Here is a 54488-nt window from a genome sequence, read left to right on the forward strand (position 1 = left end):
TTGCCGGTCAGCGTGTCGGCGAACGCCGAGCCGATCAGATTCTCGACTGCCGTAAGCGTGTCGAACCCGGCGCCGAGCGTGTTCTGCGATGTGGCCAGCGCCAGGTTGACGGTGACCGCCGCGCTTGCCGCCGAATAGGTCGCAACGTCGATGCCGTTGCCGCCGTTGAGCAGGTCGTTGCCGAGCCCGCCGTCGAGCGCGTCGGCGCCCTCCCCGCCGATCAAATTGTCGTTGCCGTCGGCGCCGCGCAGGATGTCGTTGCCGTTGACCCCGTTGAACGTGTTGTTGCCCGCATCGCCGGACAGCGTGTCGGCGAAATTGGAGCCGCGCACGGCCTCGATTTCGGATAGCGTGTCGATTCCCGCGCCAAAGGTGTTCTGGCCTATGAGCACAGCGAGATCGACTGTCACGCCGGCCAGCGCGGACGTGTAATCCGCGATGTCGATGCCGCCGTTGCCGTCCAGCGTGTCGTTGCCGGTGCCGCCGGACAACGTGTCGCTCCCGCTGCCGCCACTGAGGCTGTCGTCGCCGGCATCCCCGAAGAGCTGGTTGGTGCCATTGGTTTCGCTGAGCGTATCGTTGCCCTCGCCACCCCGAAGAATGTCGTCGCCGGCGCCCAATTCGCTAATCGAATCATCCCCGACGCCGCCGTCGTAATAGTCGTTGCCGACGCCCGCTCCGAGGATTACGTCATTGCCGCCTTGACCGGGCAGGTTAGGGTCATCGCCATAGACGATGTCATTGCCGGCATTGCTGGCGATCGTGTCGTCACCGACACCCCCGTAGATTGTGTCGTTGCCGTTGAAACTGTTGATAGAATCATTGCCCGCGCCGCCGCGGGTAATGTCGTCGCCGTCGCCGTCAGAGCCGACGAAGTCGTCGCCCTCGCCGCCGTCCATGACATCGTTCCCGTCGCCGGCGTTGAAATTGTCGTTACCGATGCCGCCGAACAGCTGATCGTCGCCATCCCCTCCCGTAAGGTTGTCAGCGCCATCGTCTCCGAACAGCAGGTCATTGCCGGTGCCGCCAATTACCTCGTCGGCGCCGGTGCCGCCGTGAATGGTGTCGTTGTCGGCTCCGCCGTCGAGGTTGTCGCTGCCCGAGCCGCCATTGACCGTGTCGACACCCGCGCCTGCGTCAACGCTATCGTTGCCCGCACCGGCGTCGATGTCGTCATGACCCAGACCGCCGGTGAGGATGTCGGCCCCATCGTAGCCGGTGATGATGTCATCGTCTTCGCCGCCATCGATCGTGTCGTTGCCCTCTCCACCGGCAATAATGTCCAGCCCGGTGCCGCCCAAAATTGAGTCGTCGCCGTCGCCGCCATCGATCGTGTCGTTGCCGGAGCCGCCATCGATGGTGTCGACACCGTCGCCGCCGTCGATCGTGTCATTGCCCCCCAACCCATTGATCTCGTCGATAGACGGGGTGCCCACAAGGACATCGTCCGAGCCAGTTCCATTGATAAGGGCCATCGGAACCTCCTTCGCTTTCCGGCAACAGCGTATTTAACAGAATGTTAATGAGCTGTTCTTAGCGCAGATCCAGATCAGCACCAAGCCTTCGCGAGGGGGTCGCGGACTGTGTGGCTCGCGGCGACTTCCCTCGGTCCAGAGGGCGGGCTAGCAATGTCGGCCTATGCCAGGCTCACCCCCCGCCGGAGTCCGCGTTTCGCGCATGACCGAGGATACCGGTGCCCGCCGTGTCGAGGGCCAGGCCGGGGGGACCCCAGGATGATCGGTGTTACACGCCGCAGCTTTGTCGCCGGAGGGGTTGGGCTGGCCGGGTTGGGCGCCTGCTCAATGGGCAATGCGGCAAACGGTGGTCGCGTCGTCGAGGCGCGCCGGTTCGTCGATGCACTGGGCATCTGCACCCATCCCAACTGGCGCGACACCGCCTGGGGCAACAGCGATTGGGAGGCCGCCTTCCTCCATACCGGGGTCAAGTTCACGCGCGGTAAAATCGGTTCCGGACCGGCTGCGCGGGCGGCGTTGAAGGACCTGCGCAAATTGTTCGCCCGCGGCGTCAAGATTTGCGTGACCGTCCCCGAGGTGGTCGCGGGCCGGTTCGATTTGCCAGCGACCAAGGCCGCGCTGGATTTCCTCGCGAATGAAGTGGGCGCGCAAAACCTGTGCGGCATCGAGAGCGCGAACGAGTTCAACGATCGTGGCCGGCCGCCCGATTGGGCGCCGCAATTGCGCGGCTTCCAGCACTGGCTGCACCGCACCGTGCGGGCCAACCCGGCGTTCGACGGCATTCCCCTGATCGGCCCGTCGATCTGGCGCCGGCTGCCCCAGGACTATCTCGCGCTCGGCAATCTCGAGCCGGCGGTCGATCGCGGCTGCCTGCATTATTACACCGGCGGCCGGCGCCCGACGTGGACCGCGGTGCCCAGCCGCGGGATGGCCGGCGGGCGCGGGATCGAGCGGTCGTTGCGCCGATCGGTCGCCGACGCCCGCGTGGTGGCTCCGACCAGGCCGTTGTGGGCGACCGAATTCGGCTATGCCGTACGCGGCCCTGGGGCGGACGGGCAGGGCAACATCAGCGAGGCGGCCGCGGCGAAATATTTGGTCAGGGGCCTGTTCGACCTGTTCGGCGAAGGGGTCGAAAAGATCTTCATCTACGCGCTGCTCGACAACGCCCGGCAATCGCCGCGCCGCTATCACGGCCTGCTCGACGGCACGCTCAACGCGCGTACCTCGTTCGATGCGCTCCACAACCTGGTCACTGTGTTCGCCGAATCCGGATCGCGACCTTCAGCGGCGCCGATCGCACTTACCGTCGGCAACGACGCGATGGCGATCAAGCAGTGGATCTTCGCGCAGCGCGATGGCACCACGCTGTTGGCGATTTACCAGGATGTCGACAGCTACGATTTGCGCGCCGGCCGGGACGTCGCGGTCGGCGCGATCCCGGTCGAGCTCGGCCTCGCCCGGACGGCGCGCCGGGTCGAGGTGTATACGCCCACGTTTAGCCCGGTGGCCCAAAGCGTCCACGCCGCCGTGCGCAGCGTGACGGTCGCGGTGGGCGATCATGTCACAGTGGTAAAAATCACGCCCTGACCGCAGCCGGTGGCCGAGTTCCCAGCCGCCCTAGCAATCAGGTTTTGCGGCCGCCGACATCGTCCATGATCGATGTCGTGCTGGTGCCGCGCCAGTAGGGCAGGAACACCAGCTCGACGCCGTATTTGACCAAATCATCCTCGGTCATGCAGATCTGCTTGAGGTAGGACTCGCGCGGCCAGTCGTCGCCGTGCACCATGAACGACGGCTTGAAGCGCTCGACCATCGGCTTGAGGTCGAATGCATCGTAGATCACCGCGTCGGTCACGCAGCGGATCGCCTTGACGATGGCCAGCCGGTCCTCTTCGCAAAACACCGGGCGCCGTTTGTACTTGGCGACCATCTCGTCGCTGTTGACGCCGACATACAGCCGGTCGCCGAGCGCCGCTGCGCGCTTGAACAATTCCACATGCCCGCGGTGGAACAGGTCGAACACTCCGGATACAAATACCGCCTTGCCCTCGCCGCTCATGCATTGCCCCCAATCATCAATCGCTACTGTCGTCGCTCACCCTGCGCGAGAGGGGGCCGGCCTGCAAGCGGGGATGACGGCCGCGATCAGCCGGTCGGTCGCGCCGCCGTCGCGGTCGGCGTGGAACAGGCTGCCGATTTGCTCGCGGCGCGGGGCGTAGGAGTCCCGGTCCAGGCTCTCGGTGACCGACTCGCACAGCTGGTCGAAGGTCCGCACGATCGGGCCCGCCAGAAAATCTTCGACCGGATCCACCGAAAACCCCCTGGTGGCCTTATATTCATCGATGTCGGGGAACGCGATGATCACCGGCCGGTCGAGGATCAGATAGTCGACGTAGACCGATGATGCGTCGGTGATCAGGACGTCGGTGGCCCCCACCACGTCGTACAAGGACAGGCCGCGCGCGGACAAATCCGCGTCGCGCCAGATCCTGATCCGCTCGCCTTCCAGGCGATCGCCATACTCGGCGGCCATCGGGTGGGGCTTCGCAATGCACACGCAATTGTGCTGCTCGAGCAGGGCCGCGAAGGCCGCGACATCCATATCGTCCATCCCGAAAATGCTGTCGTGCGACACGCCGTCGGTGCGGATGATTCCGCGAACGCCCTGGCGGAAGGTCGGCAGCCACAGCAGCAATCGGGGCAGTCCGCCGCCGCTCATGCTAATGCCCATCGCGCGCTTGATTTCGGCGGACTTGGCCGCGGCGCGGACCATCACATCGTTGCGCGGCATGCCGGTGATCAACACCTCGCCCTCCGGTTTGTCGAACGCCTGCGCGACCAGCCGCGCGAAAAACGGGGACGTCGCAATCACGCGCGACGAATTGGGCGGCACACGCCCGATCATGTGGCCGATCCGCTTGAACGGCATCCCGTGCCAGACATTGACGCACGTCTGCGATTTCGGGGGATGCGGGCTGAGGTAAAGCCCGTGGGTGAAAAACACGTAGCGGGCTGTCAGGAAGTGCCACAATCCCCGCACGCTTCTCCTTCGGCAGATAGTCACATTGCCGCCGAACCTGCTTGCGTTTTGCCCTTCCTGGTCGAGGAGCAGCACGGTCTCGATCCCGTCCAGTCCCGACAGGCACCGCGTCAATTCCAATATGCTGTCCTCGCCATCCGGGAAGCCGGCCAGGACGACCTTTCCGCGCTGTTTCGGGAAGACCGCGTTCAACCAGCCAAGGACGCTGCGCGCCGCCGCAATCATCGCTTGCTTCACGTGCACCACCAGGCTCGACCTCGACGCAACTCGATCCCTTCCATTGCCGTAACTTGAGCCGCAGGACATGCTCCGGTAAAGGCGTAGCTGCCGCAATAGTTCGCGTCGATTCCCATTACTGGAGTGCGGGTCGCGGCATCAGGCTATGCCGTGGTGCAGCAAAAGGCTAATGTGCGGGCGCGCGGGGAGATCGTGGCTACAGACCACTACGATATTCTGGGGGTTTCCCCACAAGCGGACCGGGCGACCATTCGCGCGGCGTATGTCGGACTCATGCGCCTCTACCATCCCGATCGGAACCCCTCCCCCCAGGCTGCGGCGAAAGTTCGCGCGATTACGGCCGCGTACTCGGTGCTGAGCGTCGCGGCGCGGCGCGCGCGCTACGACCTCGAGCGGACGCGCGGGCGCGTGCTGCCACGGTGGCCCGAGCCGATCCGCCGCACCCGGCATTGGCACGCGCGATACCTTCGACAATTGAAGAAGCACCCGGCGATCGGCCGGCGCGCGCCATATTTTTGGGCGCCTGCTGGAGCGGCGTTCTTCGCCATGCTCGTGTGGGTGATGGTTCCAACCTATCCGATCGTCACGCAAGTGCCCGAGCGGGCCCATGAAAACACTCCCGCAGCGGCAGCGCGCAGCCTGGCTCCAACCTTGGCCAGCGCGACGCCGGACCCCCCATGCTCTTCGTCCGCGCCGTCCGCTCTGATCAAGCGCGAACTGTTTCGCCGCGCCGCGCAGATTCGCGGCAGCGACCAGGCCGCGTTCGCCAACCTCGCCGCGCATTCTTTCCTGCGCGTCGGCCAGCCGCTTGCCACCGGCCAGGGGTCGCGGACCAGCTGCAACGTGAAAATCTTCCTCGCGCTGCCGCCGGGCGTCGAGGCATGGGGCGAGCGGCGCAATTTGGAGGGGAATGTCGGCTATCCATCCCGCGGTAAGCCGGGCGAGCAGGCGCGCGAGCTGACATTCGTTTCCGCGCACGTCGTGGAGCTTCTTGCGACGATCGCCCAGGCGCCGTCCCGGCAGGTCGCCGCGGTTGAACCGCCGCCGCCACCGGTGCTCGCGGCGGCGGCGCCCCTGCCGCCGGTGGCCACGCCGCGCCCGCTGCTGGTGGAAGCGTCGGCACCGAAGCCGATGCCCGCGAGCGTGCTGCCGGCGCGTGCCGAGCAACCGCTGCGCGCCACGCACCAACGGACCAGCTTCAGCTGCCGGTCGGCGAAGAGTTGGGCTGCGAACACCGTCTGCACCAGCGCCAGCCTGGCAGTGCTCGACCGGGGTTTGGCCTCGCTCTACGGCGACTCGATCGCCCGGGCGCCGGCGTCGCGGCGAAACCAGCTGATCCAGGGCGACCGGCGTTTCCTCGCCTACCGCGATGGCTGCCGCAGCGAATCCTGCGTCCGCAGCGCCTATCTCACCCGGATCCAGGCGGTCCAGGCGATCATGGCCGACGGGCAGGCGGCGCGCTGACGCCGATTTCGGTTGGTTGCGACGTCAGTCGGAGTGACGGCGCAAGGTCGTGATCGGCCGCGCGTAGGACATGGCGTGCGTGGCGGCCAACGGATTGTCGGGAAAGCGCTGCTCGACCGCGATGACGCCGATTTGCCGCGCGAGGCTCTCGGGAATTCGCGCGGTCAAGCGGTATTCGAGCCCCTCGATATCGATTTTCAAAAGGTCGATCCGGCCGTGACGTTCAACGATCTCGGCGAGCACCGCGTTGGAGTCGCGACCCTCGACGGTGATCGTGGTGAGCTCGGAATGGCCAATGCCCCCGTAGCGCCCGGTCGGCTCCCATCCGAATTCCACCGGGCCGTCCTGCTCGGCAACGGCGACCTCGCGGATTTCGTAACGCTCGGCATAATCGGCCAGCTGCGCCTTCAGGCGAGCGACATTCTGCGCCAGTGGCTCGTGGCAGTACACAAAGGCGTCCGCGTTGCGCGACAGGAAGTAGAGGGCCGAAATCCCGATGTTGGAGCCAAAATCGACCACCACCTTCGCCCGTCGGTCGTCGCCGTAATCGCCGCGGAAAAAGATCTCGTTGATGGTCAGCAGGTCGTCCGGGACGTGCGCGGTGATGGAGACCGGCCGGGTCGGGGTCCGGATCCGAAAGGTGGCCGGGTAGCTGCCGGCGCTACGCACATAGCGGTTGAGGAAGTCGAGCGGCCGCGAGCAGTTGCGCAGGACTTTGAGCACGCCTGAATAATTGGCCGGGTTGGCGATCGCGCGGATGGCCGCCGCGGCCGAGCGTTTGTGATGGAATGCCAATGGGTTCTTCCTGCATGACCGCGCCTCTCCCGCATCCTTATGCGCAACTACCGCCGTAAACCAGCAGGCCGGTTGCGGCCGTCCTCAAACCGGACAACCGTCCGCGTGGCCGGAACCGCTAGAAATTGGAAACTAGGATTTCGCTGCCGCGGTTTACGGCGAGTCGAGTCCGAATTGCGATCACCGGCATTGCGGGCCACGCCCGGGGCCTTGCGTTGGCGCGCCGGGCAAGGTCGATTGGTGCCGGGGGGACAATGCCGAAATCAAGGTTGGGATCTGTGGCGGCCGCCGGCGTGCTGGCGGCAATCGTGATGGCGGCGCCAGCGCCGGCCTTGGCGCGCGTGGTCGATGACGGCGCGCTCTTCCCGGCCCGCGTGCTCGCCGCCCACAATGCGGCGCGGGCGCAGGCCGGCATGCCAAGGCTGCAATGGGATAACCAGCTCGGGATCGCGGCGGCGCGCTACGCGGTGCAGCTGGCGATGACCAATTCGTTTCGGCACAGCAGTGCCCGCAGCCGCGGAGCGGCCGGAGAAAATCTGTGGATGGGCACGCGCGGCGCCTTCTCGGTCGATGCCATGATCGGCGGTTGGACGGCGGAACGAAGCGCCTTTCGCGCCGGCACCTTCCCGGCGGTCAGCCGGACCGGCAACTGGCACGACGTCGGGCATTACACCCAGATGGTGTGGCCGGGCACGCAGCGGGTCGGCTGCGCATTGGCCACCAACGCCCGCAATCATTATCTCGTCTGTCGCTATTGGCCGGCCGGGAACGTCCACGGAGTGGCGGTCCGCCCGGCGGTGGAGATGGCTGCCCGCAGGTAGCCGGTGATGCCGGGGCAACAGTTTTCGATTGCACCGGGCGGTGCTCGTGATAGCTTGGCGCGAGGGGGCCCTATGCGTCGCACCATTACATTCCTGATCGCGCTGACCGTGCCGTCGGCTTCGCTTGCGGCCAATTGGGTATTCGTCGCCAATTGCGGAGAAAGCGACCAGGTTCGCGCTTATTCCTACGACCGCGATTCCGTGCGGCGCTCGGGGGACTCGACGCAGGTGCGGATCAAGGGCGATTACTCGAAGGCCGCGGGCTCGCAATCCAAAGAGGCGCGCATCCTGTGGTCGTTCGATTGCGCCAGCCGCACGTTCGTCGAGCGCTCCCGGGCGGAATATGGCGCGCGCGGCAAGATCGTGATGAACTACAAAAAGCCCACCGCGCGGATGGGGATCGCACCCGAGAGCATCGCCGAAAAAGTCCGCTCGATCGTTTGCGTGTAAGGCGGCGCGACTCCGCCGCCGACCCGATTTAACAATCCTTTAACATCCATCCGGCAAGCCTCGATTTGAGGTGGTTATGCCGGTCATTGCAGCACGTACTTCGAAGTCGGCCCTGCGCGAGCGCCGCGCGTCACCGCGCCGCCGGCTCTGCCTCGAGGTCCAGGCGGAGATATCTCCGGGATGCTGGACGGACGTGATCATCCACAACCTCTCCCGGTCCGGGTTTGTAATGGAGGCGGCGGGGTCGCCGGCAATCGGCACGCGCATTCACCTGCGCCTCCTCAATGATCCGGTCGCGGCACGGCTAATCTGGAATTGCAGGGCTCATTCCGGCTGCGAGTTCGAGCGTCCGCTGTCCAGTCCCGCGCTCAGCGCAACACTGCTGAAGTCACGCCCGGCGACGGCGGCCGAGGGGTTGCCGCCGCGCCTTCACTTCGACCCGCAGGGGGAAGCCGCGGCAGTGGCAAGCGCGGCACGGCCGGCGCGGATGAGCGGCGTGGGCGTGGCGATTGCCGCTTCGGCGCTGCTGTGGGCAGGGGCCGCCGCGCTAATTCTCTAAACGTCAGGCGAGAGCAGCGCATAACTTAACCGTCGTGCGCTGGAATTGCGTCCGCCGGTCGGCGCGAGCCTAGCCGCGTTCGCCCGGCGGCAAGGTCACGGCCGAGGGCAGCCAACGCGACCGCACCGCGCACCTGCTCAACAGGTCGACCGGCTGGCCGGCCTGGAACGGGGCGGTGTAGGCATAACAGTCGAAGGTCCCCGCCGTGGTCAGGCAAAGCTCGCCGTTGGCCGCGGTCCATGTCGCCGGAACCACCTTGGCGCCCGATGGCGAGCTGATCCGCGCCACCCCGTTGGGCTCGAACGTGATGATGTTGGTGACACCGTTGGTTTGCACCTGGACCTGTTGGCCGGTGATCTCGCTGCCCGGAACCCACTGCGCCGAGGCGGCCGATGCAATCATGAGCGGGACCAGCGCCGCTGCTAACCTGAAAACCATGCCAGCATTCCCTTCCGATTAGGTTACCTGGTTAACGATAATTAAACAAACTACTCCGCTGTCATGTTCCCGGAGTCAACCTCGAAGTGGGCTTAAGCGGGATCTTGGAAGGGCAGTCCCGTTCTGGGACAAACACACGCAGTTACCCACAATGGGTTGCACATCGTTAACCCAGCGTATTACAACGATGCGACAATCATAGGTTAATGCTCGGATGAACAAGCTTTCGGCGACAGGGGCTAGGGCGCGTTCAAAGGCGCTCTTCGCCGGCAACGATGACGCCGGCGTTCGGCTGCTCGCTGGCACCATGCCGTTTGCCCGGTCGGCGGAACACAATCGGGTCAGCTTCCTGGCACTGATCTTCGCCATCGACTGCCTGTGCATCCTGTTCGGGTTCACCGCGGCGGGTGCCATCCGGTTCGGCTCGCCGATCGAGGAGCAGGGCCTGCGCACGCTGGCGGTGGTGCTGCCGATGTTCGTCGTGCTGGCAAGCCACAACGGCGCCTATTCGCTCGAGTCGCTCGAACGGCCGTCGCTCGGCATTCGCCGCTCGATGCGGGCGCTGCTGTATGCCTGCGCGGTCGCGATCGCGCTGCTCTTCTCGCTCAAGTGGAGCAACCAGTTTTCGCGTGTGATCTTTGGCTTGGGAATGCTGACCTCGCTCGGCACGCTTGCGCTGGTGCGCTGGAACATCGGCCAGTATCTGGGACATAAGCACCATTGGACGTTTCGCACCAGGCTGGTGATCGCCGACAGCGTTTCGGTCACGCCCAACCGCGGCGACTGCATCGTGTTTGCCGACCAGCTCGGCATCACGCCGGGCGAGGACGACCCCCTGATCCGCCATCGCCTCGGCGAAATGCTCGAGCGCTTCGACAGCGTCGTCCTGGCCTGTCCGCCCGAGCGCAGGCGCCAATGGTCGTACTCGCTTCAGGGCTGCGCGGTCGACGTCGAAGTGCTGATGCCCGAACTGTCGCGGCTCGGCGCTGTCGAGCTGAGAATGCTGCACGGCGAACCGACACTGGTGATCAGCAGCCGCCCCATGCTGCTTGGCGACCGCGCGTTGAAGCGGGCCGTGGACATCGTCGTCGCGACAACTGCACTGGTGTTGCTCGCCCCGGTCATGGTGATCGTCGCCGTCGCGCTCAAACTGGAATCGCCCGGCCCGATATTCTTCCGGCAACCGCGCGTCGGGCAGAACAACCGCATGTTCAATCTGCTCAAATTCCGCAGCATGCGTGCCGAGTTCGCCGATCATGGCGGGTCGCTCTCGACGGCCCGCAACGATGAGCGGGTGACCGTGGTGGGCCGGTTCATCCGGCGCACCAGCCTCGACGAGTTGCCGCAGTTGTTCAATGTGCTGTCGGGCGAGATGAGCATCGTCGGCCCGCGTCCGCACGCGATCGGATCGACCGCCGAGGACGCCCTGTTCTGGCAGATCGACCGCCGCTATTTCCAGCGGCATGCGATCAAGCCGGGCATCACCGGCCTCGCCCAGGTGCGCGGTTTCCGGGGTGCCACGGACCACCGGGACGACCTCACCAACCGGCTGCAATGCGACCTCGAATACGTCATCGGCTGGACGATTTGGCGCGATCTCAAGATCATGGCGGGGACGTTTCTTGTGCTCGTCCATCCGCGGGCGTTCTAATCCGGGACCAGGCGAGGGTCGCGGTTGCAGCGCTAGCCACCGACCCCCTGTCTCCCGCACCCGCGCGCCTGATCGCAAGCCGTCGCGCAAGCTTCGGCACGGTGCCGACGACGGCTTGGCGGTAAGCCCGGCGTGACCGACAAACCGCCGGACCATTACGAAATCCTGGGTGTCAGCCGCACCGCGACCGCGCACGAAATCCGGGCGGCGTATTTGGCGCTGATGAAGCGCTATCATCCGGACACCGCGCCCCGCGCACGCCGTGCCGCGGATTTCGTCTCGGTCCTCAATGGCTGTTACGCGATACTCAGGAACCCGGCGACCCGGACCGAGTACGACCGCGCACTGCAAGGCCACTCCCCGACGGCGGTCCTGGCGATGCGCGACCAGCCGCTCCCGCGCAGTTCGCGGCGGGCAACGGAAGCGGTGCTGCTGGCCAGCCTGGTCGGCCTCAGCGTCTTTGCGCTGTTCCTCAATCCAACCTTTAAGCAGGATACCCAGGCCTTGGCCGCGCGGGCCGGCGGCTGGATCACGTCCGGGCCGGGCTTATCGGCAAGGCAGCCGAGGACAGCGCTGCCAAGTCCCTCAACGACGAAGCGCATGGCCGAGCTTGCCCGGACACTGCCGGCCGACCGCGCGGAGCAGTTCAGCCGGCGCTGCTTCGCACTCTCCGCCCGGCAGCCCCAACCCGGGCTCGCCGATGCCTGCGTCCTGTTCGATGTCGCCTTCCTGTACTGGCAAAAAGTCCCGGGATCGCCGGCCTTGCCCGCCTATTTTGCCGATGGCGTGTTCGACAACCGCCATCGCGAAGCAATGTCAGACTATGGCAGGGCCGGCGAATCGCGCTTGATCAGCTTGCGGGAGATGGCCTTCCGGGGCCTGATGCACAGCCTCGAGGAACTCAGACCGCCGGGTGGAGAAGTGCCGCTGCGGCCCGGGCCATCCCTCCAAAAAGGGAGCTAGAGGGCTGCCGGGCACAGGAATCGTCCAGAAAACTGGTTCATAACGGGACAGGAACAGAAGCTTGTAGACAACGTTACTGAAATGAGTAAGTTACGCGTTAATTCCGAGTCTACGGAGTGCAGGTTAATGAAAAAGATAGTCTCAGCGATTGCCGGCATCTCCCTTATCAGCGCGCCCGCGGCCGCGCAGGTCAGGCCGACCGATTGCGTACCAGTGCTGCCCATCATGGATGACGTGGCCGCTGTAGCCCCGTTGGATGTCGTCGCGGAGTCTGTCGTGCCCGCCGCGGCTCGCCGCAGCTTGTTCGGACTGCCGCTGCTTCTCCCGCTGCTCGCCGCCGGCGGCGTCGGGGCCCTGATCGGCGACGATGACGACGATGACGACGACGACGATGTGGTGAGCCCCGCTTAAGCGGTCACATCGTTTCCAGCGTCCATCCCGGGCCGCCGCTGGCAAACGCCCGCGTCGTGCCAGTCCGGATCGCGGGGGCATCATAAGCGACCGCAGGTTGGGGCCGTTCAATCGGGGACAACGCCGCAATTGCTGGGGCGCTGCGACCGGGGTCCGCATCGAGTCGCGCCATCCGCCGGGCCGCCTGCACCGTCGCTATCCGCCGACCGAAACCCGGGTGGTCAAGCGAGAAGCTCCACCACATCCGGCGCCGCGCATGCTCCAGGAACGACTGGCTGCCGCCGGGCTCGAAGCCGGCCTTGGCCATCAGGCGAACGGCGAAACGGTCCGCCTCGATCTCGTCGCGCTTGACGCTCGAGAACCCCAGGATCCCCTTCGCGCCGGCACCGCCAAGAGCATGGCCCAAAATGTTGTGGGCCATCTCGTGCGCGATGACGAACGACATTTCGTCGTCGTTGCGTGAGAACTTCGCCATGCCGGTCGTGACCAGGATATTCCGGCCGTCGGCCCAGGCGTTCAAGGCCGACGATGTCATGATGGTGAGCTTGCCGCCGCAGCCTGGTTGGGCGCGCAGTGGCAGGCGGATCAGGCTGCCGGCGCGGCGAATGACAAGCGATGTGTCGCCCCGCTTCAGCGCGGCGTTCACGATTGAGTGGAACTGGTCCATGCGCTGGAACGACTTGGCGCGTTGATGGGCGGCAGGATCCTCGACGCTGAACCGGCCGACCGACAGGATCTCGTCGTCGACGCGCAGGCCGGCCTCCGCCGCGACACTCCCCGGGACAATGGCGAGCACGCCGAAGCCGCGGTTGACCGAAAACGCCCGCGCCACCGCAGGCCGGATCGAGCGATCGTATCGCGTCAGGTCGTGGAGGACCATGCCGGTGGTCATCTCGCCTGCGCCGCACAGATCGCTGTTCGCCGCCGCGATGCGGTAGGCAATCGCTGCCAGGCGGACTTCCTGCGCGGCCAGGGTCCGGATCGAGACCGGTTTTGCCGCGGCCGGCGAGCTCAATGGCACGGTCGCCAAGGCGACCGCCGCGATTACGATCTTGCCGAAGGACGTGCCCATGGTACCGCTCCTGGTGAAGCGGTGGTTGTGCGTGACAGAGGTTACCAAGCCGTTAGTTTTAAGTCGGCCACGGTGCCCGGGGAGTGAGCCCCGCCTGGCGTCAGGCCAGGACCGGGGCGGGGGCGGCAAAGTTGCGGTAGCGGGGGGAAGCCATGACGATCAATCGTGACCTGAAGGCGATCGGAATCCTTCTTGCCCTGTCGCTCGCGCTGGGGGGGTCGGGGCTGTCGTTCCCGCGGCTGAACCTGTGCTTGCAGATCGCGGCCCTGGCGGTTGCCGCCTACCTGATATCTACACCGCGCGAGTGGCGCTTCCCGCGACTGACCTGGGTCGCGCTGGGGCTGGTCGGTGCGATCCTCGCGCTTCCGCTGCTGCAGTTGATCCCGTTACCGCCACCGATCTGGACCAGTCTGTCGGGGCGCGCGGTGCCGGCCGATCTCGACGCGCTGCTCGGCGCCGCGCAGTGGCGGCCGCTGAGCCTGGACGTCGAGCGGACTGTCAGGTCGTTCGTCACATTATTGCCCGCCGCGGTGGTGTTCACCGGGTCGTTGTTCCTGCGCCGCAGCGACCGCGCCCAGTTGCTGTGGGTGGTGGTGGCCGTGGCCCTGGCCAGCGCGTTGCTGGGCATCGTGCAGGTGGCGACCGGCGGGTGGCTGACGCCTTATCCCTCCGGGCACACCGGGCACGCGACGGGGCTGTTCGTCAACCGCAACCATAATGCCGCTTTGCTGCTCGTTGCCATGCCCGTCGCGGCGGCGCTGGCGGCCAGCCAGATCGTCCGCGGCATGCCCCAGGCGCCGTGGATCGCGGCCAGTGCGGCCGCCGTGGTCGTGCTGGTGACCGGCGTCCTCGGCACGACGTCGCGGATGGGGTTCGTGCTCTTGCCGCTGGCGCTCGCGGCGTCGCTGGCCTTGTTGTTCTACGGCCGCGCCCGCTGGACCCTGGTGACGGCGGCGGCGGGCGGCATCGCGGCGCTGGCGATCCCGCTGGTTGCCAGCGACCGCTTCGACCGGGTCGTAGCGCGCTTCGCCGGGTTCGACGACCCGCGGCTCGATTACTGGACGGACATCCAGTGGGCGCTCGATTATTACGGGCTGGCCGGAACCGGGTTCGGGACCTTCATTCCGGTGTACAAATCCGCCGAGAGCCTGGACGCGGTGGTGCCCAAGCTCACCAATCACGCGCATAACGATTACCTCGAAATCATGCTCGACGGGGGCGTGCCGGCGATCCTCCTGCTCGTCGCCGTCCTCGGGTTGCTGGCGATCGCGGCCTATGGCGCGCTTCGCGCCCAGGCGCGGCCCGCGCAAAAACCGGTGACGATCGCCGCCGCGACCGGACTCGTGATTCTGCTCGCGGCCTCGGTCGTCGATTACCCGGTGCGGATGCCCGCGCTGTCGGCGCTGTTCGCTTTGTGCGGCGCGCTGCTGATGCCATCGCGAGGCGCCGGATCGCCCGCGGCGGCGGCCGCTGCAAACCGTCCGCGGCTAGCCACGGTCGGGCGCTACGGCTGGGTCGCCGGCCTGGCGATCGTCGGCGCTTTGCTGGTCGTGGTCGTCCAGGCCGGAATGTCGAGCCATGCCCTGCGCGCCGGGCAATCCCAGGCCGCCCTGAGGTGGGCCGGGTGGTCGACCGAAGCCCATGAACGCCTGGCCACGCGCGCCCTGCTTCGCAACCAGCCCGGCGACGCGCTCGCCCACGGCTATGCGGCGGCTCGCCTGTCGCCGATCAGCGCGTCCGCCATTCGCTCGATCGGCCTCGCCCGCCTCTCCCAGGGCGCGGCGGGATCCGGCAATGGCGTGATGCAATTGGCGGTCGTGCTCGGCTGGCGCGACCCATACACGCAATTGTGGGCGATCGACGCCGCCAGGCGTTCGGCCGAACCGGCCAAGGCGCTCCAGCGGGCCGAGGCCTTGTTCCGCCAGCAAGCCCTGGTCGCGCCGGCCACCAGCCTGCTGCTCGACACGCCGCCGGGCACCCAGTTCGTGCCGCTGCTTGCGCAGCAGCTCGCGCGCCGGCCCGACTGGCGGGCCACGGTGTTCGCTGCCAGCGCCGAGCTGCCACCGGCCCAGTTCGACAATTGGCTGCGGCTGGTCGCGCTGCTCGGGAGGAGCCGGGCGCCGGTCACGATCGACGAAGGGCAGCCGTTGCTCGCAGCGCTCCTCGCCCAGGGCAACACCGAGCAGGCGCAGCGGCTATGGGCGCTGCTGCACCCGGGCGGCAATCTTATCGCCAATGGCGGCTTCGACGCCGCGGACCCGCGCCGGGGGCCGGGCTTCCCGGCCTATTGGCATGTCCCGGCCCGGAACCGGTCGGCGGTGACGGTCGACGAGGGCGGATCCGGGCCCGGCGGCCGGGCGCTCCACGTCCGCTCCCCGACTCATCCGCTGGTGGTGCAGCAGACGCTCCTCCTGCGGCCGGGCAGTTACGAGTTTACCTATCGGGCCCGCGCTCCCGGCGGCGCCTCGCCAGTGCTGCAATGGGAACTCCAGTGCGTCGGCTCGGGCCTCCGCCAGAGCCGCCCTGCGACTGTCGCTGCGACCGGAAATTGGCAGCAAATCAGCGCTATATTCACCGTTCCAATACGGGACTGTCCAATCCAGAGACTGGCGTTCACGGCGTCCGGTGCCATGCCTGTGGACAATGTTTGGATCGACTCAATCAGGCTCGCTTCAACCGGCGGTTAACCTCCAATATAGTTATTTTTGGAATACCAACGGTTTACAGCTATGATTGAGTAGCGGTCGAATCCGGAGGGGTTTCCGATGAAATATGCGGTGCTGGCGATTGTCGCGATGATCCTGGCCGGTTGCGGCGCGGGCAGCCAGGTCGGGCCCAATCTTTCGGCCGGGTCGGATGCCTATAAAGTCATTCCGGCGGGCGAGGCCGCGGGGCAGGTCGCCAGCGACTACCGCATCGGCGCGCTCGACGCGCTCGACGTCACCGTGTTCCAGGAACCCGAGCTGTCCTCCAAGGGCCTGCAGGTGGATGCCTCGGGACGGGTCGCTTTTCCGCTCGTCGGCAGCGTCGAGGCGAAAGGCAAGACCGCCTCCCAGATCGCGCGCGAGCTGGAGCAGATGTACGCGGCGAAGTATCTCAAGGACCCGCAGGTGACCGTGACGGTCTCGACCTCGGTGTCCCAAAAAGTGTCGATCCAGGGCGAGGTCGCCGAGCCCGGCGTGTACCCGCTCAACGGGCCGACCACGCTGCTCGACGTAATCTCGATGGCCAAGGGCGAAACCGAAGTGGCGTCGCTCAACCAGATCGTCGTTTTCCGCAACGTCAACGGGCAGCGCATGGGCGCGGTATTCGACGTTGCCAGCATTCGCCGCGGGGAATCCGATGACCCGGTGATCCAGGGCAACGACCTGGTGGTGGTCGGCTATTCGGCCGCCGGGCGCTTCTGGCGCAACGTGCGGACCGCCGCGCCGCTGCTCAACGTCTTCCGACCCGTATTGTAATTTGAGCGCCCAAGGAGCTCGATCATGAACGCGACACATCAAGATGCACTCGAGGGGCCCGGCAACCGGTTGCCGGCTCTGGCGGAGAGCGCGAACCCGCTCACCCCGCAGTTCATGTACGGCCCGGAGCCGGCCGACTCGTTCGACCTGCGCAAAATCTGGTCGGCGGTGTGGCGCAACCGCCTGCTCATCGCGCTCATCCTGGCGGCCAGCGTCGTGCTTGGCCTGCTCAGCTTGTTCCTCACCGATCCGACCTACCGCGCGACGGCCAGCGTCGAGATCAACAACCAGCCGATCAAGGTGCTCGGCACGGAGGATTTCCAGGCCGTCGGCGGGGCGCAGGAAACCGACCGGTTGCTGCAGACCCAGATCGACATCCTGCGCAGCAGGGCGCTGGCGGAGCGGGTCGCCGCCGACCTCGCGCTGGACAAGGGGACCGCCTTCCTCGCGGCGCAGGGCGTGGAGCCCAAGGCCGGTATCAAGGGCGAACAGGTGATCGGCGCGCTCAAGGACAATCTGGTGGTTTCCTTGCCGCGCAACACGCGGGTGGTTCCGGTCAGCTTCGACAGCAGCGATCCCAAGCTCGCCGCGAGGGTTGCCAACCGCTACGTCCAGAACCTCATTTCGGGCAATCTCCAGCGGCATTTCGACACCTCGACCTACTCCAAGGATTTCCTTCAGAAGCAGCTCCAGCTGACCAAGGTGCGGCTGGAAGATTCCGAGCGCGCCTTGCTCGGCTATGCCCGCTCGGTCGGGCTGGTCGATCCCAGCGCCGGCGGCGGCGACCCCAACAACCCCAACAACAGCGCGCCGCGCTCGCTCACCAGCGCCAATTTGATCGACCTCAACCAGTCGCTCGCGGCAACTCGGGCGGCGCGCATCCAGGCCGAGGGCCGGTGGCGCGCGGCGTCGGCCACCCCGACCATGAACTTGCCGGAAGTGCTCGGCAACTCGGCCATCCAGCAGATGACCCAGCGTCGCGCGGAACTGCAGTCGCTGTACGAGCAGGAGCTGCAGCGGCGCATGCCGGACCACCCCTCGGTCAAGCAGGCCGCGGCGGCGATCCGCGAACTCGACCGGCAGATCTCGACGCTCGCCTCGGGCATTCGCAATTCGATCCGCAACCAGTACGACATCACCGTCAACCAGGAAGCGCAGCTGGCGGGAACCGTCAGCCAGTTGAAGGGCGCGACGCTGGCCGAGCAACAGCTGGGCATCCGCTACAATATCCTGAAGCGCGAGGTGGATACCAACCGCGAGCTCTATAACGGGCTGCTCCAGCGCTATAAGGAAGTCAGCGCCGAAGCCGGTGCCACCTCGAACAACATTTCGATCATCGATCGCGCGGAGCCGCCACTGCTGCCGATTTCCCCGCGGCCGTTCGTCAATCTGACGATTGCCATGCTGCTCGGCCTGTTCGCGGCGGCGGCGGTGGTACTCATCCGCGAGCTGTTCCAGGATGGCGTCCGCGCACCCGACCAGGTCGAAGAGCGGTTCGGCGTGCCGCTGCTCGGGCATGTGCCGCGGGTCACCGGCGGGGCCGTCACGGCGGCCGAACTGGCCGACCCCGGCTCGCACATCTCCGAGGCCTATCAGGGCATTCGAGCGTCGGTCGAGCTGTCGACCGAAGCCGGGACCCCCAAGACCATGCTGGTGACCAGCAGCCGGCCGGGCGAGGGCAAGTCGACCACCGCGCTGGTGATGGCGCGCGACGCGGCGAAGGCCGGGCGCAAGGTGCTGCTGATCGACGCGGACATGCGCCGCCCGTCGCTGCACCGGCTGTTGAACTTGCGCCAGGACCCGGGCTTGAGCAGCTTCCTGACCGGCCAGATCCTCGTCGAATCGATCATTCACGAGACCGATACGCCGGGCCTGTCGTTCATCCCCGCGGGACCCAAGCCGCCCAGTCCGGCCGAGCTCGTGTCGGGCGCCGGCATTCGCACGTTGCTGCGGTATCTGGGCGAACAATACGACCAGATCATCATCGACAGCCCGCCGGTTCTGGGCCTTGCCGATGCGCCGCGCCTGGCGTCGATTGTCGACGGCACCTTGCTGGTGATCGAAGCCAACAAGTCGCAACGCGGCGCGATCGACGGCGCGGTGCGCCGGCTCAACGCGGCGCGCGGCCACATCATCGGTGCCGTGCTCGTCAAGTTCGACGTCGCCAAGGCCGACTTCGGCTCGAGCTACCTGCTGGATTATTATGGCTACGGCGATTTCAAAGACGGCGAGGCCGGGCCGGGCTCGACAGCTCCGCAAGCCGCGTGACTCGGTGGGCGCCAGTGCGACCCCGGCGGAACGCCCCCGCGTGCTCCACGTGGCGCAGGCGTTCGCCGGGGGCATTGCGTCCTATCTGGAAGAACTTGCCGACTACCAAAAGGAGCAGTTCGGGCGGTCCAATGTCGCGTTCGTCGTCCCGGCGCACGCCCCGCGCTTCGCCCGGCTCGACCCTGCGCAACTGATCTGCTTCAAGTCGGCCTCCCGGCGGCCGGCGGCGCTGGTCGATTTCGCACGGCAGGCGGACGCCGCGATTGCGCGCTTTAAGCCCAATGTCGTCCACCTCCATTCGTCGTTCGCCGGGGCAATCGTGCGCAGCCTGCTCGCCATGCGGTCGGCGCGGCCGCACATCGTCTACTGCCCCCACGGCTGGGCCTTCGGGATGGACATTTCGCCGGCCAAGAAAGCGGGCTACGCGTTCCTCGAGCGCCGGCTGGCACGCGCCACCGACACGATCCTCGTCAACAGCCGCTCCGAATTCGAGCTCGGCGCCCAGTTCGGCCTGCCGCTCGACAAGATGCGGGTCGTCGCCAACGGCATCGGCTCGGCACCGCCGCTCCAACGGCCGGTTCGCTCCGGTCCCTTGCGCATCGCGTTCATCGGCCGGCACGACCGTCAGAAGGGCCTCGACATCCTGCTCGATGCCGTTCGCCGCTTCCCCCTCAGCCATATCCAGTTCGATATCGTGGGAGACCGCATCCTCGCGCCTGCCGGGCGCGGCTCGGCGGTCGCGGGCGACAACATTACCTGCCACGGCTGGCTCAAGCGGAGCGAGATTACCGCCCTGCTGGCCAACGTCGACGCGGTGGTGATGCCGTCGCGCTGGGAGGCGTTCGGCCTGGTCGCCATCGAAGCGATGAGGGCCGGCGTGCCGGTCATCGCCAGCGATCGCGGCGCGCTGCCCGAGGTGGTCGAGAACGGCGCCACCGGCTTCATCTTCAAGCTCGATGACCCCGATGCGCTCGGCGTGCTGCTGGGCAGCCTGACCCGCCAGCAGCTCGCCGACCTCGGCCCCGCCGCCCGCAAGCGGTGGGAAACGCAGTTCATGGCGGATCGCATGAATGCCTTGATCGGAGACACCTACGCCCACGTCCTCACGCAAGCCCACTGTGGCCGGACGGCCGCGGCACCAATCGGCGACCGCGGTGCGCTCGCCCCGGGGGCGCAAGGGTAAGCGATGTTGCCCAACTGGATCATCATCGGCGTGCCCAAGGCCTCGACCAGCTCGCTGTTCCGCTGGCTCGCCGACCATCCCCGCGCCGCGGGGTCGGAGAACAAGGAAACCTATTATTTCGTCGATCCGGGCACCCACATGTTCAGTTCCGACTCCAACGTGCGCAACCACGGCCTTGCCGGGTACGAAGCGCTGTTCGCTCATTGCGACCCGTCGTCGGCCGTCATCCTCGAGGCAACGCCGAGCTACATCTATTCGGATACCGCCTTGCAAGAGCTGCCCAAGCTTCCGGGCAAGCCGTCCTTCATCGTCGTGCTGCGCGAGCCCGTTGCCCAGCTGCGATCGCTGCATGCCTATTTCCAGCAGAATTGGAGCTGGATTCCGGCCGACATGCCGTTTGGCGACTTCATCGCGGCGGTCGATGCCGGCCACGCCGCATTTCGCGGCAACGAGCTGGCCGAAAACGCGCTCGCCAACGCGTGGTACAGTGATCACCTGCGCCGCTGGACCGCGGCCGCGGGCGCCGAGCGCCTCGAGATCGTCCTGTTCGAGGACCTCGTCGACGACAGCCGCCGGGTCATGCAGCGCCTGGCCGGGCGCATGGGCATCGACCCGGGCTTCTATGACTCGTATGAGTTTCCGATCGAAAACTCGACCTATGTTGCGCGCAGCGCGCTGCTCCAGAGCCTCAACATTCGTCTCCGCGCGCATTTGCCGCGCGGCAGGATCTATCCGCTCCTGCGCAAGGCCTATCGGGCGATCAACACGCGCCGTCCGGCCAGCGCGGACCGCGACGTCGAGTGCGAACGAATGCTTGCCGCGCGCTTCGCGCCGATGATCGACGAGCTCGAGCGGGAGTTCGGGCTGGATCTGACCAAGTGGCGCCATCCCGTACCGCGCGGACAGGCCGGTGCAGTGGCGGAACGGCAGCCTGTCGCGGCGCCGGCAGCGGTCGCCGGACTCGACCAGGCGGGGGCTGCCGCGGCGCAGCCGGTGGGCCGGTGACGCAGCCCGCCGAGCATCTGTCGCAACCGGCAAGCCCGGCCGCCGGCGGGGACCCGCGCGCGCACAACAAATTGCGCCTCGGCTCGTCGATCCTCTACGCGGTCGGCGGCCAGTTCGGCTATTTGCTGACGCAGATGATCATCCTCGCCGCGCTGGCCCGCCTGAGAGGGCCGGAAGCGGTCGGCGAATTCGGGGTGGCGCTGGCCCTCACCACGCCGTTCTTCATGTTCGCCAACATGGCCGGGAAGAGCAGCCAGGCGAGCGATGTCACGCAACGCTATTCATTCGCCGAATACGCCGGGCTGACGGCATTTTCCGCCACGGTCGCGGCGGCAGCCTCGATCGCGACCGGCCTGCTGCTCGCCAGCGGCGGCGCGCTGCAGATCGTGGTGATCGTCGCGCTTGCCAAGATTTTCGAGGCGGTCAGCAATCTCGCTTACGGGACGTACCAGCAATTCGGCCGCGTCGACCGGCTCGCCGCCTCGCTGGTGTTCCGCGGCGCGGTCACGGTGCCGGCGTTCGTCGGCATGCTGCTGCTCGGCTTCTCGACGGGGCTCGCGTTCACCGCCCAGCTGCTGGTGTGGAGCATGGTCGCGCTGCTGGTCGATTATCCGCGGGCAAGCCGGATGGCTTCGGGCCGCGTGGTGATGCCGAGCGCGCGCGTGGTGCGGCTGGCGCGACTGACGCGGGAGACCGCGCCGCTCGGCGCGAGCTACCTGCTCAACTCGCTGCTGGTCAGTTTGCCGCGGATGGCCGTGGAGCGGTCGCTTGGGCTGTCCGCGGTTGGCCTGCTGACGGTGGTCAATTACTTCCAGCAGGCCGGGACCGTGCTCGCCGGGTCGATTTCGCAGATGCTGGTCAACCGCTTTGCCCGCCTCCGTCATGCCAATGCCGAGCACGAGCTGCGCAGCAGCAAATTGGCGATCTTCGCGCTTGCGGCGGTATGTTCGGTCGCCGGCCTGGGCCTGGCGTACTTTGCTGGCGAATGGATCCTGCGGACGTTCTTCGGAGCCGCGTTCGGCGCCGCGCACGAGCTGCTGGTGCTGGTCATGGTGGCGGTTAGCGCGAAGCTGTTCAGCATGGTGCCGCACAGCCAGCTGCACGCCGAGCGCCGGTTCAATTTCCTGCTCGTGCGCGAACTCGCGACGGTCATCGTGTGCGCGCTCCTGCTGGCCATACTTGTCCCCCGCGCTGGCCTGCTCGGCGCCGGTTACGCGATTGTCGGCGCATCGCTGTTCCGTCTCGCGGTGATGACCGCGGCCAGCCTGTTCCGGGCGCGCGGACGCGTGCCTGCCGAGGCGCTGCAACCCGGGCTCGATGCGGCGGGGGCGTCGTGAATATCCTGTCCTCCCCCGACCAGTTCGAACCGCAGCGCGGCACGCTGTCCGCGGTCGTGATCCTCAACGATTTCGGGTGGGTCAACGGCGGCCAGTCGCAAGTGGCGATCGAGTCGGCGCTGCAGCTCAAGCTGCGCGGGCTCGACGTCCATTTCGTTGCCGGCCGGGGGCCGCTCGACGAGCGCCTGGTTGCCGCCGGCATTGCCTGCCACCTGGCCGGGAGCCACGACATATTGTCCGACCCGTCGCGGTCCCGCGCCGCGGTGACCGGCATCTGGAACGCCGCGGCCGCGCGCACGCTCGGCGATTGCCTCGCGTCGCTCGATCTCGCCACCACCGCGATCCACGTCCACGGCTGGGCCAAGGCGCTGTCGCCCAGCATCGGTCCCGTCGTCACGGGCTCGCAAGCGGCGCACGTCTACACGCTGCACGAATATTTCCTGGCGTGCCCCAATGGCGGTTTCTACAATTACCAGACCGGCGCGATCTGCCGGCTGCGCGCGCTTGGCGCGCAGTGCCTCGCGACCAATTGCGACGCTCGCGGCTACCATCACAAATTGTGGCGCGCAGCGCGCCAGGCGGTGCTGTGGAACGCCGGGCGCATGCCCCGCGACTTGCGCGAGATCATCTATTTGGCGCCCGAGCAACTGGACATCATGGGCCCGTACGTGCCGCCCCAAGCGAACTGGCACTTCCTGCCCAACCCGGCCGGGCCGCGGCCGGCCCAGCGCATGGCCGCCGAGCACAACCAAACCTATTTGTTCGTCGGCCGGCTTTCGCCCGAAAAGGGCGCGGTAGTGGCGGCGCGGGCGGCGGCTGACGCCGGCGTGCCGATCGCGTTTTGCGGGGACGGCGAGGAACGCGACGCGGTCCTCAGCGCCAACCCACAGGCGCAAATGCTCGGCTGGCTTGGCCAGGACGAACTCGCGGCGTGGATGCAGCGGGCACGCTGCCTCGTGTTCCCCAGCCTGTGGTATGAAACCTACGGCCTGGTCGTGGCGGACGCGCTGCGCATCGGCCTGCCGGTCCTCGTATCGCGCAGCTGCGTCGCGGCGTCGCTGCTCGAGCACGGCATCAGTGGCGAGCTTGTGCCGGCGGGCGACGTCCAGGCGTGGGCCGCCGCACTGAGCCGTCTGCGGTCGGATGAGCTGACGGCAGCCTACAGCGAAGGCGCTTTCACGCGTGGCCAAGGCTTGCCGGGGCAAGCCGAGTACACCTCGCGCCTGATCGAAATCTACACCAGCGCGATCGACCGGAAACAGCGAGGCCCGGCGCCGCAGCTGAGCGAGGCAATTCAATGATTGCGGCCATTTTCAATCCGGCGACGATCCTGCTCGCCACCTTGTGCGTGCATTGGGTCGCCTTCGGCTCGTCCGGGCCGCTGGCGATCAAGCTGCCTTATCTGGCGTTGGGCCTGGTGATCCTGTTCGCAGCATCGGGGCCGCGTAAGCTCGCCGCCTGCGCCAAGTTCGTTCGCGACAACGCGCTCTGGCTGGTTCCGTTCGCGGTGTATCTGGCGCTGACCAGCATCGTGTTGCGCGGATCGCCGGTCGAGGGGATGGCGCCGCGCCAGATCTTCTTCCTGGTCGGGACGGTCGCGTTCGCGGGCTGCATCGCGACCAGCCGCCGCCTGCCGCACATATTCCGGATCGGCGCGGTGGTCGGTCTGGCAGTGTTCGTCGCCGCCATGGAATTGCTGGCGCGCAAGATCGGCCTGAGCTGGGCCGACGCCGTTTCGCGCTTCCTCGCCGGCGACTTCAATTTCGTCATGTTCTCGTTCTTCCGCGGCGTCTTCAACGCCCTCGATCCGACTGGCGACGTAACCCTCAGCGCCTCGACCAAGAACGCCACGGCGGTGTCCCTACTGGTGCTCGCGCTGCTGTTCCGCGGCGGTTCCGCCAATCCGCCGCGCGACATCGCGGGCATCGCCTTCCTCGGCTTCGCCATGGCGTTGCTGATCATGTTGAACACGCGATCGGTGCTGATCGTCGCGGGTCTCAGCATGGTGATGGCGACCGGCATCGGCGCGCTGATCCGGCCGGTGCATAACTTCCCGCTGTTCGTCCTCAAGTTCGGTGCGCTGCTCCTGATCCTCATCACCATCGTGATGATCCTGCCGACCGAAGGTGCATCGGACGCGTTGAGCACGCGGTTCACCTTTGACGATTATTCGGCGGCGTCGCGGGTCGAGCAATTCCAGCTCGCTTTGGCCCAGATCGAAAAGGAGCCGGTCACCGGCACCGGTTATTTCGAGGTCGACGGCCACGTCATCCACAATCTGTTCCTGGCGGCGTGGGTCCATGCCGGCATCGGGGCGTTTGTCCTGGTGGTGCTGTTTTACGTGGCGCTGATCGCGCGCTGGGTGATGCTGATTGCAGCGGTCGCGGCGCGGCCGGACCGCTGGGTCATCCCGATCGCGTTCGAGTGGATCGCGCCGCTGCCGATCCTGCCGCTGTTCCGGGTGTGGTTGTCGGGCGATGCCGGCCACCCGTTCCTCGGCGAGTGGATCGCCGTCGGTGCTTTCCTCGGCTGCGTCGTCGCGAATGACTTGATGCGCCGCCGCCTGGCGGGGTTGCAGCTGGCCGCGAACGGCCAAGGAGTTTCACCGGCGCCGCACACTTCCCGCCCGGTCCCGGCTTCCCGCCAACACGCCGCGAAGCGGCACACGGCGCCCGCCGCCGACGCCGGGCATCGGCTCTGGCGGGGCGCCGACAGGTGATCAAACTGCGGTTTCTCGCACTGCGGGCAATTCGGTCGTTGGGGTATGAGGTGCGGCGGGTGGCGGACCCGGCGAAGCTGGAGGTCGAGCCCGCCGGCAGCGACCCGGTTACGGTCGAGTATTGCCCGACAAAACGCGGCTATGCGGTGTTCGAAATCCCGCTCGAGGACTGCCGCGCGTTTCACACGATCGGCTTGCCGCTGGCGCCGCACGTCCACCCGTTCGTCCAGGCCTTCGACGTTGCACGGCGCGACGCCAGCGCGGATCGCGGACGGCGCGCGTTTACCGAAATCCTGGAGCGTTATTACGCCTCGGTGCGGCCGACGTCCGCATGCGACGTCGTCGGGCTCGGCGCGGCGGATGCGCCGGGCCTGCGCGACGTGCCGCCGATCGGCTATTTGTACCCGTGGTCCGAGCTCGGGGTCGCCGAAATCATCGCGCGGCGCAAACGGTCATTGAAATATGTTGGGATGCGCTACGGGGTCAGTCCTGGCGACGACGCCGGCCATACCTTCTTCGGCCCGGTGCAGGCGGCCAGGGTGGAGCTGCAGGTGACCCGCTTGCACGCGCTCCTCGAGGCGGTGCGGCGGGACGGTTTCAAACCCTTTGCGCGCGATTTCCCGACCAAGGTTGTCGCTTTGCGCAAGGCCGGCCGCAACCGCTGGCTGGTCGAGGAAGGCCAGCACCGGTTTGCGCTCGGGGGAGCGCTCGGAACGGCGGCGATACCGTCAATCGTGACCAGCGTGATCCGGCGTGAAGACGCGCCTTACTGGCCCCAGGTGGTTGCCGGGATTTTCACCGAAGCGGGTGCCCTGGCGCTGTTCGATCGCCTCTACGACGGCGTGCCGGCGCCGATCGCCCGCGACTGGTCGACCGCAGCTGCCACGCCGGTCGAGCCGCTCACAAGCGGGGCGGATCGCGGCCGTAGACGTCGCCGATGAAGCGGACTGCCGGCTGCCCGGGGACCGCGGTGAGGTAGGTGATGAACACCGGGACCGGCGCGGGCAGGTCGATCCTTCGCTCGCGCTCCTCGGTGGTCAGCGACAGCTCGCGCCCGAACAGCCACGATCCCAGCCGCCACGCGTCCTCGAGCCGGACGCAGCCCGCGCTTTCGACCCGGACCGATTTCGCGAACAGCTGTCGTTGCGGCGTGTCGTGCAGCCACACGCCCTGCGAATTGGGGAACATGTACTTGATGCGCCCCATCGAGTTGGCCGGCCCCGGCAGCTGCCGCATCTGGACCGGCAATTTGCCCGCCGCGACCGCCTTCCAGTCGATCGTTGCGGCATCGATTACGCGCAGGCCGGGGCCGAAATCGGAGACGACCTCATACCCCTGTTGCTTGAGGTAAGCGGTCCCGCGCTTGAGGACATTGGGCGCCAGGCGCCCGGTGATGTCGGTCGGCACGTTCCAATAGGGGTTCATCACGGCATGGCGGATGAACGCGTTCATCAGCGGCGTCTGGGCGTCGCGGCGCCCGACTACCACCTTCATCTCGTCGGCGACTTTTCCGTTTTCGACCATGTACAAGCGCTGGTTGGCGGTGTTCACGAGCACGTAGCGCTGCGCTCCGGCCGGCAACGCGCGCGCCCGCTGCAGGTTGAGCGAGAGGACATAACGGTCCTGCTCGCTGAGCGATGAATGCAGTGCGTGGCGAAGCTGCCCGTAAACCGGGTTCATCCAGCCGACCTCGCTGATGTACGCAGCAAGCGACGGCGCCTGTGCCGCGCGTTGCAGCGCCTCGAGCGGCTTTGACGGCGCCGGCTTGAGCTCCGGATCGACATAGATCACGCCGACGCGCGGATCGCTTTGCAACGCCGCGGCGTAGGCCACGAACGCCTCGCTCAGCATCGTTTCGGCGCGCTTCACGGCCTGCGCGTCGCCGCTGGCGGCCGCGCGCGTGGCGACGAGCAGCGCGCCAACCTCGAAGCTGCCCTTGGCCAAGCCGTCGACCTCGGACGAGCTCAGCAGCCTGATCAGCTGCTCGGCGGCGTCACCCGCCGCAGGGGCAAGCCACAGCGGCCGTCCGCCCCGCGCGCGATAGAATGTCTCGACGGGCGATGCGGTTGCCGCGGCGGTCCTTGCGAGCGGGGTTTTCGCGCTCGCGGTCGTGGCGCCGGGCAGCAGCGCGGCGGCCAGCGCGCCGGCAATGGCCGCTCGCTGCACGCGTCTGTACGGTCGGACTGCCGGGTCGCGCGGTGCGGTGGTCATCCTCGCCTTTCTCGTTCGCCCGACGCAAGAATCCGGTCACGCGGCGGCACTTCTTCAAGCGTCTCCGTATGTTACGCAACCATTTTCGCAGCGTGACGGCAACCATCGGGGGAGAATTGCCCCGGACCGGGACTGCGCTCGGCTCGCCTTCGGCAACCGCTCAGCGGCTGGCGACGACCTCCGCCTTGCGGATCACCGGCACCGCCCCGTCGCCGATCGTCGCGAAGCCCGACCAGTAGAACGGGTGCGAGGTGGCCGGCGCGTCCATCAGCCCGGTCTGCGCCGCGCGCAGCGCGCCCGCCACCGACGTCCCCGCCGGCGCGCTGAACAGCCCCGAGATCAGGCGCTGGGTGGCGTTATAGTCGTCCGGCACCGGCCAATGGCTGGCGACCACCAGCCGCCCGCCGGCCCCGACGAACGCGCGCACCAGCCCGTCGAGCGCGAGCTCGCCGCCGGTCGCCAGGCCGGCGTCGCGGGTCGCCGCCGTGCTCGCCGCGCCGGCGGTATCGCACGCCGACAGGATCACCAGGTCGGCGTCGAGCCGGAGGTCGAAGATCTCGCGGAAGGTCAGCAGGCCGTCCGACCCGTCGCCCCCGAAGCTGGTCATCAGCGCCGGTTGCGCCGGGCATTTGCGCCGCGGCGAGGTGACGATGCCGTGGGTCGCGAAGTGGATGATGCGATACTCGCTCAAGTCCGGGCGACTCTTGATCGCGGTGTCGGTGAAGGCGTCCCCGGTGATCACTTCGGTGCGCCCGGCCTGCCCGGCCGAGAGGATCGAGCTGGCCAGCATCAGCTCCTCGGCCGAGATCGGCCGGTTCCACTGCGCCAGCGACAGCACGCAGTCGAGGTCGGCGACGCTGCGCGTGGTGCCCGCCGCGGTCTGCAGCGTCGCCCCCACCGGCGTATTCTGCCCGAGCCCGAGATATTCGCGCGCGGCGGTCGCGCGCGGCGCCATCCGCACGTCGCGGAACGCGCGCGCCGAAACCGACGTGCTGATGTCGCGGTCGCGCCCGAGCCACTGGACGCCGGTGAAATCGAACTCGCCGTCGCCGCCTGCCGCGGCGCGCTTGCGATAGGCCTCGAGGCCAGGCCCGGCCATCGCCAGCAGGTTCGGCGGCAAGCGCAGCATCGCCCCGTCCGGCTCGAAAATCAGGTGCTTCACCCCCGCCAGCTCGCTCGCGATCGGCTGGAACAGCCCGGCGTACAGCTGGTGCGACAGCGCGACGTCGAACGGGTAGGTCTTGCGCTGCCCCCCCTCGACTACCGAGATGCTGTCGCGCAACGCCTTGACCTGTTCCTCCAGCTGCTTGGCGTTGACCGCGGCGCGCCACGCCTTGGCGGTGGTCGCCGTGGCGAACAGCACGACCATGTCGTCGCCGACCGCGGTCATCTTGTAATAGGCCTCGCCGTCGCGCAGCTGGCCCTGCAACTCCTTGAGGTTGATGGTCGCGTTGGAAACCGCGCGGAAGCGCGGATAATCGGCCAGCTTGGCCTGCGTTGCGACCTGTTCGGTTCGCGCTTCCTCGAGCGTCGTGCGGAGCAGCGCGATGCGCGCGGTTTCGGCCGCTGCGGGCTGCTTGAGCGCCTCGAGCCGGGCGAGCTCGATCCGCCCGCGCTCGATCTGGCGGGTCAAGGTGACCGACTGGCGGAACAGCCGGGACGCCTCGTCGCTGCCGCCGCTGAGTTCGCGCGCCAGCACCGCCTGGGTCTGCGCGACGCCGGGCCGCAGCAGCACCTGGGTCGCCTCGAACAGGTCGGCGGTGGCCTGCGGGTCGTCGCCCTTGGCGAGCAGCAGCGTGACATACGGCCCAAGCACGCGGGCAAGGCCGGGCGGGGGGCTGGTCATCGCGGCATAGGCCTGGACGATTTCGCGGTAGAGCGCGGCGGAGGCTTCCGCCTGGCCGGAGCGGGCGAGATAGGCAGCCAGCCGGCCGCGCGCGCTGAACAACGCCGAGGACCCCGGATAATCGCTCTCGAGCAGCGCGATGCTGGCGCGGTACTGGCGGTCGGCCTCGGCCGCATTGCCGCCCTTTTCGGCGAGCGCCGCGAGCTCGCTCAAGATCTGCGCGCGCATCCACACGGTCGACGACACGCGGCCGCCGCGCACCGCCTTGAGCTTGGCGTCGGCCCGGCCCAGCGCCGCGGCGGCGCCGGCATCGTCGTTGCGCAGGCGCAGCGCCGAGCCGCGCAAATGCTCGGCCTGGCCGTCGAGAATCTGGGCTTTCTCCTCGGGCAGGAGGGCCGCGCTGGCCGCGCCGAGCTGGCGCGATGCCGAAGATTCCGTGCTCAGCCGGGCCGCCGTCGCCGGGTCGATGATGAGCTCGGCGATCGACTTGCTGGCCAGCGCGCTCGCCTGCGGCAGCGCCTTGTCGAGCTCGCGCAGCGCGGCCTGGGCCTGGCCCTGGTTGAGCAAATGCATCGCGCGGTAATTGCGGTGCTGGCGGGCGACCACGATATCGTCGCCGACCAGGTCACGCGCGCGGCGGAACAGCACGTCGGCCTCGGCGTAGCGGCCGAGGTTGGATTTCTGCAGCGCCTCGTTGACCAGCGCCTCGGCGCGCGGCGTGGTGCCGTCCTCGCTGCTCGACAGCGACGCGAAGAATTCGGCGCTTTCGGCATAGTTGCCGGCATTGTTGCGGCGGTAAGCCTCGGCCAGCGCGCGGCTCGCATCGAGGCTGCCCGCCTGCACCCGCGCGAACGCCGCGGGGTCGCCGGCGCCGGTGGTCGCGATCGATACTTCGCCCGCGACCGGTTTGTCGGCGATGACGTTGCGCAGGCCGAGCTGGAGCGCGCTGTCATAGCCGGCCAGCCCCTCGGCCGAGTAAAGCGTCTTGCCCTTGCGGACCTGGTACGCACGATAGCGCACGTCGGCGTCCTTGAGCCGGCACTCGCTGACCTGAACGCTGCCCAGCCCGGCGATCGTCTGCACCGTCGGCGCATCGCACGTCGCCCGCTCGGCGCGCGCCGCCGCGAGCCGCGCCGCGGGGTCGTCGCCGCGCACGCGCAAGGCGTGGAGCCGCCCGACCGGCACCGCGGCGTCGCGGCACACCACCGCATAGCCGCGGTCGAACATGTCGCCGAGCGCCTTGTCGTTGGTGGCCAGCTGCGCCGAGCACAGCACGCCCCCGCCGGTGCCGATGCGGAAGGTGTCGCGCACGCTCAGCGACTGCGCGCCGGCGCTGCCGTCGAGGATCAGCGCGGCGACTGCAGCCGCGGACGCGATCGCCACCCGGCTCATCTCACTTGTCCTCGCCGTCATCGTCTTCGTCCTCTTCCTCGTCATCGTCGTCGCCGCCGAACCACAGGCTGCTGTCGCCGCCGCTGGTGACGCCTTCGTCGATCAGCTGGTCGAGCACGACGTCGCCGGTTTCGAACAAGGCGCTGGCGAGGGTCACGCTGAGGCTGCCCTCGCCTTCGCTCTCGGTCTCGACGTCACCGGACGCGACCACTTCGACCGGACCGAGCACACTATCCGGGCCCGACACGGCGGGCGGCACCGGCTCCGGCTCGGGCTCAGGTCCCGGCCCCGGCCCCGGATCGACGCACGGACCGCTGAGGGCGCAGCCGTTGAAGCGCGATCCCGAAGTGAAACCGCCTTCGTCCGAATCGAAGTCGATCGTGCCGACGAAGGCCTCCCCGGTGAGCGGCGTGCCGTCGCCGTTGACGCCTTGGCCAAAGGCGAACACCGTCGTGTCTGGCGAGGAACTGCGCACCACCAGGCCGCCCGCGCCGACATTGATTCCGGCCGGCGATGCCGCGGTTCCGGTGTTCTGGACCAACAGGCTGTTGCCGACAGTGATCTCGATGCCGCCGGCGACGATCCGCCCGCGCTGGTCGTCCGCGCCCGGGTTGGTCGTCAGCGCATCGTTGCGGCCGGCGTACGACGGGTCCAGGTTGAGCGCGTCGAGCAGTGCCTGGTCGCCCGACCAGATGTCGGCCGCGGTCAACAGCAGTGTGCCCGCCGGTGTCTCGTTGGGCCCGACCATGCCGATCCCTCCGCCGGTCGAGGTGTTGATCTGGATCGAGCCGCCGGCGTTGATCGCCAGCACGTCGTCGGCGCCGCTGTCGAGGAACAGCACCAGCCCTTCGACCAGCACCGAGCCGTCGGTGTTGAGCTCGACATGGCTGGTGCCGCCGCCTTCGCCGGTCTGGCTGCCCTCGATCTCGACGTCGAGCAGCAACACGTCGGGCGCTTGCCCTTCGTTGGCGCCGATGGCGTTGATCACGACGCTGTCGGACTCGATGCTTTCGTCCCGGGTCAACCGCCACTGCAGGCCATCTTGACCGGTCGCACCGTCCACCTCCTCCCCGCCGCCAATGACGATCGGCTCGCCGTCACTGACCGCGTTGAGCACGATCGTCTCGGTCACGCCCTGCACGCCGAGGTCGCCGGTGATGTCGAGGTCGGCCGAGGTCACGGTGATTGCCGGCGCCGACACCGTGCCGCGGAAAGCGGCGACCCCACCGGCGGTGAACGCCGCCGAAGTGCCTGCGGTGACGTCCGCGACGGTAAAGTTGCCGCCGGCACTCACGGTGACCGTGGTGCCCGCGAACAGGTTGGCAACGCTAATGTCGCTGCCGGCCGTCAGCGCCAATGTCTGGGTTGCGTCGAGATCACTGCCGATGAAAATCGAGCCGCTCGAGTTGGCCGCGAAACTGTTTGCGCTGATCCCGGGATCCCCCGGCGCGTAAATCGGGCCGCTCCGTTGCGCCGCTTCCCCGTCGAGGCCGCCGGAGCCGATGAAGATGCCGCCAGACCCGCTGGGGCCGTTCGCGGCAAGCGTTGCATTGCCGAGGTAGGCGCTGCTGCCCTCCTCGGTGAACAGGTAAACGACGCCGCCGGTGTTGCCGCCATTGGCCTGGACGGAGAAGGCATCGGTGTCCAGCGACGAGGTCTGCCCGAGGTCTCCGCTTTCGAGCAGCGTGTAGGCAATGCCGCCGGACTGTCCGCCATTAACGGTCATTGCGACGCTGTTGGCGGTCAGGGACGAGCCGAGCAGTTCAAGCAAGGCGATGCCGCCGGTCGTGTCGCCATTGGCGGTGAGCGTGAGGTTTGCGGTGAGGTCGGACTCGAAAAGTTGGACGAATGCGATGCCGCCTGCGCCCGTGCCGGCAGTGCCGCCGCTGCCGCCGGCTCCGCCTTCGCCACTCGCCTCGAGCAAAGTGCTCGCCAGCGTTCCGGCGCCGCTGCTTTCGGCGTAAAGATAGGCCGCCCCGCCGGTGGCGATACCGCCATTGGCGGTGCCGCTGCCGCCGACGGCATTGGCAAGCACCTCGGTGTCACCGGTGACGGTCAGGTTCCCGTCGACGATGTCGATTTCCGATGAACCTCCCGCCGCCTGGCCGCCATCGCCGCCGCTGCCGACGCCGCCGGTGGCGGACGCGTCGACCCGCAGGCTCGCCGCCGTGAGCGCGCCATCGACCGAGAATTGGCCGTCGCCCCCGGCGGCTTGGCCGCCGGTCGATCCGCTGCCGCCAAACGCCGTGGTGGCGATGTCGGCGAGCACGCTGGCGGCAATACTGCCACCGGCATCCACGTCGACAAAGGCGCTGCCTCCAAACGCGTCGCCGCCGGCCCCCGCCGCGGTCGTGCCTGTCCCGCCATTGCCGCCGAACGCCCGCGCGTAAGCCGAGAAAATGTCCGCGGTCATTGTGCCCGCGACGTCGATCCAGGCGAACCCGCCCTCGGCCAGGCCGCCGGCGCCGCCAGCGCCCGACGATCCTGTCCCGCCCGCTCCGCCGCGCGACGTCGAGAACACCTGCAGTTCGGTGAAATCGGCCGTCCCCGCGGAGCCGAGGTAGAAATAGGCATTGCCGCCGAATGCGTCGCCGCCGGCGCCGCCGGTGGCGCCATTGCCGCCGATCCCGCCAGTGCCGTTGGCGGTCACGAACACGTTGCCCAGCTCGAGCGTCACCGGCGAGCCCTCGGTCTCGATTCCGCTGGAGATGTAAATCGACGCGTCGCCGCCAATGCCGTCGCCGCCGGCACCGCCGGTGCCGCTGGCGTTGGCAATTCCGGCGCCGCCGTGGCCGGCCCCCTCGATCCGCGTTTCGCCGGCCGCCGTCAGCGTGCCGCCGCTGCTGAAGATGTCGATTGCGCTCGACCCGCCGGTGCCGTCGCCACCGGTCGCCCCGGCGCCGCCGAAGCCGTTGGCCCACAATTGCAGTTCGCCCGCCGAGGTCAGGTCTCCGCCGTCGAGGCTGACCAGCGTCGAGCCGCCATAACCGAACCCGCCGAGATCTCCGCCGGACCCGCCGACTCCGCTTGAGCTGACGGTCAGCCCACCGGCGCCGAACGCCAGGCTGCCGCCGTTCGTCGCCTCGACATAACTGTACCCGCCCTCGCCGTCGCCGCCATCGCCGCCGGCGTTGGCGCCGCCGATGGCGTAGGTCGAAACCAGGCCCGCGCCGGTGACCGCGATGGGGCCGCCGCTGGCCGACAGCACGACCGTCCCGCCGAACCCGTCGCCGCCCAGCAATTGGCCCGGCGCGCTGGTGAATACGCCGCCGCCAAAGCCTTCGGCATAGGCACTGAGGTCGCCGCCGACGGTGATCGTGCCGCCGGTGGTGGTCACTTCCGCCGAGCCGCCATAGCCGTTGCCGCCCTGCGTCGCCCCCGCCTGCATGCCGCCGCCAAAGCCTTGCGCGGTCACCGTCAAATAGCCCGCGACGGTGATCTCGCTGCCGCTGTCCGAGCGCACTTCGGCGAACCCGCCATGCCCGTCGCCGCTGATGGTGTCGCCGGTCCCGGCGTTGGCTTGGCCCGTCGAGCTCGCGCCGACCGACAGCGAGCCGGCGGTGATCGTCGCATTGTTGGTCGCCACCACCGACGCCGATCCTCCGAACGCGTCGATGCTGTTGCCCGCGGTGGCCGCGGAGAAATTCTGGGCATTGGCCACCACGCTGGCGACTCCGCCGATGTCGATCGTGGCATTGTCAGCGATGATCGCGGCGGTCCCGCCCGATCCCGACGCGCTGATCGCCGACAGGATCGCGCCGCCATCGATGTCGACGCTGCCCCCGGTGTCGGCATAGATTCGCGCCGACGATGAAAATCCTGACAGGCTGGTGAACAGCACGGCTTGGCCGCCGACGGTGACGCTGTTGCCGTTGCTCGCGCCGAGCCACACATTGCCGCTGCCGGGCGAGCCGTAGGAGTTGAGCGCGACGTCCCCGGCGAACGTGATCGACCCGCTGTCGGCGGCGGCGATGATGTTGCCCCAGGACATCGCATTGACGTCCGACGAATAGGTCCCCGGGCCGATGTCGATGCCGGCGTTGGGCGTGCCGGACGCGTTTCCGCTCAGGCCGCTCGGCGTTTCCGTCACGCTCCACCCGGCGCGCAGGATGATGTCGCCATTGTCGATCGCCGCGCTGGTCGCCGCGTCGAAGCCGATGCTGCCGCCGAGCAGCATGGTCAGCGCCTGGTTCTTGGGCACCGCGACCAGGTAAGCGCGGTGATAGTCGCCGGTGCCGGTGCTCGACGGGCCGCCGGTCGAGCCGGTGTGGACGATGCCGTTGCTGTCGCCGGTGCCGACCGTGACCTGGATGTCGAACAGGCCCTGGTTCATGGTCATCGTGACGTCTTCGCCGGCGGCGTAGGCGGCGGTGCCGTTGACGCGCACCGCGCCACCTTGCTCGACGCGCGGCGCGACCAGCGCGACATAGCTGTTGTCGGGGGTGGCGGTGATCTGTGCGCCGGGCGCGATGGTGATCGCCGAGGTGCTGCCCGGCGTGGCAACGAAGCGCCCGGTGAAGCCGTTGGCGTCGGTCGAGAAACTGGTCACGTCGTTGGTGGTCAATAGCAGGCTGCCGACGTCGAACACGGCCGACGCGCCGACCACCATCCCGCCCGGGCTGTAGAACCACACGCTGCCGCCCGGGGTGACGTTCTGGCTCAAATCCTGGAGCTGGCTGATGACGGTGCCGTTGAACGCCACCGCCCGGCTCGGATCGGTCGGGACGATCCGGTTGAGCACGGTGAAGTCGGCGGTCGACCCCGGGTTGTTGGTGAACGTCGCGGTGTGGCCCGCGGGGAGGAAGTCGATGGTTCCGGTGCCCTCGTTGTCATACGGCGACCAGTTGATGGTGGCGGTCGACGTGCCGACCGTGATGGTCTCGGTGAAGTCCCCGGTGATGGTGCGGATTGCCGTGCCGTTGACGACCGTCTCGCTGCCCTGGAAAGCCTGGGCGTCGGCGCGCTGCGCGGGCAGCGCGACGGTGGCCAGCGCGGTCGCCGCGCACGACAGCAGGAGCCGCTCGCGGCGCGCCGGCCGGCGGGCGGGAAGCGGGGGGACGCAAGACGACTGAGCTGTCATTGGAAGCTCCATGGCCACAGGCGGGTGGTGAGCGAGATGAGCAGGCGATGGTCGGGCTTTTCGTCGAGCGGCCCGACCCGCTTGAGCGGGATGGCGTAGGTGGCGTCGAGGTTGAGCCCGCGGAACACCGTGCGCAGCCCGCCACCGACCGAGCTCAGGCGATCGGCGAAATCGCTGTTGTCGAGCAGGCGGTCGAGATTGTTGATCCGCGCATGGTCGAAAAACACAAATCCCTCGAAGGCGGGGACGCGCGGACCGGTCGGCACCAGGCTCCCCAGCCGCACTTCGGCCTGGAACCCGATGCCGCGGTCGCCGAGCAGGCTGCCGGGGTCGTAGCCGCGCCCGACGGTGTAGTTGCCGGCGGAGAATTCCTCGAAGCTGAGCAGCGGGTCGTCGGCCCATTGCCCGCGCACCCCGAGCGCCAGCGTAACCAGCCGCGCCGGGCGGTATTCCCCGTAGATGCTGCTGCGCACGACCGTCGCGGTGCCGTCGGCCTCGGTCCGGCTCGGCAGGACTTCACCCGGCCCGAGGCACTCGCTGCCCGTCTCGCCGCAGTCGGTGGCGTCGAAGATGTCGAGCCCGCGGCGCAATTCGATCAGGCCGCTCACCCGCCACAGCGGCTCGGCCAGCGATGATCCGCGGCGGGTGAAGTCGAGGCTGACCGCGTCGGCGGTGAGCCGCGCGAACGCGACCCGCAGGCGGTCGCGGGTCAGGTCGGCGTCCTCGATCTCGACGTCCTGGTCGACCAGGTCGAAGCCGACCGCGCCGCGCACCGTGTTCGACTGGCGGCGGATGAACGGGTAGCTGACCTCGGCGGTGGCGAACATCGTGGTCGCCCGCACGTCGGCGCCGCCGGCAATGTCGGGCCGCGCCCAGGCGTAGGTGAAGTTGCCCGACAGGGTCAGCCCCTCCGAACCCAAGCGGAAGTCGTGGCCGACCTGGATGGTGCGCTGTTCCTTGAGGTTGAAGGTCTCGAACAGTGCCACGGTGGTGCGGTCGCCGAGCCCGGTGAGGCCGAACAATTGCGCGCGCAGCAACCCGCCCCAGCGGCCCAGTTCCTGTGATCCGTAATTCTGGACATTGGCGTCGAGCACCCCGGCCAGCCGCAGCACGGTAACGTCCCCGACCACTTCGCCGGGGATGGTGCCCGCTGGGCGCAGGGTCAGCCGCACATTGTAGCCGGGCAGGTCGCTCGCCAGCAGCAAATAGCGCTCGGCCTCGTAGCGGTTGAACACCTCCTGGTCGGTCAACCGCCCGAGATAGCCGGCGATGGTCTGCTCGGCGCGGCCGGCGTCGCCGCGCACGCGGACCTGGACCAGCTTGGCCATCAGCACCTTGAACCGCACAGTGCCCTCGGCGATGCGCTGCTCGGGCACCTCGACTGAGGCGATGTAGCCGGCCCCGCGCAAGATAGTCGCCGCGCGGTCGCGGATTTCGCAGATCGCCGCGACCGGCTGTTCCTGGCCGACCAGGTCGGCGTAGGCCGGGGTGAGGTCGCCCGGAGCGAGCCCCCGCAGCCCCTCGAATTGAACATCGCGCAGGGTGAAACGGATCGCCTGGTTTTCCGGCGTGTCGAGGGCGCACGGGGCGCGCTCGATCCCGCCTTCTACGTCCAGCCGGGGCGGCCGCGGCGGTTCCGGCTGGGGCGGCGGACGGGTGACTTCTTCGCGGGTCGGCGCGACCGATTGCGCCTGGCCGGCGGTCGGTGTCGCCACCGCTGCCAGCGCCAGCGCCGTGGTTGCGCACAGGCCAATCCAGTCGGTTTTCTGGCGTGGATACTTTATCTTTACCGGTTGCAAATGCCTGGGCCCCCTCCAAGCTCCGCGAGTCGCTGCGGATGCGAGAGGCAATAGAGCACTTCAACTTTGGCCACGCAACATATTGGAGCGGAACGCGAATGCGCGGAGCGCGGCGGGGCGCGCAAATAGCCCGCCGGAAGCGTGTCTAAAGGGCGCTGTTAACCGGCGTTATTCGATTGTGCGGCAAGCACCTGACCGGCCAACACTCGACACTAACAAAATTCACTGCCCGTCCACTCTTGCATTTGTACAAAAATCTGTACATATAGCTGTACAAGAGTTTGGAGATTCTAATGGACGTGCTCTCGTACACCGATGCACGGGCTAATTTGAAGGCCGTGATGGACCGTGTTGTCGATGACAAGACGCACGTGGTTGTCACACGCCAAAAGGCCGAGGCAGTCGTCATGGTCTCCCTTTCCGAGTGGAACTCGATTGTGGAGACCACGCACCTCCTCTCATCCCCGCTAAACGCGCTGCGCCTTCGCCGCTCGATTGAGCAGATGGACGCAGGCAAGGGGCAGGAGCGCGAATTGATTGACCCGTGAAGGTCCATTTCTCCGACGAAGCGTGGCAGGATTATCAGCACTGGGTCGCCACTGACCCAAAAACGCTCCTGCACCTTAATTCATTGATCGCAGAATGCAGACGAAACCCGTTTAAGGGGATCGGCAAACCAGAGCCATTGAGAGACAGCCTCAAAGGCTGGTGGTCGCGCCGCATCAACGGCGAAGATCGTCTCGTTTATCGCGTTGAGGGCAAGGGCAACGAGCAGCGGCTAGAGATTATCCAGTGCCGCCGGCACTACTAGCGATACGGCTGCGCTGGCGGCTGACTACAAAGGGCATGACCGAGGGAGGGATGGGCCGGAAGGCGGTGCTTGCATCTGGTCCGAAACGGGCCGGGCTCGCGACAGGGAACAATGCCACCGCTGTCATTCGAATGCGCGCTCGGGCGCGGCCAGCCACTGGTCGATGACGGTGGCGATGCGCGGCGCGGCGCGGCCGTCGCCATAGGGCAGAGCGGGACGGCTCATGGTCGCCAGCGCCAAGGGGTCGGCGAGCAGCCGGCGCACCGCCGCGACGATCCGCGCCGGGTCGGTCCCGACCAGCTCGATATTGCCGGCGGCGATCCCTTCCGGCCGCTCGGTCTTGTCGCGCAGCACGAGCAGCGGCACGCCGAGCGCCGGCGCCTCCTCCTGCACGCCGCCCGAATCGCTCAGCATCAGCGTGCACTCGAGCATCGCCGCGATCATCTCGCGGTGACTGCACGGCGCGCGCAGGCGGATGTTGCGCTGGCGCCCGAGCAGCCGCCGCGCGCGAGCGGCGAGGTGCGGGTTGGGATGCAGCACCACCGCGATCTCGGCGATTCCCTCGGCAGCAATTGCCCGCAATGCGGCGGCGATCGCCTCGAACCCGCTGTCCCAGCTTTCGCGGCGGTGAAACCCAACCAGCAGCAGCGGCTGGCCGCGATCACGCGCGCGGGTCGCGGGCAACGCCGCCTTGACCGCGACCAGCGCATCGATCCCGCTGTTGCCGGTGACGTGCACCGCGCCCTGGATCCGCTCGGCGTCGAGGTTGGCAGCGCTGGTCGCGGTCGGCGCGAACAGCAGATCGGCACGGCGGTCGATCGCGACGCGGAAGATTTCCTCGGGCCACGGCAATCGCGCGTCATGCGTGCGCAGCCCCGCCTCGACATGCGCCAGCGGGACCTTGGCCACGCGCGCCGCAAGCGCGCCCGCCGCCGCGCTCGAGGTGTCGCCCTGGACGACCAGCAAGTCGCACCTATCGTGCTTGAGCAGCGGCACCAGCGCCTTGCTCACCGCGCGGACGTGCGCGTGCGGGTTGGTCTCCCCCGGGCAGCGCAAATTGACCGCCGGCAGCGCATCGAGCCCGAACGCGGCGGGGTCGAGCGCCGGATGCTGGCCGGTCAGGATCAGCCCTGGAGCGAGCCCGCGCTTAGACAGCGCGGCGGCGACCGGAGCGAGCTTGATCGCCTCCGGCCGGGTCCCGACCACCATCTTTATGCGGGCACGCAGCCTTCCCCCTAGCTCGGCCCGACCAATCTGCGCCCACTATGGACCAAGCGCAAGCGGGGCAGGGGCGAGGGCGGCGGGCGCGGGCGGGGCGGCGACGCCCTAGCGGAAGTTGTCGGAGTAGGCCTGCAGCTTGAGCCGCACCGGCTTGGCCGGGACGAGGTGATAGGCGAGCCCGTTGCGCGTTGCGTAGGCGATCGCCTCGTCGCTGGTGGCGAAGGTCATGCGAATTTGGGTCGCGGTGTCGCCCGATCCCGCCCAGCCGGTCAGCGGGTCGGGGCGCAGCGCTTCGGCGCGTTCGAACTCGAGCAGCCAGCGCCCGGCATTTGCCTTGCCCGACTGGGTGGTCTTGCGCTCGAGCTCGGAAATGCGGGCGACGGTCATGGCCTGCCCGTGGCAAAGCGCGGCGGGTGAATCAAGGCCATGCTCAATACGCCCGGGCGATGGCGAACTCGACCGCCTCGGTCAGCGCCGCCTTGGCCTTGCCCGCGGGGAACGGCGCCAGCGCGTCGATCGCGCGGCGGCCGTAGTGGCGCGCGCGCTCGATGGTGTCGGCCAGCGCATTGGTCGCGCGCATCAGGCCGATCGCGTGCGCGAGGTCGGCGTCGGTGGCGCGCTCGCCGGCCATCGCCGCCGCCCAGAAGGCGCGGTCGGCGGGCGCGCCGCGGGCGTGGGCGAGGATCACCGGCAGGGTCATCTTGCCGTCGCGGAAATCGTCGCCGACGCCCTTGCCCATGGTTTGCTCGTCCGATGCATAATCGATCACGTCGTCGACCAGCTGGAACGCGATGCCGAGGTTGCGGCCGTAGCTGTCGAGCGCCAGCTCGGCGTCCTCGCCGGCCTCGGCGACGACCGGGGCGACGCGGCAGGCGGCGGCGAACAAAGCCGCGGTCTTGGCCCCGATGATCGTCAGATATTGCTCTTCGCCGGCGTCGATGCGGCGCTGGGCGGTCAGTTGCTCGACCTCGCCCTCGGCGATGACGGCGGACGCATTGCTGAGAATTTTCAAGACCTTGAGGCTGCCGTCCTCGACCATCAGCTCGAACGCGCGGCTAAATAGGAAATCCCCCACCAGCACGCTCGCCGGATTGCCCCAGATGATGTTGGCGGTTCTCTTACCGCGGCGAGTCCCGGAGCCGTCGACGACGTCGTCATGCAGCAGCGTCGCGGTGTGGATGAACTCGACCGCGGCCGCGAGCTTGTGGTGGCGCGTGCCGGTGTAATCGAGCAGCGCCGCCGACGCCAAGGTCAGCATCGGCCGCATCCGCTTGCCCCCGCCGGCGATCAAATGCCCGGCGAGCTCGGGGATCAGCGCCACTTTCGACTGCATGCGCTCGAGGATCACCGCGTTGACGCCGTTCATGTCGGCCGCGACGAGGTCGACCATCGCGGTGAGCGACGGTTCGCGGGCGGGACGCAGCGGGAGGACGGTCGCGGTCACGGCGCCGCCCTAGCCAAGCAGCGGCGAATTTCCTAGCCCGCCGGCAGGCTCAGCCGCGCCATCAGGCCGCCGAGATCCTCGCTTTCCTCGAGCGTGATGGTGCCCCCGTAGATCTCGGCGACATCGCGCACGATGGCCAGCCCGAGCCCGGTGCCCGGCTTGCCGGTGGTGTCGAGCCGCGCGCCGCGCTGGAACAGCGTGCCGCGTTCCTCTTGCGGAATGCCGGGCCCGTCATCCTCGACCAGCACGTCGATCATCACGCCGTTGGGCTCGACCGTCACGAACACCCGGCCATTGCCGTATTTGGCGGCATTCTCGATCAGATTGCCGAGCATTTCGTCGAGGTCCTGGCGCTCTACGCGGACCTCGGCGGTGCGGTCGCCGGCGATGTCGACGGTGGAGCTTTCATACAGCCGGTCGACCGCGCGCTGGACCGCTTCCAGGCTGTCCCACACCTTGGCGCGGGCCTGGGCCGAGGCGCGGCGGCCGATCGCGCGGGCGCGGGCCAAATGGTGATCGACCTGGCGGCGCATCGCCAGCGCCTCGCGGCACACCGTCGCCGAGAGGTCGGGTGCGCGCGCGGTGGCGGCATTGGTGATCACCGTCAGCGGGGTCTTGAGCGCATGGGCGAGATTGCCGGCGTGGCGCCGCGCTTCCTCCGCTTGCTCCTCGCTGTGCGCGAGCAGCTGGTTGATCTCCTCGGTCAGCGGGCGGATTTCACCGGGGAACGACTGGCTGATGCGGGTCTTGCCGCCCGAGCGGATCAGCGCCACCTCGCGCCGCACCCGGCGCAGCGGCCACAGCCCGTACACCGTCTGCAAGGCGGCGAGCACGAGCAGGCCGATGCCGAGGGCGAGGAAGCTCCAGAACAGGGTCGAGCGCAATTCGCGCATCTGGTCGTCGATGATGTCGCGCGACTGGGCGACCTGGAACCGCCATTTGACCTCGGAGCCGGGCAGGATGACGTCGCGCTCGACGATGCGCAGCGGCTCGCCGGCGAATTCCCCGCTGTTGTACTTGTGGACCTTGATGTCGTTGTGGCGGTTGGCGACACGCAGGCGGCGGTCCCACAACGAGCGCGACGGAAAAGTGTCGGCGCCGCCCCCGCTGACCTGGAAATAGACGCCGGAATAAGGCTCTATGAAGCGCTGGTCGGCGGGCGGGCGGTTGAAGCGGACTTCGCCGTCGGGGCCGATTTCCGACGCCGCGATCATCGCGTTCAAGACATATTCGAGCTGGTTGTCGAAATTGCGCACGATTGAGCTGGTCATCACCCGGTCGAGCGCGAAGCCACCGATCACCAGCAGCAAAGTGATCCACAACGCCGCAACGACGATCATCCGCCGCGTCAGCGAGCCGATGGTCGCGCGGCGCGCGCTCCCGGCCGGAGCCGCCGCCGCCGTCATCGGAGGGGCGGCGTCGGCATTCAAGCGGGGCCGTCCTCGAGGCTGTAGCCGAGGCCGCGAATGGTGGTGATGACGTCGGCGCCCAATTTCTTGCGGATGCGCGTCACGAACACCTCGATGGTGTTCGAATCGCGGTCGAAGTCCTGGTCGTAGATATGCTCGATTAGTTCGGTGCGGCTGACCACCTTGCCCTTGTGATGCATCAAATAGGACAGCAATTTATATTCCTGCGCGGTCAATTTGACCGGCTCGCCCGCCTTGGTCACCTTGCCCGAGCGGGTGTCGAGGCGGATGTCGCCGGCGTTCAATTCGCTCGACGCATTGCCCGAGGCGCGGCGGATCAGCGCGCGCAGGCGCGCGATCAATTCCTCGGTCTGGAACGGTTTGGCCAGATAATCGTCGGCTCCGGCGTCCAATCCGGCGACCTTGTCCGACCATGAATCGCGCGCGGTCAGCACCAGCACCGGCATCCGCCGCCCTTCCTTGCGCCAGCGATCGAGCACGGTCAGCCCGTCGACCTCGGGCAGGCCGAGATCGAGGATCACCGCGTCATAGCTCTCGGTCGAGCCGAGATAATGCCCGTCCTCGCCGTCGGTGGCGAGGTCGACCGCATAGCCGGCGCCCTCCAGCGTCGAGCGCAATTGCCGCCCGAGATTGGGTTCGTCCTCGACGATCAGCACGCGCATCTATGGTTCCCCTGGAATGGCTAGGCCTGTTCAACCCGCCTCAAGCTGAACGGTTGCTTGGCCGCAACGAGTTCCCCCGCCACTGGGGAGCGGCGGCGGCGCTGTCAATCGCGGTAGGCCGTGGCGGTCGAAGAGAGCGACGGGGGGCCGGCGCGGGGATTACGGCTTCGACTTGCCCTTGATGCGGCCGGTGGCGGCGTCGACGTCGACCCAGATCACGCGGCCGTTGCGCATGAACTTGAGGCGGTAGGTCTCGCCGTTGAACTCGGGGCCGAGGTAATCGGCGCCGTCCATGAACGGCATCACCCGGCGCTCGATCCTGGGCAGCGGCATCGAGCGGCCCTGCTGGGTCGCCTCGAACGCGCGGTCCTGGTCGCGCGGGCGGTCGGCCAGCGCGGGGGAGGCGGCGAGGCCCGCGCTCAGCGCGGCCAGCAAGAGGCGTTTCGTCAGGGTCATGGCGATTCTGTGGGCGGTTCTAACATAAACCATTGAATGCCCTATGAATGATGCTGAACGGCAAGGTTCAGGCGCACAGCGTGACTCAAAATCGGCGCGAGGGCCAGTAAATCCTCGGTTAACGCGGGCTGCCGCCGCGCTCTCGAAATCGCGCGGCGGAGCGGCTAGGGGCGGCGCGATGGCGGCCCCGATCCTCTCCTACGAAGGCCTCGGCCTGGTCCAGGGCGAGGGCTGGCTGTTCCGCCAGATCGACGTCCATGTCCGCCCGCGCGACCGGCTGGCGCTGATCGGGCGCAACGGCGCGGGCAAGACGACTTTGCTCAAATGTCTCGCCGGGCTGATCGACACCGACGAGGGGCGGCGGACGATCGTGCCGGGATCGCGCGTGGTGCTGCTCGAGCAGGATCCGGACATGGCGGGGCATGAAACACTGCTCGACTGGGTGCTGGCGGGGGAGGGCGCACCGGCCGAGCATGAAGCGGCGGCGATCGCGGGGCAATTGGGGGCGAACCTGTCGCGCCCGGTGGCGACCGCGAGCGGCGGCGAGCGGCGGCGGGCGGCGATCGCGCGGGCGCTGGCGCAGGACCCCGACGTGCTGCTGCTCGACGAGCCGACCAACCACCTCGACCTCGCCGCGATCGAATGGCTGGAGGACTGGCTGGGGCGGTTTGCCGGCGCGTTCATCGCCATCAGCCACGACCGCACCTTCCTCGCGCGGCTGACCAAAAGCTGCCTGTGGCTCGACCGCGGCAGCCTGCGCCGGGCCGAAATCGGCTTCGGCGGGTTCGATGCCTGGACCGAGCGGGTCTACGCCGAGGACGAGCGCGCCGCCGAAAAACTCGACGCCAAATTGAAGCTCGAATTGCACTGGCTGCAGCGCGGGGTGACCGCGCGGCGGCGGCGCAACCAGGGGCGGCTGGCCAAGCTTGGCGAAATGCGCGCGCAGCGCGCGGCGATGCTCGGCGCGGCGGGCACCGCCAAGCTCGGCCTCGCCCGCGACGAGGTGCGGACCAAGACCGTGATCGACGCCGAGCATGTCACCAAGAGCTTCGTCACCAGCAAGGGCGAGCGCACGATCATCCGCGATTTCTCGCTGCGCGTGCAGCGCGGCGACCGGATCGGCGTGGTCGGGCCCAACGGCGCCGGCAAGACCACCTTGCTCCGGCTGCTGACCGGCGAGATCCAGCCCGACGCGGGGACGGTGACGCTGGCCAAGACGCTGTCGGGGATCGTCATCGATCAGCAGCGCAAATTGATGGAGCCGGGCAAAAGCGTGCGTGACATCCTCGCCGACGGCGGCGACTGGGTCACGGTGCGCGGGGTGAAGAAGCACATCAAGGGCTATCTGAAGGAGTATCTGTTCGACCCGTCGCTGACCGAGGCGCCGATCGGCTCGCTGTCGGGGGGCGAGCGATCGCGGCTGCTGCTGGCGCGAGAATTTGCGCGCGAGGCCAATCTGCTGGTGCTCGACGAGCCGACCAACGACCTCGACCTCGAGACGCTCGACCTGCTGCAGGAGGTGATCGCCGATTATGAGGGGACGGTGCTGATCGTCAGCCACGACCGCGATTTCCTTGACCGCACGGTGACCATTACGCTCGGGCTCGACGGCTCGGGGCGGGTCGACGTGGTGGCGGGGGGCTATGAGGATTGGGTCAAGCGGAAAGCCCCCCTCCCGCGCGCGGGAGGGGTTGGGGGAGGGCCTGTCAAAGCCTCGGACAGGCCCTCCCCTCCCGCAAGCGGGAGGGGGAAACTGACCTACAAGGACCAACGCGACCTCGACCGCCTCCCGGCCGAAATCGAGCGGCTCGAGGCGGCGATCGCGGCCGACGAAGCGGCGCTCCACGACCCGGACTTATACGCGCGCGATCCGGCGCGGTTCGCCGCGCTGACCGCCGCGATCGACCGCCACCGCGCCGAAAAAGACGCCGCCGAGCAGCGCTGGCTCGAAGTCGCCGAAATCGCCGAGGCGTTAGGCGGCTAGCTTCGCGCGCACCCGCTCGTCGACCCGCCGCTCGAAGATCGTCAGCGGCATCGCGCCTTCGTACAGAATGTCGTGGAAATCGCGCAGGTCGAACTTGTCGCCCAGCGCCGCCTGCGCCTTGGCCCGCGCCCGCGCCCACGCGATATGCCCGATCTTGTAGCTGCACGCCTGCCCCGGCGAGGCGCAATAGCGCTCGATCTCGCGCTGGGCGCGCGGCCGCGGGAAGCCGGTCGCGGCGATCATGTGGTCGGTCGCCTGCGCCACGCTCCAGCGCTTGTGGTTGAGCCCGGTGTCGACCACCAGCCGCTCGGCGCGGAACAGGAACGACTGCAAATAGCCCGCGCGCTCGATGCCGTTATAGGCGCCCAATTCGTCGGCGAGCTGCTCCGAGTAGAGCGCCCAGCCCTCGCCATAGGCCGAATAGAAAGCGGTGCGGCGCAGCATCGGCATCTCGCCCGAGCCCTGCGCGATGCTGAGCTGGAGGTGGTTGCCGGGAAAACCTTCGTGGAAGGTCAGCGCGGGCAGCGAATATTTGGGCCAGTCGCCGGTTGATTTCAGATTGATGAAGTAAATCGCCGGGCGCGAGCCGTCGAGCGCGGCCTGGCGGTAATAGCCGTTCGATGCGCCGTCCTGGATTTCGGGCGGGACGCGGCGGATCTCGAGCGGGTCCTTGGGCGGGTTGCTGAACGCTTGCGGCATCTTGGCGGAGATCGCCGCGACGCTCGCGTTCAGGCCCGCGATCAGCTCGGCGCGCCCGGCGTCGGTGTTGGGGTAGAGCTGGGCGGGCGACTTGTTGAGCACGGTCAGCCGCTCGCCGACGCTGCCCGATGTGTATCCGGCGGCGCGCAGGATGGTATCGAGCTGGGCGCTGATCTCGGCGACCTGCTGGAGCCCGAGCGCGTGGATCTCGTCGGCGCTGAAAGTGGTCGTGGTCGCCTCGGCGAGCGCGGCGGCGTAGATCGCATCGCCTTGCGGAACGCGCCAGATGCCGTCGCCCGGTGCGGCGGTCGGGCGCAGCGCGACGATCGCGGCGATCTGGCGGTCGAGCGCGGGATACACCGTCTCGGCGACAATCCGCGCGGCGCGGCGAGTCCAGTCGCCGGCGATGCCCTTGGCCGCGGCGCGGGTGGCGAGCGAGGTCGTCATGTTGCTCTGCGTCGGCGATGGCGCGCGCAGCGCCCGCATCTGCCCCAGCGCGAGGTCGAGCGACCAGCCCGGCGCGAGCATCCCGCGCGCGGCCTGGCGGCGCTGCTCCTCGGTCTCGTTGTCGAGTAATGTGGCGAACTGCGCGAGGCGCGACAGATAGGCCTCGGCGTCGGCCGCGGTCTCGATGGTGTGCGCCGAATCGAGGAAGTCGGGGATGGCGAAATACGCGCCGTCTTGCTGGCTGATGACGTAGGGCGATTGCGGGTTGGAAATGTCGAACCGTTCGGGGCCGATGTTGCTGGTGCGCAAGTCCCACAGCACGACGTCGCGGTTGAGCTTGGCCGAGCTCGACAGATCGCCCTCGGGCACCGCGGCGAGGCCGGCGATGAACTTGTTGGTGCGCGCGATTTCCTCGATCCGCGCCTGCCGGTCGGGGCGCAGATCGAACTGCGAGCGCAGGGCCGCCAGCGGGCCCTTGTCGAGCCCGTAATAGGTCGCGGTCATCGGCTGGGTCCGAACCTGCTCCTGGAAGATCGCCTCGAACAAAGCGTTGAGCGCCGCGTCGCCTGAACCCGCCGCCGCCGCGGGAGGCGCGAGCGGCGCGGCGATGACCGGCGGCAATGCCCGCGCGGCGCACCCGGCAAGCAGCGGCACGGCGATCGCGGCGCTGCCGGTGGACAGGAATTGACGACGATCCATGAATAGTCTCCCGATTTATTGGGCGGGAGACTAAGCCAGTCGCAATTTGCCGCAAGCGCGTTGGTCGAACCGGGCCTTACGCCTGCAGCTGATATTGCTTGATCAAATCGTACAGCGTCGGGCGGCTGATGCCGAGGAGCTTGGCGGCGCCCGAGATGTTGTTGTCGGTGCGGCTCATCGCCGAGCGGATCGCGCGGCGGTCGGCGACCTCGCGCGCGGCGCGCAGGTTGATCGCGGCCTGCTCCTCGCCGCCGCCGGCGGGGTTGGGCAAATCGAGGTCCTCGGCCGAGACGGTCTTGCCGTCGGCCATGATCACCGCGCGCTTGATGCGGTTTTCCAGCTCGCGGACATTGCCCGGCCACGGGTGGGCGTCGATCGCCGCCAGCGCCTCGTTGGACAGGCCGTGGACCTTGGCGTTCAATTCGCGCGCGAAGCGATTGGCGAAATGGCGCGCGAGCAGCACCGCGTCGCCGTGCCGCTCTGCCAGCGAGGGGATTTTCACGACGATCTCGGCGAGCCGGTAATAGAGGTCCTCGCGAAAGCCGCCGGCGGCGATCATCGCGTCGAGATCCTGGTGGGTGGCGCACACGATGCGGGTGTCGACCGCGATCGGCACGCGGCCGCCGATGCGCTCGATCACGCGCTCCTGGAGGAAGCGCAGCAATTTGACCTGGAGCGGCAGCGGGATGTCACCGACCTCGTCGAGGAACAAGGTGCCGCCCTGCGCCAGCTCGATCTTGCCGGGGTTGGTTTTGACCGCGCCGGTGAACGCGCCGCGCTCGTAGCCAAACAGTTCGGCCTCGAGCAGGTTTTCGGGGATCGCGGCGCAGTTGATCGCGACGAATTCGTGTTTGGCGCGGCCGCTCGAATCGTGAACCGCGCGGGCGAGCAATTCCTTGCCGGTGCCGCTGGCGCCGAGCAGCATGACCGAGACGTCGGCATTGGCGACGCGCTCGATGGTCTTGGCGACCTTGAGCATTTCCGGCGCGGCGGTGATGATCGACCCGAGCACCGCCGAGCCGCCGTTCGCCTCGAGGCGGCGGTTCTCGGACTCGATGTCGTGGAGGTGGAAGGCGCGCGCGACGATCAGCCCCAATTCGTCGATGTCGAGCGGCTTGCGATAGAAATCATAGGCGCCGAGCGAGATCGCCTTCAATGCGCTTTCGCGCGCGCCGTGGCCCGAGGCAACGATGATCTTGGTGTCGGGTTTCAAGCGCAGCAGTTCGGCGAGCGTGGCGAAGCCTTCGCTGGTGCCGTCGGGGTCGGGCGGCAGGCCGAGGTCGAGCGTGACCACCGCGGGCTCGTACTGGCGCAGCGCCTCGATCGCGGCGGCGCGGTCGTGCGCGGCGACCACGCGGTAGCCGTCGTACGCCCATTTCAATTGGCGCTGGAGGCCTTCGTCGTCCTCGACCACGAGCAGGACAGGGAGCTCGGCCGGTTCAATTGCGTCGGTCATGCGGATTTCCTGGTGTCTTCGCGCGCGGAGTCGGCGTCCGCGGCGGGGAGGAAGATCGAGAAAGTGGTGCCGGCGCCGGGCGCGCTGTCGACGCTCATCCGCCCGCCCATCGCGGTGACCAAGGCGCGCGCCTCAAACGCGCCGATGCCGAAGCCGTCGGGCTTGGTCGAGGAGAACGGCTGGAACAGGCGGGTGCGGACGAACTCGCCGTCCATCCCGCAGCCCTTGTCGGCGATGCTCACCGTGACTCCGTCGCCGTGCGCGGCGACGCGCACGGTGACCGGTTGGTCGGGCGGGCTCGCCTCCACCGCGTTCTGCAGCAAATGCCCGACCGCCTGCTCGAGCGACGCGCCGTCGACCAGTGCCCACGGCGACGCATCGCCGAGCAATCGCACGTCATGGTCGCGGCGCTTGGCGGCAATCGCGGCGGCGAGGATCGGGCGCAGCGGTTGCGGCTCGGCGCGGCGGGCGCGGTTGACCGCCTGTGGGGACAACCGCGCGAGCAAATCGTTCATCTTGCCCACGCTGCCTTTGAGGGTGGCGATCATGTCGGCGCGGAACTCGGCATTCTCGGCGTGGCGCTCGGCGTTGCGCGACAGCAGCGACAATTGGCTGACGAGGTTCTTGATGTCGTGCATGATGAACGCGAAGCGGCGGTTGAACTCCTCGAAGCGGCGGGCGTCGGACAGCGCTTCCTGGCCGTGCGCCTCGGCCAGCGAACTCGCTGCCTGGCGCCCGGCGGCGCGCAGCAGGTCGAAGTCTTCCCAGTCGAGCGCGCGGCGGTAATCGGGCGCGGCGAGCAGGACGAGGCCGACCAGCCGCTCATGGTGGATCAGCGGGACGCCGGCCCAGGCGCAGTCGTTGGCGATGATCCAGTGCGGGATCTCGAGCGCCAGGTCGCGCGCATCTCCGGCACCGCGGCGATAGGCGTCAAGGTCGAGGACGCGGCCTTCGCGCTCGATCGCCGCCCACAAGGCGCGGGTCGCGTCGGGCTCCACGCCGGGATTGCCGCGGCTCGCCCAGTTCCACGCCGCGCCGGACGCGATGGCGCCGGCCGAATCCTCGACCAGCAGCACCCCGCCCGGCGCGTCGAGGATATCGGCGAACGCCTTGACCACGCGCTCGCCGAGCGGCGCGCCGTCGGGCCCGGCGCTGCCCAGCGTCGCGGTGAAGCGCAGCCATTCGGTGCGGTAATCGTAGCGGTGCTCGAACAGATGCTTGGCAAGCTTGACCTTGGCCCAGCTGCGCGCGCGGGCGCTCGGCAGCAGGACCATCCCGCCGACGGTCATGATCGCGAGCAAGGCGACCACCAGGCCGCGCAGGACATCCCAGCCGGCCCCGCGCAGCACGGTGGCGAGCACGGTCATCACCGCGAAATAGGCGCAGATCGCGAGTAGCGAGAGGGTCTGGAAGGTCGCCGCGCGCGACAGCCGGATGCGCCAGCCGTCGTCGTTGCGCGCGCCAAGCGCGAACAGCGGCGCGGTCAATGCCATCACCACGCCGCGCCAGCTCGCCAGCTTGGCGGCGGCCGCGGTGTCGAGGAAATGCACGGTGTAGAGGTTGAGGTCGTAGATCCACGTCATGGCCAGCGCGAGCATCGCGAAGCGGATGCTCGGGCGGCTCGCCGGCGCGGCCTGGCCATAGAGGTTGTGGACCAGCACCAGCGACCCGGCGGCGGCCGTAGTCCGCAGCAGGACGGCGGTCTCCTCGGCCGAACCGCTGCCGCTGAGCAGCGCCAGGCCATCGACCGCCAGCTGCAGGCCAAGCACCGCCGCGACCGCGCCATAGACCAGCGACACGCCGTGCTGGCGCTCCCGGCCGCGCGCGGAGAGGCTGTAGAGCAGGCCCACCCACACCAGGTTGCGGGCGGTTTCGGCGTAGCGGACCAGGCCGTCCGACGTGCCGATCGCCGTCAGCCACGCCCAGCAGCAGGTCAAGGCGAACGCCGCGAGCAACAGGCGCTGGCCGGGCAAATGCGTGCCGACGCCGAGCCGCCACACGACCAACGCGCCGAACACCAGCGCCGCCAGGCTGTGGCTCCAGAAGGTGATCAGCGCGTCCATCAGGCCACTCGTGTCAATTGCACCGACATGCGCGGCACTGTCGCTAAACTTTACAAAGAAGTGGTGAACGCTTGCGGAAATGCAGGGCCATCGGCCATGTCGCGGGGGCAGGAGGCGCGACCATGGAAAGACGGCGGATCGGCGACAGCGAGCTCGAGGTGGCGCCGCTGGTGCTGGGCGGGAATGTCTTCGGGTGGACCGCGGACGAAACGGCAAGCTTCGCCATCCTCGACGCATTCCTCGATGCCGGGGGGACCATGATCGACACCGCCGACGTCTATTCGGCGTGGGCGCCGGGCCACAGCGGCGGCGAAAGCGAGGGCGTCATCGGGCGTTGGCTCAAGCGCGACCCGGCCAAGCGCGGCAAGGTCCAGATCGCAACCAAGGTTGGGTTCCTCGAAGGGCTCGCGCCCGACGTCATCGCGCGCGCGTGCGACGCCTCGCTCGAGCGGCTCGGGATCGAGACCATCGACCTCTACTACCAGCACAAGGACGATGATTCGGTGCCGCTCGCCGACAGCCTCGGGGCGATGGATGCGCTGGTCGCGGCGGGCAAGGTGCGCAGCATCGGCCTGTCGCAGTTCGAGCCCGGGCGGCTGGACGAGGCGATGCGCACCGCGGCTGCCGGCGGGCTGACCAAACCGTGTGCGCTGCAGACCTGGTACAACATGGTCGAGCGCGCCAAGCTCGAGGGGCCGCTGCTCGATACCGCGACGGCGCACGGCCTTGGCGTATTATCGTTCTACAGCCTCGCCAACGGGTTCCTGACCGGCAAGTACCGCAGCCAGAACGACCTCGGGAAATCGGTCCGCGGCATGCGCAACACGGAGTATCTGGAGGGCCGCGGCCAGCGCGTGCTGGCGGCGCTCGACGACATCGCGGCGGAAACCGGCGCAGCACTTGCGACGGTGGCGCTGGCGTGGACCATGGCACGGCCGGGCATCACCGCCGCCATCGCCAGCGCGACGAGCCTCGCACAATTGCACGAGGTGCTCGCCGCGCTGACGCTGGAGTTGTCAGCGGACCAGATCGAACGCCTTAACCAGGCGAGCGCCTAGTCCGCGACTGGGTTAGTCTTCCTTAGCCGGCTCGACGTCGACGGTCGGCACTTCGACCGTCTTGTTCTCGGTGCCGACATTGACGGTCGGCCCTTCGACGTTGAACTCAGGGAGCTGGCCGCCGCTGGCGTTGACGTCGACGTCGGGCATCTCGCCTTCCTTGGTCTGGTCGACGTCGCACGCGGCGAAGGCAAGGAAGCTCGCGCCGATGAGCATTTTGACGGTGGTGTTCATAAATCCCTCCTGGTGCCGGTAGCGAAGTTCGGTGGCGCACCGGCAGCGACACCAAGGCCCAACATGGCAGCAGCCAGCGTTGTTCCCATTTAGACTCGGCGCGAGATGCCGGGACGCCGCCCGCTCATCCCTTTTTGAGGATGTCCATCGCGGCGAGGGTGAGCGCCTCGGTCGCGGTTGAAATGACCGCTTCGGCGTCGGGCGCCCAGAACGGGCTGTGCAGCGTGGGCAGCTTGGACGCGTCGCCGCCGGCCGCGTCCCATTTCGCCGCGGGCGTCCCGCCGACCCAGAAGATCAGGCTCTCGATCGACTTGTCGGCGAGCCAGAAGCGGCTGAAATCCTCGCCGCCCATCACCGCCGGGGTCTTGATCGCGCGCTCGGGGCCGAAATGCTGCTGGAACAAGGTCAGCGCCTGGTTGGACAGTTTTTCGGTGTTGAAGGTAGACGGGGTATATTCGGCGTCGCGGATCGTCACGACGGGCATCTTGTCGTCGGGCATGCCCGCGGCGATCGCCTCGCCGCGTGCGATGCGGCGAATCCCGTCGAGCAATCGCTGGCGCACCTCGGGGGTGTAGCTGCGCACGGTCAGCTGCAATTTGGCTTCGTCCGAGATGATGTTGTGCTTGGCGCCGGCCTGGAAGCTGCCGACGGTGACCACCGCGGGGTCGGCCGGGTTGTTCTCGCGGCTGACGAGCGTTTGCAAGGTGGTGACGATGCGGCTGGCGAGGACGATCGGGTCGCGCGTGGTCTGCGGGTAGGCGCCGTGCCCGCCGACGCCCTTGACGCTGATATCGACGCTGTCGACGTTGGCCAGCGCATAGCCCGGTGTGACCCCGATCACCCCGGCCTTAATCGCCGCGGCGTCGTGGAAGGCGAGCGCGTGGGTGGGGTGGGGAAAGCGCGTGTACAGCCCGTCGGCGAGCATCGCCTTGGCGCCCTCGCCGGTTTCCTCGCCGGGCTGGAGGATCATCACCAGCGTCCCCGACCATTGGTCCTTGGCCGCGACCAGCCGCCGCGCGGTGCCGAGCCAGGCGGTCATGTGGGTGTCGTGGCCGCACGCGTGCATGACGCCCGTTTCGACCCCCGATCGCGCCACCGCGCGGATCTTCGAGGCGAACGGCAGATTGGTCTGCTCGACCACCGGCAGCCCGTCCATGTCGGCGCGCAGCAGCAGGGTCGGCCCGGGGCCGTTCTTCATCACCGCGACGACCCCGGTCTTGCCGACCTTTTCGGTGACGGTGAAGCCCAGCTTGCGCGCTTCGGCAGCAAGCTTGGCGGGGGTGCGCGCCTCCTGCATTGACAGCTCGGGGTTGGCGTGGAGATCGCGGTACAGCGTCATCAGCGCCGGCATGTCGGCCTTGACCCCGTCGGCGATTGTGGCCGCGGCGGCGGGAACGGGGAGCACAGTCGCGGCCAGCGCGATCAACAGCCGGGTCTTCATCGTCAAAAATCCTTACTCGGGGACCAGCTCCAACACGTCGGTCTGGGATTCGAAATGCGGGCGCGGCAGCAGCAGGCGCCAACGATTCTCGCCGATGCGCTCGACGTAGCCGGCGACATCGCGTTCGCGGTCGCGACCGTAATACATCGCGCGGCTTTCATCGCCGAGCACCAGCGTGCCAAGGAACACCTGGCGCATCATGTCGCCGGGGAAGACCAGCCCGACCTGGCGCTGCGAGCCGCTCAATTTGGCGAAGCCCTGGAGGTCGCGCTCCTGGCGTACGCGGCAGCGGAACGCGGGGTAGGCGATGAAGCTGAGCATGCCCGGAGTCCTGGCGCCAACCTTGATCGTGCGGCAGCGGTAGGCGCCGTTGGGGATCGGCCCGCCGCCGAGCGCGGAGTCGGGCTCGAGCAGCGCGCCTTCGCGCGCGATCGCGGCGGCGTGGCCGTTGGCGCGGGCGTCGGCGAGCGCGGCGACGAACGAGGAGCGCCACTCGCGCAGGCGGATGCGGTCGTCGGCGGTGGCGACCTGGCGCCAGTCGCGCGCCGGATGCTGGATGACGGTGCCCGCCGGGCGCATCACGGCGCAGGCGGGGAGGGTGAGCACGGCCGCGAGCAGGAGGGATCGACGCATTGTGCCCGAGCCTAAGCCGCGGTCCACCCGCCGTCCATCGACAAGTTGGCGCCGGTGATCGACCCCGCCTCGT

43 protein-coding genes are annotated in these 54488 nt (G+C 68.1%); 21 read left to right on the plus strand and 22 right to left on the minus strand.

Translation table 11 applies throughout. The features are described 5' to 3' along the window. A partial coding sequence (locus RMP08_RS02590) for a calcium-binding protein (protein WP_310467412.1) occupies positions 1–1475 on the minus strand: 1475 nt, incomplete at its 3' end. 327 nt (positions 1476–1802) lie between these two features. On the opposite strand from RMP08_RS02590, the gene RMP08_RS02595 reads away from it, so the two are divergent. Further along, positions 1803–3062, plus strand: coding sequence for a hypothetical protein (locus RMP08_RS02595; protein ID WP_310467413.1), 1260 nt, complete (start codon positions 1803–1805; stop codon positions 3060–3062). 37 nt (positions 3063–3099) lie between these two features. Here the strand turns inward: RMP08_RS02595 and RMP08_RS02600 are convergent, their stop codons facing one another. Together RMP08_RS02600 and RMP08_RS02605 are read right to left on the minus strand one after the other, a co-directional pair. Beyond that, on the minus strand, positions 3100–3534 hold the full coding sequence (locus tag RMP08_RS02600; protein WP_310467414.1) for an adenylyltransferase/cytidyltransferase family protein: 435 nt from the start codon (positions 3532–3534) through the stop codon (positions 3100–3102). A gap of 36 nt (positions 3535–3570) precedes the next feature. After that, entirely contained in the window at positions 3571–4752 is a 1182-nt protein-coding gene (locus tag RMP08_RS02605) for a CDP-glycerol glycerophosphotransferase family protein (protein WP_310467415.1), read from the minus strand. Positions 4753–4902: 150 nt separating this feature from the next. On the opposite strand from RMP08_RS02605, the gene RMP08_RS02610 reads away from it, so the two are divergent. Beyond that, positions 4903–6216 carry a DnaJ domain-containing protein gene (locus RMP08_RS02610; RefSeq protein WP_310467416.1) on the plus strand — a complete coding sequence of 438 codons (1314 nt, stop codon included), beginning with the start codon at positions 4903–4905 and terminating at the stop codon, positions 6214–6216. Positions 6217–6240: 24 nt separating this feature from the next. On the opposite strand, the gene RMP08_RS02615 is transcribed toward RMP08_RS02610, so the two are convergent. Then, positions 6241–6939, minus strand: a complete 699-nt coding sequence (locus RMP08_RS02615) for an FkbM family methyltransferase (RefSeq protein ID WP_310467417.1) — start codon at positions 6937–6939, stop codon at positions 6241–6243. Between the two features lie 350 nt (positions 6940–7289). Between RMP08_RS02615 and RMP08_RS02620 the strand changes: the two genes are divergently transcribed. The 3 genes from RMP08_RS02620 (at position 7290) to RMP08_RS02630 (ending at position 8841) form a co-directional block, all read left to right on the plus strand. Further along, positions 7290–7832, plus strand: a complete 543-nt coding sequence (locus tag RMP08_RS02620; RefSeq protein ID WP_310467418.1) for a CAP domain-containing protein — start codon at positions 7290–7292, stop codon at positions 7830–7832. A gap of 72 nt (positions 7833–7904) precedes the next feature. Beyond that, positions 7905–8282: a surface-adhesin E family protein gene (locus RMP08_RS02625; protein ID WP_310467419.1), complete on the plus strand. Its 378-nt coding sequence runs from the start codon at positions 7905–7907 to the stop codon at positions 8280–8282. Positions 8283–8358: 76 nt separating this feature from the next. Then, complete coding sequence (locus RMP08_RS02630) at positions 8359–8841, plus strand: hypothetical protein (protein WP_310467420.1); 483 nt, start codon at positions 8359–8361, stop codon at positions 8839–8841. A gap of 69 nt (positions 8842–8910) precedes the next feature. Here RMP08_RS02630 and RMP08_RS02635 read toward each other — a convergent pair whose 3' ends face one another. Further along, entirely contained in the window at positions 8911–9279 is a 369-nt protein-coding gene (locus RMP08_RS02635) for a hypothetical protein (protein ID WP_310467421.1), read from the minus strand. Positions 9280–9493: 214 nt separating this feature from the next. Here RMP08_RS02635 and RMP08_RS02640 point away from each other — a divergent pair, with 214 nt between their 5' ends. From RMP08_RS02640 to RMP08_RS02650, 3 genes are all read left to right on the plus strand, one after another. Continuing rightward, positions 9494–10930, plus strand: a complete 1437-nt coding sequence (locus RMP08_RS02640; RefSeq protein WP_310467422.1) for a sugar transferase — start codon at positions 9494–9496, stop codon at positions 10928–10930. A 132-nt stretch (positions 10931–11062) separates the two neighbouring features. Next, positions 11063–11893, plus strand: coding sequence for a J domain-containing protein (locus tag RMP08_RS02645; protein WP_310467423.1), 831 nt, complete (start codon positions 11063–11065; stop codon positions 11891–11893). Positions 11894–12019: 126 nt separating this feature from the next. Then, a complete protein-coding gene (locus RMP08_RS02650; RefSeq protein WP_310467424.1) occupies positions 12020–12304 on the plus strand; it encodes a hypothetical protein in 285 nt (94 codons plus the stop codon). A 4-nt stretch (positions 12305–12308) separates the two neighbouring features. Here RMP08_RS02650 and RMP08_RS02655 read toward each other — a convergent pair whose 3' ends face one another. After that, entirely contained in the window at positions 12309–13376 is a 1068-nt protein-coding gene (locus tag RMP08_RS02655) for a M48 family metallopeptidase (RefSeq protein ID WP_310467425.1), read from the minus strand. A 152-nt stretch (positions 13377–13528) separates the two neighbouring features. Here RMP08_RS02655 and RMP08_RS02660 point away from each other — a divergent pair, with 152 nt between their 5' ends. The 9 genes from RMP08_RS02660 to RMP08_RS02700 all read left to right on the plus strand — a co-directional run bounded on the left by RMP08_RS02660 (position 13529) and on the right by RMP08_RS02700 (position 26290). After that, on the plus strand, positions 13529–16063 hold the full coding sequence (locus RMP08_RS02660; RefSeq protein ID WP_310467427.1) for an O-antigen ligase family protein: 2535 nt from the start codon (positions 13529–13531) through the stop codon (positions 16061–16063). Between the two features lie 78 nt (positions 16064–16141). Next, positions 16142–16837, plus strand: a complete 696-nt coding sequence (locus RMP08_RS02665) for a polysaccharide biosynthesis/export family protein (protein WP_310467428.1) — start codon at positions 16142–16144, stop codon at positions 16835–16837. A 24-nt stretch (positions 16838–16861) separates the two neighbouring features. After that, positions 16862–19105: a polysaccharide biosynthesis tyrosine autokinase gene (locus RMP08_RS02670; protein WP_310467430.1), complete on the plus strand. Its 2244-nt coding sequence runs from the start codon at positions 16862–16864 to the stop codon at positions 19103–19105. A gap of 4 nt (positions 19106–19109) precedes the next feature. After that, on the plus strand, positions 19110–20288 hold the full coding sequence (locus RMP08_RS02675; protein ID WP_310467431.1) for a glycosyltransferase: 1179 nt from the start codon (positions 19110–19112) through the stop codon (positions 20286–20288). A gap of 3 nt (positions 20289–20291) precedes the next feature. Then, entirely contained in the window at positions 20292–21293 is a 1002-nt protein-coding gene (locus RMP08_RS02680; RefSeq protein ID WP_310467432.1) for a hypothetical protein, read from the plus strand. Then, complete coding sequence (locus tag RMP08_RS02685) at positions 21290–22630, plus strand: lipopolysaccharide biosynthesis protein (protein WP_310467433.1); 1341 nt, start codon at positions 21290–21292, stop codon at positions 22628–22630. The genes RMP08_RS02680 and RMP08_RS02685 overlap by 4 nt, the downstream gene beginning before the upstream one ends. Then, positions 22627–23931 (plus strand): glycosyltransferase, encoded by a 1305-nt coding sequence (locus tag RMP08_RS02690; protein ID WP_310467434.1) that lies wholly within the window; start codon positions 22627–22629, stop codon positions 23929–23931. The genes RMP08_RS02685 and RMP08_RS02690 overlap by 4 nt, the downstream gene beginning before the upstream one ends. After that, the gene (locus RMP08_RS02695) at positions 23928–25349 is read left to right on the plus strand and encodes a hypothetical protein (RefSeq protein WP_310467435.1); all 1422 of its coding nucleotides are present in this window, start codon (positions 23928–23930) and stop codon (positions 25347–25349) included. Before RMP08_RS02690 ends, RMP08_RS02695 begins: the two co-directional genes overlap by 4 nt. 59 nt (positions 25350–25408) lie before the next feature. Continuing rightward, complete coding sequence (locus RMP08_RS02700) at positions 25409–26290, plus strand: hypothetical protein (protein WP_310467436.1); 882 nt, start codon at positions 25409–25411, stop codon at positions 26288–26290. Here the strand turns inward: RMP08_RS02700 and RMP08_RS02705 are convergent. From RMP08_RS02705 to RMP08_RS02720, 4 genes are all read right to left on the minus strand, one after another. Next, entirely contained in the window at positions 26250–27515 is a 1266-nt protein-coding gene (locus RMP08_RS02705) for a L,D-transpeptidase family protein (RefSeq protein WP_310467437.1), read from the minus strand. The two genes, RMP08_RS02700 and RMP08_RS02705, sit on opposite strands and share 41 nt — an antisense overlap. A gap of 205 nt (positions 27516–27720) precedes the next feature. After that, on the minus strand, positions 27721–30819 hold the full coding sequence (locus tag RMP08_RS02710; RefSeq protein ID WP_310467438.1) for a CHAT domain-containing protein: 3099 nt from the start codon (positions 30817–30819) through the stop codon (positions 27721–27723). Further along, positions 30800–35878 carry a hypothetical protein gene (locus RMP08_RS02715; RefSeq protein ID WP_310467439.1) on the minus strand — a complete coding sequence of 1693 codons (5079 nt, stop codon included), beginning with the start codon at positions 35876–35878 and terminating at the stop codon, positions 30800–30802. Before RMP08_RS02715 ends, RMP08_RS02710 begins: the two co-directional genes overlap by 20 nt. Beyond that, positions 35875–37593 (minus strand): ShlB/FhaC/HecB family hemolysin secretion/activation protein, encoded by a 1719-nt coding sequence (locus tag RMP08_RS02720; RefSeq protein ID WP_310467440.1) that lies wholly within the window; start codon positions 37591–37593, stop codon positions 35875–35877. Before RMP08_RS02720 ends, RMP08_RS02715 begins: the two co-directional genes overlap by 4 nt. 377 nt (positions 37594–37970) lie before the next feature. Here RMP08_RS02720 and RMP08_RS02725 point away from each other — a divergent pair, with 377 nt between their 5' ends. Further along, positions 37971–38225, plus strand: a complete 255-nt coding sequence (locus tag RMP08_RS02725; protein ID WP_310467441.1) for a type II toxin-antitoxin system prevent-host-death family antitoxin — start codon at positions 37971–37973, stop codon at positions 38223–38225. Next, on the plus strand, positions 38222–38488 hold the full coding sequence (locus tag RMP08_RS02730; RefSeq protein WP_310467442.1) for a Txe/YoeB family addiction module toxin: 267 nt from the start codon (positions 38222–38224) through the stop codon (positions 38486–38488). The genes RMP08_RS02725 and RMP08_RS02730 overlap by 4 nt, the downstream gene beginning before the upstream one ends. Before the next feature lie 123 nt (positions 38489–38611). On the opposite strand, the gene wecB is transcribed toward RMP08_RS02730, so the two are convergent. From wecB to RMP08_RS02760, 6 genes are all read right to left on the minus strand, one after another. Next, the gene (gene wecB / locus RMP08_RS02735; protein WP_310467443.1) at positions 38612–39697 is read right to left on the minus strand and encodes a non-hydrolyzing UDP-N-acetylglucosamine 2-epimerase; all 1086 of its coding nucleotides are present in this window, start codon (positions 39695–39697) and stop codon (positions 38612–38614) included. Positions 39698–39814: 117 nt separating this feature from the next. Next, positions 39815–40096, minus strand: a complete 282-nt coding sequence (locus RMP08_RS02740; RefSeq protein WP_310467444.1) for an NADH dehydrogenase ubiquinone Fe-S protein 4 — start codon at positions 40094–40096, stop codon at positions 39815–39817. 43 nt (positions 40097–40139) lie between these two features. Further along, a complete protein-coding gene (locus RMP08_RS02745) occupies positions 40140–41153 on the minus strand; it encodes a polyprenyl synthetase family protein (protein WP_310467445.1) in 1014 nt (337 codons plus the stop codon). Between the two features lie 32 nt (positions 41154–41185). Beyond that, positions 41186–42559 carry an ATP-binding protein gene (locus RMP08_RS02750; RefSeq protein ID WP_310467446.1) on the minus strand — a complete coding sequence of 458 codons (1374 nt, stop codon included), beginning with the start codon at positions 42557–42559 and terminating at the stop codon, positions 41186–41188. Positions 42560–42579: 20 nt separating this feature from the next. Then, positions 42580–43245, minus strand: coding sequence for a response regulator transcription factor (locus tag RMP08_RS02755; RefSeq protein WP_310467447.1), 666 nt, complete (start codon positions 43243–43245; stop codon positions 42580–42582). Between the two features lie 159 nt (positions 43246–43404). Further along, a complete protein-coding gene (locus tag RMP08_RS02760) occupies positions 43405–43701 on the minus strand; it encodes a hypothetical protein (RefSeq protein ID WP_310467448.1) in 297 nt (98 codons plus the stop codon). A 178-nt stretch (positions 43702–43879) separates the two neighbouring features. Here RMP08_RS02760 and RMP08_RS02765 point away from each other — a divergent pair, with 178 nt between their 5' ends. Next, positions 43880–45685, plus strand: a complete 1806-nt coding sequence (locus RMP08_RS02765) for an ATP-binding cassette domain-containing protein (RefSeq protein WP_310467449.1) — start codon at positions 43880–43882, stop codon at positions 45683–45685. Here the strand turns inward: RMP08_RS02765 and RMP08_RS02770 are convergent. The 3 genes from RMP08_RS02770 to prsK form a co-directional block, all read right to left on the minus strand. Further along, complete coding sequence (locus RMP08_RS02770) at positions 45674–47530, minus strand: DUF885 family protein (RefSeq protein ID WP_310467450.1); 1857 nt, start codon at positions 47528–47530, stop codon at positions 45674–45676. The two genes, RMP08_RS02765 and RMP08_RS02770, sit on opposite strands and share 12 nt — an antisense overlap. A 76-nt stretch (positions 47531–47606) precedes the next feature. Further along, positions 47607–48986, minus strand: coding sequence for a PEP-CTERM-box response regulator transcription factor (gene prsR, locus RMP08_RS02775; RefSeq protein ID WP_310467451.1), 1380 nt, complete (start codon positions 48984–48986; stop codon positions 47607–47609). Next, entirely contained in the window at positions 48983–51049 is a 2067-nt protein-coding gene (gene prsK / locus RMP08_RS02780) for an XrtA/PEP-CTERM system histidine kinase PrsK (protein ID WP_310467452.1), read from the minus strand. Before prsK ends, prsR begins: the two co-directional genes overlap by 4 nt. 122 nt (positions 51050–51171) lie before the next feature. Here prsK and RMP08_RS02785 point away from each other — a divergent pair, with 122 nt between their 5' ends. Next, positions 51172–52107 carry an aldo/keto reductase gene (locus RMP08_RS02785; RefSeq protein ID WP_310467453.1) on the plus strand — a complete coding sequence of 312 codons (936 nt, stop codon included), beginning with the start codon at positions 51172–51174 and terminating at the stop codon, positions 52105–52107. Positions 52108–52119: 12 nt separating this feature from the next. Here the strand turns inward: RMP08_RS02785 and RMP08_RS02790 are convergent, their stop codons facing one another. The 3 genes from RMP08_RS02790 to RMP08_RS02800 form a co-directional block, all read right to left on the minus strand. Continuing rightward, positions 52120–52341 (minus strand): hypothetical protein, encoded by a 222-nt coding sequence (locus RMP08_RS02790; RefSeq protein ID WP_310467454.1) that lies wholly within the window; start codon positions 52339–52341, stop codon positions 52120–52122. A 124-nt stretch (positions 52342–52465) separates the two neighbouring features. Next, positions 52466–53782: an amidohydrolase gene (locus tag RMP08_RS02795; protein WP_310467455.1), complete on the minus strand. Its 1317-nt coding sequence runs from the start codon at positions 53780–53782 to the stop codon at positions 52466–52468. Between the two features lie 12 nt (positions 53783–53794). Then, on the minus strand, positions 53795–54415 hold the full coding sequence (locus RMP08_RS02800; protein ID WP_310467456.1) for a DUF4893 domain-containing protein: 621 nt from the start codon (positions 54413–54415) through the stop codon (positions 53795–53797). Between the last annotated feature and the right edge of the window lie 73 nt (positions 54416–54488).

Source organism: Sphingomonas sp. (assembly GCF_031426035.1).
Taxonomy (GTDB): domain Bacteria; phylum Pseudomonadota; class Alphaproteobacteria; order Sphingomonadales; family Sphingomonadaceae; genus Sphingomicrobium.

What these genes read in the sequence shown, in the direction of transcription:
- RMP08_RS02800 (WP_310467456.1), bottom strand. Translation starts at nt 54,415, where the DNA reads ATGCGTCGATCCCTCCTGCTCGCGGCCGTGCTCACCCTCCCCGCCTGC.
- RMP08_RS02750 (WP_310467446.1), bottom strand. Translation starts at nt 42,559, where the DNA reads ATGACGGCGGCGGCGGCTCCGGCCGGGAGCGCGCGCCGCGCGACCATC.
- RMP08_RS02680 (WP_310467432.1), top strand. Translation starts at nt 20,292, where the DNA reads ATGTTGCCCAACTGGATCATCATCGGCGTGCCCAAGGCCTCGACCAGC.
- RMP08_RS02625 (WP_310467419.1), top strand. Translation starts at nt 7,905, where the DNA reads ATGCGTCGCACCATTACATTCCTGATCGCGCTGACCGTGCCGTCGGCT.
- RMP08_RS02725 (WP_310467441.1), top strand. Translation starts at nt 37,971, where the DNA reads ATGGACGTGCTCTCGTACACCGATGCACGGGCTAATTTGAAGGCCGTG.
- RMP08_RS02665 (WP_310467428.1), top strand. Translation starts at nt 16,142, where the DNA reads ATGAAATATGCGGTGCTGGCGATTGTCGCGATGATCCTGGCCGGTTGC.
- wecB (WP_310467443.1), bottom strand. Translation starts at nt 39,697, where the DNA reads ATGGTGGTCGGGACCCGGCCGGAGGCGATCAAGCTCGCTCCGGTCGCC.
- RMP08_RS02650 (WP_310467424.1), top strand. Translation starts at nt 12,020, where the DNA reads ATGAAAAAGATAGTCTCAGCGATTGCCGGCATCTCCCTTATCAGCGCG.
- RMP08_RS02660 (WP_310467427.1), top strand. Translation starts at nt 13,529, where the DNA reads ATGACGATCAATCGTGACCTGAAGGCGATCGGAATCCTTCTTGCCCTG.
- RMP08_RS02715 (WP_310467439.1), bottom strand. Translation starts at nt 35,878, where the DNA reads ATGACAGCTCAGTCGTCTTGCGTCCCCCCGCTTCCCGCCCGCCGGCCG.
- RMP08_RS02670 (WP_310467430.1), top strand. Translation starts at nt 16,862, where the DNA reads ATGAACGCGACACATCAAGATGCACTCGAGGGGCCCGGCAACCGGTTG.
- prsK (WP_310467452.1), bottom strand. Translation starts at nt 51,049, where the DNA reads ATGGACGCGCTGATCACCTTCTGGAGCCACAGCCTGGCGGCGCTGGTG.
- RMP08_RS02600 (WP_310467414.1), bottom strand. Translation starts at nt 3,534, where the DNA reads ATGAGCGGCGAGGGCAAGGCGGTATTTGTATCCGGAGTGTTCGACCTG.
- RMP08_RS02595 (WP_310467413.1), top strand. Translation starts at nt 1,803, where the DNA reads ATGGGCAATGCGGCAAACGGTGGTCGCGTCGTCGAGGCGCGCCGGTTC.
- RMP08_RS02630 (WP_310467420.1), top strand. Translation starts at nt 8,359, where the DNA reads ATGCCGGTCATTGCAGCACGTACTTCGAAGTCGGCCCTGCGCGAGCGC.
- RMP08_RS02695 (WP_310467435.1), top strand. Translation starts at nt 23,928, where the DNA reads ATGATTGCGGCCATTTTCAATCCGGCGACGATCCTGCTCGCCACCTTG.
- RMP08_RS02710 (WP_310467438.1), bottom strand. Translation starts at nt 30,819, where the DNA reads ATGACGGCGAGGACAAGTGAGATGAGCCGGGTGGCGATCGCGTCCGCG.
- RMP08_RS02770 (WP_310467450.1), bottom strand. Translation starts at nt 47,530, where the DNA reads ATGGATCGTCGTCAATTCCTGTCCACCGGCAGCGCCGCGATCGCCGTG.
- RMP08_RS02740 (WP_310467444.1), bottom strand. Translation starts at nt 40,096, where the DNA reads ATGACCGTCGCCCGCATTTCCGAGCTCGAGCGCAAGACCACCCAGTCG.
- prsR (WP_310467451.1), bottom strand. Translation starts at nt 48,986, where the DNA reads ATGACCGACGCAATTGAACCGGCCGAGCTCCCTGTCCTGCTCGTGGTC.
- RMP08_RS02785 (WP_310467453.1), top strand. Translation starts at nt 51,172, where the DNA reads ATGGAAAGACGGCGGATCGGCGACAGCGAGCTCGAGGTGGCGCCGCTG.
- RMP08_RS02760 (WP_310467448.1), bottom strand. Translation starts at nt 43,701, where the DNA reads ATGACCCTGACGAAACGCCTCTTGCTGGCCGCGCTGAGCGCGGGCCTC.
- RMP08_RS02755 (WP_310467447.1), bottom strand. Translation starts at nt 43,245, where the DNA reads ATGCGCGTGCTGATCGTCGAGGACGAACCCAATCTCGGGCGGCAATTG.
- RMP08_RS02655 (WP_310467425.1), bottom strand. Translation starts at nt 13,376, where the DNA reads ATGGGCACGTCCTTCGGCAAGATCGTAATCGCGGCGGTCGCCTTGGCG.
- RMP08_RS02765 (WP_310467449.1), top strand. Translation starts at nt 43,880, where the DNA reads ATGGCGGCCCCGATCCTCTCCTACGAAGGCCTCGGCCTGGTCCAGGGC.
- RMP08_RS02795 (WP_310467455.1), bottom strand. Translation starts at nt 53,782, where the DNA reads ATGAAGACCCGGCTGTTGATCGCGCTGGCCGCGACTGTGCTCCCCGTT.
- RMP08_RS02790 (WP_310467454.1), bottom strand. Translation starts at nt 52,341, where the DNA reads ATGAACACCACCGTCAAAATGCTCATCGGCGCGAGCTTCCTTGCCTTC.
- RMP08_RS02635 (WP_310467421.1), bottom strand. Translation starts at nt 9,279, where the DNA reads ATGGTTTTCAGGTTAGCAGCGGCGCTGGTCCCGCTCATGATTGCATCG.
- RMP08_RS02640 (WP_310467422.1), top strand. Translation starts at nt 9,494, where the DNA reads ATGAACAAGCTTTCGGCGACAGGGGCTAGGGCGCGTTCAAAGGCGCTC.